Origin of the sequence: Streptococcus pseudopneumoniae (assembly GCF_001074975.1) — a bacterium.
Taxonomy (GTDB): Bacteria; Bacillota; Bacilli; order Lactobacillales; family Streptococcaceae; genus Streptococcus; species Streptococcus pseudopneumoniae_D.
The window spans coordinates 1-50,345 of the sequence record NZ_JUUO01000028.1; the positions used below are offsets into that span (position 1 = coordinate 1).

Below are 50,345 nucleotides of genomic sequence, written 5' to 3' on the forward strand. Positions count from 1 at the left end.
TACAACAAAGTAGGCTCCATAATATCCATAGGGGATTTACCCACTACAAATATTATAGAGCCAAAAACTTGATATTATGCGTTTTATTGTGGTACGATTTACTTCGTTTTCTCCTGAAATTGAATTTTATACTCAATGAAAATCAAAAAGCAAACTAGGAAGCTAGTCGCAAGCTGTACTTGAATACGGTAAGGCGACGCTGACGTGGTTTGAATTTGATTTTCGAAGAGTATTACCCCAGTCTCTTTTGAGATATTTTTTTCATTACTTTGGGAAGATGACTGCTGATTTCCGTCGGCAAGACCACATAATGTTCTTGAGATAATTCTTGGGCTATGGCTGAATGAAGATGGGTTGCTACTGCCACACGCTCGTAGAGACTGGATTGTTTAAACTGGCCTGCAAATCCTGCAATCATCCCAGCCAGAGTATCTCCCATTCCTCCAGTCGCCTGATAGGGACCGCCAACCTGTAACTGGTAATAATCAGATTGGCCAGCTTGCCAAATACGAGTAGCTGCACCTTTCTCTACCAAAATTGTTCCTTGAGGGAAAGAAGTCAGGGCACTAGCTGTTGTAGCTTCGTTTTGCTTTTCAATAGCAATACCAGACAACTTTTCCCATTCTTTTTGGTGGGGAGTTAGGATAAGCTGGTTAGATGGAAATGACAAACTTGTTCTGGCAAGAATAGCCAAAGCACCTCCGTCTACAATCAAAATCTGATTCTGTCTTAAGCTAGTAGAGACCTCTTTGACTAAATCTTCTCCAAAAGCATCGTCTCGTAAACCAGGCCCCAACAAGACAACTTCTGCCTTCTCCAATTGCTCTTTTAACAATTGCTGGTCTTGAAGAGAAAAGGCCATAGATTCTGGTAAATGACTGTGCAAAGATGAGATATTTTCCCTATCCGTTCCAACAGTCACCAATCCTGCACCGCTTTTAACAGCTGCCAAAGCAGCCATGATGATAGCACCACCGTAAGGATAAGTTCCACCTAACAGAAGCAAGCGACCATAGTCTCCTTTATGACTTGTACGAGAACGTTCAATAATGACTTTTTCTAGTAAGTCTTGATCAATCACTTTCATCGTTTTTTCCTCAACTATCCTTTATCTGATTGTTTTAAAACAACTTGATAGACTTTCTTAGTCCACTCTTCTAAGTCTTCTCCAGCATAGTCAAGATAATGCACCCTATCTTGTATTTTAGTTGGAATAATATTTTCAAATTGGCTCTTATTATGAGTTGGAATAATACAAATATACAACTCACTAAATAAATTCAACATGTCCTTAATTTTTGCAACATGGTAGCCATCAAAAATATATCCAGTAAGTTTAATCAAATCTGTATAGATAAAATGAAAACTCACTCCAGGAATAAACTTGTCTTGTAATTCTTTCTCTGAAGGAGCTCGACCTAATAAACGCTCCATCGCTAATCGATAACCAGAACTTGTATTTGACCACCCTAACATGACATAGTCAAAATAATCTATCGGATCCGATGCAGCATTTCTACTATCCAAAACCAACTCCTCAGCATCTCGCCCAAAGGCTTTCACAGCAGATAAGAGCTGACCTGTTTTAAAGATAGAAATCGCTGCATCTATAGTCGTAGTATGACTACAGTAGTCTGAAGTCACCAACCTCTTATGTAGATCATAAGTCGAGGCTACTCTTTTATCTGTAGGGGTAAATGGTGGCAGAAAGGGATGCTGAAAGATGTAATCTGAAATCTCTTTTTTTAAACAAGAATCAGCACACTCAATACTTGTTTGACGTTTATGAAGTTTTTCGTAAGCTATAAATTTAGCAATTTTTTCTAATTCCCATTCTTGAATATTTGGATAATCAATTAGTGCTAAGTAGTATATTCCATCCCATTGTAAACTATATTCCCCATTATAAATTTTTAAAATCATCTAATCACCTCACTTTATTATACTACAAAAGGAGGGTCAGACCTCCTTTTATTTATTTTACCTTAAATTCCGCAAAGGTCTGTAAGATTTTAGCTGCCACTGCTGGAGAAGGTTCTCCTTTTAGCTCTAACGTTTCATCTGCATATGGAGTAAGACCAGCAAAATCTCCTATCTGGACTGAATAGAGAGATGTTTTAAACAGTTCAATATCATTTTGATCATTTCCAAAAGCAATGAAATTCTCTCCACACAATTTTTCAACAGTTGTCGCCTTATGAGTATCCCAAGGGTTGACATAAAGGCACTTTTCATGCACATGATAGGACAGATGAGCCTGCCCCAGTCTTTCTAACTGTCCAAGCAGGTCATCAAGCAAATCCTCATGGTCTCCCATATAAACGACTACCTTAATCGGAGTACCCAAGTCCTTGAGGTTCTGATGACGAGCTACCTTTAGGGGATCCACACTAGCGATAAATGGAATCTTCTCCATGATCTGACCACTATAGTCAAAGCAATCATCTGCAAAGAAAGGGAGATTGTAGGTCTGGCAATAATCTACTAGCGCCTGATAAACTCTAGTATCGAGATTTCTTTTATAGATAGCTTTCCCCAGATAATAGGCTACACCACCATTCAAACCTATAACCAAACGCTGACTGAGATCGGTACCTAATAATCCCAAACAATCCCGATAAGAGCGAGCTGAGGCAAAGACAACCTCATGCCCATGATCTTCAGCCCTTAAAAGAACCTGCTTAATCTCTTCATCTATGGTCATATAGTCAAAAGACAGCGTCCCATCCAGATTTCATCTTCCTAGTCCTTGTTTAGTGTACGAAGCGCTGCCTGATAAGTTTGTTCCATCAGCATAGTAATGGTCATAGGACCGACACCTCCGGGGACTGGCGTGATATGGCTAGCAAGTGGTGCAACAGCATCATAGTCAACATCACCACAAAGCTTGCCATTCTCATCACGGTTCATTCCCACATCGATAACAACTGCACCTGGTTTGATAAAGTCAGCAGTCACAAACTTGGCGCGGCCGATTGCGACTACAAGAATATCTGCTTTAGCAGCCACCTTGGCAAGATGATGAGTTCGTGAGTGAGTCAAGGTTACTGTCGCATTTTTAGCCAAAAGAAGCTGAGCCATGGGTTTTCCGACGATATTGGAACGACCGATGACGACCGCATTTTTACCTTCCAAGTCAATCCCATATTCATGGAACATTTCCATAATACCTGCAGGTGTAGAAGGAATCATGACTGGATGACCAGACCAAAGACGCCCCATGTTTAGCGGATGGAAACCATCTACATCCTTTTCAGGATCAATGGCTAATAAAACCTCTTCTTCATCAATATGTTTAGGTAAAGGCAACTGGACCAAAATCCCATGCCAAGCTGGATCTTGATTGTATTTGGCAATCAAGTCTAACAATTCTGCTTGGGTAATTGTTTCTGGAACTCGCACAACTTCACTACGGAAACCAGCCGCAAGGGCTGACTTCTCCTTGTTGCGAACATAGACTTGGCTGGCAGGATTGTCCCCAACCAAAATCACCACCAAACCAGGTACTAGCCCCGTTTCTTCCTTTAATCTTGCAGTCTTTTCAGCCAGCTGTCCTTGTAACTTAGCTGCTAGAGCCTTGCCATCAATAATCTGTGTCATATCACTTCTCTTTTCTTTCAAACTATCTTCCATTATACCAAAAACTACTGGTCTCCTCTAACACTTCTTTCCTAGGCTATCCTATAGTTTCAAACTATAAGAAAAAGCTCTTTTTGAGCTTTTATCATCTATTTTTTCTCAGGCAAGTTTTTCAGGACTTCTTCTTGACTTTGGGAGCAGGTAAGTAGGCATACATCTCTTTGATTAACTTCGCTAGAAAAGACTTATCTTCAAGTTCTTCTAGCAGAATCATCTCCTTGGCTCCTTCATAAGGACATTCAAGCCTAGGCTGTCCCAGCTGATCCAAGACTGCCTTCACAGGCTTCAGTAAAAAACGATTATCATAGATTCCACCAATGATTTTCCCACGATAATAAAGGATGTACTCCCCCATCATGCAACGGTAACTTATCTCCTCTAGTTCTGATAACCGTTCGAGAATAAAGGCTAAATATTCCTTACTTGAGGCCATGCATTCCACTCCTCTTCTTCCTATAAACCAGATCCTACAAAACCTTACTCAAGAAGTCCTTAGTCCGTTGTTCTTGGGTTTGTTCAAAAATCTGTTCAGGTGTTCCGTCTTCAACAACCACACCGTCTGCCATAAAGATGACACAATCTGCCACCTCACGGGCGAATCCCATCTCATGTGTTACGATAACCATGGTCATTCCTGATTTGGCAAGGTCTTGCATAACAGCCAGCACCTCACCTACCATTTCAGGGTCCAAGGCTGAAGTCGGCTCGTCAAAGAGCAAAACATCTGGTTCCATGGCCAACCCACGCGCAATAGCAATCCGTTGTTGCTGGCCACCTGACAAACTCTGTGGATAAGCTGTTGCCTTATCTGGTAAACCAACTTTTTCCAAAAGTTCCTGAGCTCTCTTATCAGCAACTTCCTTACTTTCACCTTTGGTCTTGATAGGAGACAAGGTGATATTTTCCATCACAGTCATATTAGGAAAGAGATTGAATTGTTGGAAAACCATGCCCATCTTCTCACGCATGGCAAACAAGTCATTCTTCTTGTCCGTAATATCGACTCCCTCAAAGATAACCTTCCCCTTGGTCGCTTCTTCCAACAAATTCATAGAACGAAGCAAGGTAGATTTCCCGCTCCCTGAAGGACCGATGATAACGACAACTTCACCTCTTTTAATCTCGAGGTTGATACCCTTCAATACTTCATTCTTTCCAAATGATTTATGTAAATTTTCGATTTTTATCAAGATTTCTGTCATTATTTCTTATCTCCTTGTCTCATACGTTTTTCAAAAGCTTTCAAAGCCACTGTCAAAATAGAAGTCATAATCAAGTAGTAAAAGGCTGCAAATAAAAGTGGTGTCAAAGGCAAATAGGTTGTTGTAGAAACTGTTGTAGCCCCATTCCACAACTCCATGACACCAATAGCTGATAAGAGGGAACTATCCTTGATAATGGTGATAAATTCGTTCCCCAAGGCTGGCAAGATATTTTTGATAGCTTGTGGTAAAATCACATAGCGCATGGCATTTTTAGGACGAATCCCTAAAGAATAGGCCGCCTCTAACTGACCCTTAGGAACCGCATTAATTCCGGCACGAACAGTCTCAGAAACATAAGCACCACTGTTCATAGAGATAATCAAAATCCCTGGAATCAGACGAGAAAGATCAACACCTAAAATTCCAACCTGAATAGTCGGAGCATTGATATGCATAAGGGCAAAGGCAATCATAATCTGAACCATCATCGGTGTCCCACGGAAAATCCAAACGTACAAGTTGGCCAGCCAAACCAGCGGTTTAAACTTTGAACGTTGCCCAAAAGCCAAGACAACACCCAAAATAGTTCCCAAAAAGACAACACAGATAGAAATGAGAACCGTCACAACAGCCCCATAGTTAAAATAAGGTAAATACTTAGGTAAAAAAGAAAAATTCATAGTCACACTGCTTTCTAAAATAGAATACTGTATGATTATAACATGTATTGAATTAAAATTCAAACTTTTTATCCTATTTATTCAAAAAAACTTAAAACTAGTAGATTTAGCGAGAAATCTTAGTTTTTTCTAGTCAAGTTGGCCTCCTTTATGGTAAAATAGTAACGATAAGAAATGAAGGAGAATCAAAATGGAATCACATTTGGTTAGAATTATCAACCGCCTCGAAGCAATGGCAAAAGACGGCGGAAATTTAAAACGTAATTTTGAACGCGAAGGAGTTGTTGTTGCAGAAGTTGCATACAGCCACGACGAAGAAAACGGATCAATTTTTACCCTTCGTGATGTCGAAGCTCGCGAAACTTATACGTTTGACAGCATTGACTTAATTGCAATGGAGATTTACGAACTCCTATACTAATATAAAACAAGCCGGGATTACCCCTGCATGTCTAACCAAAATCCTTTTTGTCTCACAAATAGGATTTTTTTATAGTTCAAATTCACAAAGATTTTCATTGCAACAACTTCCCAAAGCTACAATCTTTTTACTTGCTTTACACCCCAATCCTGTTATAATGAGAGTATAGAATTTTGACTATTTTTGACCTTTATACGGGTCCGGCTAAAGAAAGAAATGAGGTAGATGTATGCTTTGTCAAAACTGTAAAATCAATGACTCAACAATTCATCTTTACACCAATCTCAATGGAAAACAAAAACAAATTGACCTCTGTCAAAACTGCTATAAGATTATCAAAACAGATCCTAACAATAGCCTCTTTAAAGGTAGGACGGATCTGAACAATCGTGACTTTGATCCTTTTGGTGATTTCTTCAATGACCTAAACAATTTTAGACCTTCTAACAACACTCCTCCAACTCCTCCAACCCAATCAGGTGGAGGTTACGGTGGAAACGGCGGTTATGGTTCTCAAAATCGTGGATCTGCTCAAACTCCGCCACCTAGCCAAGAAAAAGGCCTGCTAGAAGAGTTTGGTATCAACGTAACTGAGATTGCTCGTCGTGGAGATATTGACCCTGTGATTGGACGTGACGATGAGATTATCCGTGTCATCGAAATTCTCAATCGTAGAACTAAGAATAATCCTGTTCTTATCGGTGAACCAGGTGTCGGTAAAACTGCCGTTGTCGAAGGTCTAGCTCAGAAAATCGTCGATGGCGATGTTCCACATAAACTCCAAGGAAAACAAGTCATCCGTCTGGATGTGGTTAGCTTGGTTCAAGGAACGGGTATCCGTGGACAATTTGAAGAACGTATGCAAAAACTCATGGAAGAAATTCGCAAACGTGAGGACATCATTCTCTTTATCGATGAAATCCATGAAATTGTCGGTGCAGGTTCTGCTGGCGATGGCAATATGGATGCTGGAAATATCCTCAAACCAGCCCTTGCTCGTGGAGAACTGCAGTTGGTTGGTGCTACTACCCTCAATGAATACCGTATCATTGAAAAGGATGCTGCCTTAGAGCGTCGTATGCAGCCTGTTAAGGTTGATGAACCAACCGTGGACGAAACAATCACTATCCTCAAAGGGATTCAGAAAAAATACGAAGACTATCACCACGTCCACTATACTGATGCTGCGATTGAAGCAGCTGCAACTCTTTCCAATCGCTACATCCAAGATCGCTTCTTACCTGACAAGGCCATTGACCTCCTGGATGAGGCTGGTTCTAAGATGAACTTGACCCTGAATTTTGTAGATCCTAAAGTGATTGATCAGCGCTTGATTGAGGCTGAAAATCTCAAATCTCAGGCTACACGAGAGGAAGATTTTGAGAAGGCTGCCTACTTCCGCGATCAGATTGTCAAGTATAAGGAAATGCAAAAGAAAAAAGTCACGGACCAAGACATTCCTATCATCAGCGAGAAAACCATTGAGCACATTATCGAGCAGAAAACAAACATTCCTGTTGGTGACTTAAAAGAGAAAGAACAATCTCAACTCGTCCATCTAGCCGAAGATCTCAAGTCTCATGTTATTGGACAGGATGATGCAGTTGATAAAATTGCAAAAGCTATTCGCCGTAATCGTGTCGGTCTCGGTACGCCTAACCGCCCAATCGGAAGTTTCCTCTTTGTCGGGCCAACTGGTGTCGGTAAGACAGAACTTTCCAAACAACTAGCCATTGAACTTTTTGGTTCTGCTGACAGCATGATTCGCTTTGACATGAGCGAGTATATGGAAAAACACAGTGTTGCGAAATTAGTTGGTGCCCCTCCAGGTTATGTTGGCTACGATGAGGCCGGTCAGTTAACTGAAAAAGTTCGCCGCAATCCATACTCTCTCATCCTTCTCGATGAAGTGGAAAAAGCTCACCCAGATGTTATGCACATGTTCCTTCAAGTCTTGGATGATGGCCGTTTGACAGATGGACAAGGACGCACCGTTAGCTTCAAGGATGCCATCATTATCATGACCTCAAATGCTGGGACTGGAAAAGCCGAAGCCAGCGTTGGATTTGGAGCTGCTCGCGAAGGACGTACCAACTCTGTTCTTGGTGAACTCGGCAATTTCTTTAGCCCAGAATTTATGAACCGTTTTGACGGCATCATCGAGTTCAAAGCTCTCAGCAAGGATAACCTCCTCCAAATCGTCGAACTTATGCTAGCAGATGTTAACAAACGCCTCTCTAGCAATAACATCCACCTCGATGTGACAGACAAGGTCAAGGAAAAGCTGGTTGACCTCGGTTATGATCCAAAAATGGGAGCACGCCCACTTCGCCGAACTATTCAAGATTATATTGAGGACGCAATCACTGACTACTACCTTGAAAACCCAAGTGAAAAAGACCTCAAGGCAGTTATGACCAGCAAGGGCAAGATTCAAATAAAATCTGCCAAAAAAACTGAAGTAAAGACTTCTGAAAAAGAAGTATAAATCCTATAGAAAAGGAGTAGAAAATGAAAATTTTCTGCTCCTTTTTACTAAAATAACTATAAGTTCTTGACAGCTCGGCCTTAGTCCATTATGATAATAATAAAGATACTAGAGAATGAGGAAAATGCAATGGCAAACCCAACTTTCGGAGAAAAAAAAGCAAATACAGACTATGTTGCTCGTTATGGCGTATATGCAGTTATCCCTGACGCTGAACAAAAACAAATTGTTCTTGTTCAAGCACCAAATGGCGCTTGGTTCTTACCAGGTGGTGGAATTGAAGCAGGTGAAAATCATCAGGAAGCCCTAAAACGTGAATTGATTGAAGAGCTTGGCTTCACAGCTGAAATCGGTGCCTATTACGGACAAGCTGACGAATATTTCTACTCTCGTCACCGTGATACCTACTACTACAATCCTGCCTACCTCTATGAAGCGACTTCTTTCAAAGAAGTGCAAAAACCACTAGAAGACTTTAATCATATTGCCTGGTTCCCTATTGACGAGGCTATTGAAAACCTTAAACGTGGTAGTCATAAATGGGCTATCGAATCTTGGAAAAAACAGCATAAGATTGACTAAATCAAGCTACTTTATTCAAAAAGTGCTATAATAGAATTAGAAAATTGGAGGAAATGTTATGAAGCTTATCAATACGACAAACTCACACTCGCAACTTGTTAAAAGCCAGCTAGAAAGTACCGATGCAACCCTTGTTGAGGTTTATTCTGCAGGGAATACAGATGTTATTTTTACCCAAGCTCCGCTTCACTATGAAATCCTCATCTCAAACAAACACCGTGCTATTCGCGAAACTGAAATTGAATCCATCCAAGAATTTTTCTTGAAACGTAAAATTGATAAGGATTCTATTGATGAAGCCAATATCAAGACACTCTACTCAGAGAAATTAATTGGAATTTCGATTCCAATCAAGTAAAGAAGTTGAGTAATACTCAATGAAAATCAGAGAGCAAACTAAGAAGCTAGCCACAGGGGGCTCAAAGCACTGCTTTAAGGTTGTAGATAAGACTGACGAAGGCAGTCACATATATAATCCAAGGCGAAGCTGACGGGGTTTGAAGAGATTTTCGAAGAGTATAAAAACTCGATTTGAGAAAAAATCCATTAAGTCTTTCCATAATAAAAGGCATAGTAGCAAGATTTTCTACATCTGCTATTATGCCTTTTGATAAAGATTACGGCTCTACCTTATACTCAATAAAGAAGCAAAGAGCACGCTAGAAAACTAGCCACAGGGGGCTCAAAGCATAACTTTGAAGCTACAGATAAGACTAACGAAGGCAATACCATATATAAGGCAAGGCGAAGCTGACGTGGTTTGAAAAGATTTTTGAAAAGTATTACTATAAAAAAGATTTGATTCTGTTTCTCACACAATCAAATCTTTTTCTTTTATTAAAAACGAATCGTTTCACGTGTTTTCTCATATGAGGTAACAAAGCGGTTGGTTACACCGGGCTCTGCCACTTCCAATGCTTGAGAAATCTTGTCAAATGAAGCGTGATAATCAAATTCTTTTTCAAAAATATCTAAAGCTTCGTTAAATGCTTCTTGGATGCGTTCATCAAATGAGCGATAGCGGTTAGAATATTGCAAGAGTTGCTCTGTCAAGGTTGCATACTTTACAATATTATAAGTTTCCTCCTCAAGCTCCTCCATATCCTTTGTTGCAATTTCAAGAATACGGTTAACTGACTCTATATTGACTAAGTTTTGTTCTAATTCAGCCATTAGATCTTCCGTATTATTACTTGCTGTAAAGAATAACTTCAAGAAAGTTTGTGGAATACCAGGTAGGTTCCGTTTTTCCATATATCTCTTGATTGTATGGAGACGATTAACATATACATTTGCCTTTTGACGTGCATTGATATCATCTTTCTCAACTCGTGCAAGACGCTCACTAACTGCAATTTGTTCATCTTCAATATTTTTAAGATTTTCCTGCAGAGATTCAAGTTTTTCTTCAAGAATTGAATATGCTTGAGTCGGTTCATCTTGATTTGAAGTTGCCTCAATAATAGCAGTCTCAAAGCTTTCTAATTCGGACTGTAAACGACGAACATGACTTGCATCTGACTCAGAAAGTAAATAGTTTTTACTCAAACGCTCAATGTCTTCTATCAATAAAGCATTATTTTCCTTCATGTGTTGAAGATAAGTAGGAAGTGTTGCTACTAAACCTTCTACTACTTTCTGTGCCGCAATTTCTCTTGTAAAGATATCATAAAGTGCATTAATCTCTTCTTGGATTTGAGTATTTTCGTACTCTGCATTATCCAATTCTAGTTTCGCAATATTCTCATGATTTTTCTTGAGAGCTTCATAAAGCAGTTGGAAACGCGCTTCAATATCCGTTTCAGCAAAATGATAATTAGCATCTAAAAGCTTACGGTAGCCATCTTCTAAATCTTCCAGTTGATCAGGTAGGTCTTTAGATAATGTTGCTACAATTGCTGGTATACGATCAACAATATGCGTTAAAGCCAAGATATGATTTTCAGCATTATCCAAAATCACAGCAGCCTCTACTGGGTCACCAGACGAATTTAAAGTTACAAACTGAGAAAACTCTGATTGGATATTTTCCAATTGTTTTTCAATTTCAGATAAACCTTGGCCATATTCTTCAGAATGATCAGCAACTCGGTGTTGCAACTCTTCAAACAAGTCCAAGGTATGAAGAACACGTCCACTATTTTTAGACTCTTGTTTCTCCAAATCTGCCAAGGCATTGCGAATTGCCGCAATATCTTCTTCAATCAAGGTAATTTGACTCTCGATTTGGTCAATTTGATGACTGGCCTTGAAAAAACGGAATGAGTTGTTATAGCCTTCTGCCTCGAAAAGATTATTTTCAATATCGGCAAAAGAATTAAGAGATAAATCAACCCATTTTTGATTCCATTCACGGAAAGTCACCTGACTTTGTCCAATCAAGTGCATATTTTTTACAGCTTCAACTTCATCATTAACTGGAAGATTGTAAAGCTCTTCTTTTTTCTCTTCTAAAATTGCTAATTTACTTTCATTGCGCTTCCTTACATAGATTGCGATAGCATAGGCAATGACCAATAAAACTGCAACTGCAATTATTAAATAAATTACTGGTCTAGCAGACATATTAAACTCCTTTTTTACTTGAAACAATCGTAACGATTATATCATATTTTTCAAACCAAGGGAACTACTTCTCCCGATTTTTTAGACATCCAGTGTACTATAGACGGCATTTTCTTCGATAAACTCACGACGAGGTTCTACTCGATCTCCCATCAGCATATCAAATATTTTATCTGCCTCTGCAGCATCATCCACAGAAACTCTAGCCATCAAGCGATGTTCAGGATCCATGGTTGTTTCCCATAACTGATGATCGTCCATTTCACCAAGACCCTTATAACGCTGAATGGTTGGTTTGGCACGACCTTCACTGTGGCGGGCTAAGGCTTCTTGAAGTTTAGTTTCTTGATCTGCTCCTGGCTGGATATATTCTTTAATCTCACTTCCAACCTTAACACCATAGATTGGTGGTTGGGCAATATAAACATAACCAGCTTCTAGGATTGGTTTCATATAACGATAAATCAAGGTTAAAAGAAGGGTACGGATGTGGGCTCCATCGACATCGGCATCGGTCATCAAAACGAGTTTTTGGTAACGGGCTTTTGAAACATCAAATTCTGCACCAAATCCTGTTCCCATCGCTGTGAAAAGACTACGAATTTCTTCGTTAGCAAGAATTTTATCCATACTTGCCTTTTCAACGTTCAAGATTTTACCACGAATCGGAAGGATTGCCTGGAACTCACGGTTACGACCAGATTTAGCTGACCCACCAGCTGAATCTCCTTCGACGATGAAGAGTTCTGTTTCAGCAGGATTGTTAGAAGAACAGTCTGCTAATTTCCCTGGAAGGTTGGAAATTTCTAAACCAGATTTTTTACGAGTGACTTCACGCGCACGCTTGGCAGCCACACGAGCCTTGGCAGCTAAAATTCCTTTTTCCACGATTCGCTTGGCAATCTGTGGATTTTCCATGAGGAAATCAGAGAAGGCATCACTGAAGAGGCGATTGGTAATCTTGACCACTTCACTATTTCCCAATTTGGTCTTGGTTTGTCCTTCAAACTGCGGATTTGGGTGTTTAACTGAGATAACTGCAGTTAATCCTTCGCGGACATCTTCCCCTGCTAAGTTGTCTTCATTGTCTTTCAGTAACTTATTCTTACGAGCATAGTCGTTGATAACACGTGTCAAGGCTGTACGGAAACCTTGTTCATGCGTTCCACCTTCATGTGTATGAATATTATTAGCGAAACTCATGACATTTTCATGGTAACCCGTTGTGTACTGCATGGCTACTTCAACTGTGATATCATCCATCTCACCATCTGTGTAGATTGGTGTATCAAAGATCGCATCCTTGTTCTCATTGATATATTCAACGTAACTAGCAATTCCACCTTCATAATAGTAATGCTTGGTTTGTTCCAAACCTTCACGCTTATCAGTGATGGAGATTTGAAGACCGCGATTTAAAAAGGCCAACTCTTGAATCCGTTTATTTAATTTATCAAAATCAAAGGTTGTTGTTTCAGTGAAGATTTCTGGGTCTGGTGTGAAGTGAACTGTTGTTCCCGTTTTATCTGTATCTCCAACCACCTCAAGATCCGCAACAACATGACCACGACGGTATTCTTGGTAATGAATTTTACCGTTTTTGTGGACATGAACGTCTAATTGAGTGGAAAGGGCATTAACTACTGAGGACCCTACTCCGTGAAGACCACCTGAGACCTTATATCCGCCACCGCCAAACTTTCCTCCAGCGTGAAGGACAGTAAAGACAGTCTCAACGGCAGGTCGACCTGTTTTTTCCTGAATATCGACTGGGATACCACGCCCATCATCGACAACAGTAATCGAATCATCTGGCTCAATAAAGACTTGAATATGGCTGGCAAATCCTGCCAAGGCCTCGTCAATTGAGTTATCAACAATTTCCCAGACTAGATGGTGAAGACCTTCTTTTGAAGTTGACCCGATATACATCCCTGGACGCATACGAACAGCCTCTAAGCCCTCTAAAACTTGAATTTGACTGGCATCATAATCTTGTGCCTGCAGATTTTTGATTTCTTCTGTCATCTTATTCCTTTTTCTTACATGTCTAATACTTGTCTTAAATTCACGATACTGGTAAACAAGTGGGTAGCTAGTCCTGCAGCTTGCCCGGCTTCGATATCAATCGGCCGATCACCAATGACAAGACCAGAGCTAATCTGATACTTTTCTCTTAAATAAATCATGGACTCAGGATTTGGTTTTCTCTTAAATCCTGAACTAGAAGTCACCACTTCTGTAAAATAAGCTGCTATAGAGGTTTTTTCTAAAATTTCCAAGACCTGATTATTTCGGTGAGAGACCAAAAAATGACGCCCACCTTGATTTGAAATGTCTTCCAATAAGTCAGAAACTCCATCAAACAAAATAGGATGTTCTAGCTCTCTGGCTTCATTTTCCTTGTACTTTTCTAAAAAATGCTCTAAGTTGGGAGCGAATGTTTCAATCGCAAAATCAGTAGAAACCTTTAAAGCTTGATAGACACTGTCATGGTCCTGTGTGATGCCATACAGCGCTAAAGTTTCAACAAATGCAGCTGTTGAAGTTTCATAATTATCTAGTAAAGTTCCACCTAAATCCCAGATATAATCGTGATATTTCATAGCTTTCATTATACCATTTTTTCATTAAAAAAGCGATGATTTCCCTGAGTTTTCCACATAAAAAACGAGAGTTTGACTCCCGTTTTACTGATTTTTACCAAAGACATCTCGATAAAGCATTCCTGTTCGTAAACTCTCTGCGTCTCCTCCTAGTTGCTCCACCAACTCGTAGGCGAAGGCAAGGGCTGTTGAGGGGCCTCGACTGGTTGTCAAATGACCATCTACCACTACTGTTTCCTTGACATATTGACCATCAAGGATTTGCTCTTGAACGCCATCATAGCAAGTGTATTGCTTGTTTTTCAATAGCCCTGCTTGATTGAGGGCAATTGGCGCCGCACAAATGGCTGCTAGTTTCTTCCCTTCTTGCTCAAAGCTTTGCAATTCTTGAATCAAGGACTGATTGTCACGCAAATGTGCAGAACCAGGCATTCCGCCAGGAAGGACAATCATGTCATAGTCTGATAAATCACCATCAAAAACACGATCTGCTCTTACTTGGATTGCATGCGAACCCGTTACTTGCTCTTCAAAACCAACCATATCACATGTGATATTAGCACGACGCAAGACGTCTACAACTGTCAAAGCTTCAATTTCTTCAAAGCCCTGAGCCAACATTACTGCTACTTTAACCATGATTTCCTCCTTATTTGATTCGTTTTAATACAACTTTTTTTCGCTTGAATGGAACTTTTCCACTCTTTTCTTCAGCTAAATTTGTCTGGTAACTCATCGATAAAAGCAAGCCAACACCAATCAAGTTACTGATAATCGCCGACCCACCTTGTGAAATGAAAGGCAAGGGAATCCCCGTCAAGGGAAGCAAACCTGTCACAGCACCGATATTCTCAAAGATATGGAAGAGCAACATCATAATCAAACCTGTGGAAATATAAGTATAGAACTGGTTATTTGATTTAAGTGTAATCTTCAACATACGGTAAATCAGCATGAGATAAAGGGCGATAACAAGGACAGAGCCAATAAAGCCAAAATCTTCTGCAATAACCGTGAAAATCATATCCGACTCTCGAACTGGGATAAGCAAATTAGAAGCATTAAACCCTTGACCGAACAAGCCACCACTACCAATCGCAATCTGTCCTTGAGCCTGCTGGTAAGTGGTTGTTTGGGCAAAGTCAAATGGATTAAGCCAAGCCAAAATACGGTTGATTTGATAAGTCGGCATCCCCAGTTGATGGAGAAAAGCACGACCATCCTTACTGATAAAAATAGCTAAGAAACCAGCAACTCCTGTTACAGCAGTCGCAAATACTGGAATAATAATTTTCCAAGAAACTCCTGATAGCAAGACGATTCCTGAGAAAATGGCTACAAAGACTAAAGCCGTCCCCAAGTCACTTTGAAGTGCCAAAAGAACTAGGACTGGAATGGTAAAGAGAATCATCCAAAAAATTAATAAAAAGTCCAAAGATACTGTACGGTGCCATTCCTTATGTTTCTTTGTAAATTGGACAATGACACGGGCCAACATGAGGATATAGGATATCTTCATAAATTCTGACGGTTGGAATAGGGTAATGCCGTTTATAGATACCCAGTTTTTGGCACCCGTTGATGCAACTAAACTTGGATTATAAAAGACAATCGGTAAGACCATAAGTCCCAATCCTAAAATATATAGGAAAGGCGTCACCTTCCAAAGAAATTCTGTATTAAAGAGCATGACCACAAAACCAATCACAAGCCCCAAGGCAATCCAGGCGACCTGTTGCCCTAAAATGGGCAGAATATTATTTGGATAATCATGACTAACGGCTATATAAATAGCCACCACGCCAATAACCAGTAGAAAAAATACTGGCAAGAGCAAACTATAATCGACTCTAGAGTCGAGAGAACGTTTCATATATATTAACCTTATACTTTCATACAATACTACTTATCAAAGTTCATTTAAAAATTTATCAATAACTTCATTAACTTCAGACTGAGAGAGGGTTTTAACAGTCGCTTCTTTTGCTAGAGATGCTACTATTTGTTTGCCATATCGCTTTCCGACAATTCTCCTATCCAAAATAAGAGTTAAGGAACGTTGGTGTTCGCGTCTCATACTTCTTCCCAAAGCCTGCTTTAAGCGAATAATGGCCATTGGCAACTGATAATCATAAAAGGCATTTTTTCCTTCTTGATTCAGTTCCTGATTAATCTTTTTCGTCAAGGGCTCTTGGGGATTTTGGAAAGGAAGTCTTGGTATAACTTGAATCACAAAAGGATGACTTGAAAAATCAACTCCCTCCCAGAAACTTGCTGCACCAAGCAGGATTTGTTGTTCACCTTTTTCAAAGCGTTTCTTAAGCTGATGAACATCCCCATTTTTATACTGGGCTAAGTGGCTAACTGGAAGTAAATCCGATACTGCTAGAAGCATGTCTTTAGCAGTAAAGAGAACTAAAATCGGTTGCTGGAAAGCTTGAACTTCCATCAGCAAATTAGCTACCTCTTTAGCGTAAACTTCTAAGGAGGTTTCTGTTACCAAAGGGAAATCTTTAACCAAGACCACTTCTTGATCTTGTTTTTTCCGAGTTTCAACCTTGACAAATTTGGCTTCAGGATAGCCTAGAAGGTCTGCCAAAGAAACTCTCTGACTAATCTCAAGAGTAGCCGACACGCCCAAGACTTGACATGAATTAGGCACTAAAGAAGATAGAAGAATACGGCCTGATTTCGTAGAAGAAATCTGAATTTTCTTTTGACTCGTTTCAGTTGCTTCAAGCCAGTAATCTCGGTCAGTTGTAAAATAGCGAACCAGCTCTTCAAAGCCTTCTACTTCTAATTCTGAAAAATACTGGTGGAGATTGGCAAGAGAATCTAAGATATTTTTCTTAGATTTCCCAGACTGAAATTGTTCGATCAAGTAGAGGCACTCAAAGCGAATACTTTCTAGTATTCGTTGCTGGACCTTATTTTGCTCCTCCAGTAAAGCCTTATCAAGCAAATCGATAATAGACTGGATATCGTGGGTCTCTTGAAGCAGATTTTCTAAAGCTAACAAAATCTTTTGAACTTCATCAATAATCAATAAACGGTCGCTGACAAATTCAGGATTATCTTCCAGTCTGGTTACAAGATAGGCATGATTGGTCACTAAAAGCTTGCAGGTTTGTGCCTTTTCTTGACTACGTTTCCAGAAATCTTCCATTACAAATAAGCTCTTGGATGATAAATTTCCGTCATGACGAAGATCTGTCAGAAAATGTTGATAACGGTAAAGTTGCCCAATTTCATCCAAATCTCCTGTCTCTGTCTCAGTCAGCCAGACCAAGAGTTGCATTTTAAAGCGTCTAAATAAGCGATTTTCATCATTTGCCTGCAAGGAACGATAAAAGGCATCCAACTTCAGATAATTTTGTGGCCCCTTTAAACTATGAATATCTATATGGAACACTTCCTTGAGACGTTTACCTTCTTCTTCCATGATTTGATTTTGAAGAATCTTTGTCGGAACACTAAGAACAATTTGACGCTCTTTGGCTTGAGATAAAGCAGGTAAGAGATAGCCATAGGTTTTCCCAATCCCTGTCGGCGCTTGAATTAGAGAGACAGGCTCATCTTTCAATAGCAAGCCAACCTCTTTAGCAAAACTTTCTTGCTCCTCTCTCACCTCAAGGTTCAACAGAGAAATATTTTTAGAAAAGTCTTGAGATAGTTTTCGTGGCTCCAAGAGAGCTGGAATTTTCTTGAAATACAGTCCTTGAACTTGGACCAAGTCTGGAGAACTCAGGATAGATTGGCTGCGATAAATTTCTTCAATAACCAGGTAGGACTCATATAGGAGAGCGTCAGCCATTTCCAACAAACGTTCCAAGAGACCTTTAGGAAGCTGGGCCATCTTTTCCCGTAAAAAAAGAAGTAATTCTGCTGTAGCTTGGGCATCTGAAAGGGCTGTGTGAGCGTGTTTAAGAGGAATTCCTAATTCTCGGCACAATATCGGCAAGCTATATTTTTCCAGCTCAGGGAAAAAGACTTGGGCCAATTCGACCGTATCAACACGAGGATTTCTTAGCTCATAGCCTTCAAAAAATAAATTTTCCGCCAAGAGATTGGCATCAAACTGAACATTATGGGCTACAAAAATCCCATCCTCCACCAAGTCAAAGATTTTTCTGGCAACTTGCGAAAAATCAGGTGCTTGCGCCAGACGTTGATCTGTCAATCCTGTCAGTTCTTTGATATGATCATCCAAAGGTTCATGGGGATTGACATCCGTCGTATAGTGATCAACGATTTTTCCATCCTCAATCACAACAATTCCCACTTGGATAATTTTAGCCTTACTACCTGTGCTAGTTGCCTCTAAATCAACCACAACATAGCGATTACCAATCGTTTTCATTATAAAAAATTATACCAAAAAAAGGGCCATTTGGCACCTGCAAACATGGGATAATTTTCAAACTCAAGAAAGTTACTTGTATTAAAAACACCGTCAAATAGAGCAGCCTAGCCTGCTGATTTTTTGAAAATGGTGAAGAAATAAAAAAGTTGAGAGAAGAAATTTTAAATCTTCCTTCTCTCAACTGTCCATTTACTTTATTTAACCATATCAGGATCGTAGTCATAGAATCCTGTATCAAGGAATCGGTTTTTAGGGTGAAGTTTACGAACTTCTTCATCTAGCAAGAAGGCTTGGTCATGGCTAAAGTTACCCTCTTGAATCAAGCTACGCGCTTGGATAAAGAGTTTTGCAATCTCAACAAAGTTCTGACCAGGAGTGTAAAGCCCTTCTAGTTTCCAATGAGTAAAGCCATGCTCCACCAATTCTATCAATTTAGTCATCAAATCCAGGTCATTGTTGGCAAAGATGTGAGTACCATGATTGTCTTCAAAAATGGAATAGTGGCTCTCTGGGTCACTTGGCTCAGCCAAGAAGAGGTCACGCTTGCGAGTCTTTTCATCATCGATATGCGTAAAGTTATAGTAGTTTTGCAAGAGCGGACGCTTAGAATGGTGAATAACACTAGCTCCGTAAACCAACACTTCAGCAGGAATTTCCAAAATTTCAGGCATCTTGAAAAGTTCTGCAGATGGGATTTCACGCGCCAAAACAGCCTCAGATGCGCCAGCCTTTTGTCCCCAGAAGTTAATCTGACGACTGCTAGTTACCATAGTCGAAGCATCGTAGATGGTCTTAAATGAATAACCATCGCGGTTGACTACGTAAAAGACACCTGCATCCCCAATCGTAATGTAATCGGTCTTGATTTCTTCCAAAAAGTCTAAGAAAGGCTTGATACGGTCCATCATATCTTGGTGCATGAGGGCGTTAACCGCAACAATCAATTCCTTATCCGCATCATGAACCAGCTTAGCGATTTCACGCAATTGATCATAACTAAAGGTTGTTGGCAGACGAAGGCCAAAATCTTTCTCACCAACATAGATACGGTCTACGCCAGCTTCGAGCAGTTGTTCAACTTGTTCAATACTTTCAGCAGTTGCTGTAATGATAATCTTTTCCATAAGAAAAATTATACCACATTTCTAGCAAATCAGCCAATACTTATCAGAGTTTTACAAATAAGGATAATTTCTCAGGTAACTTACCAAAGTGTAAACTAGTCTAAAACAGGTTTTTATAAGAATAACTAGATAAAAGGCAGACCCGGAAGCATAAGAGAGCTCACCAGTAACAATGATTTTGTATGCCATCCATAAATGGCTAACATCTCAAACTCCATTAAATCATAGATAAGATCTAGTCCTAAATTTAAGCAATTTATACATTATTATAAATTTCTAGTCGTTTTTTATTATGATAACAGAAAAACTAGAAAAACGAGTATCTCCAACTACGGAAATGCTCGTTTTTTTGATAGTTAGAAGTAGTTTTTTCTCAGCTTCATTTCTTTTTATAAAATTTATCAAGCAAGCAACTAACTAGCTCATCTTTTTTCTATTTCTGCCAATATGTGTGACAGGTAGTAATGATAGCTAAATATAGCAAGACCAAGCAGGAGGATAAGAGCTCCTACTCCCAAACTGATGGCAAGGATAGTGGAGAGAGGCTGAACCAAGAATATGCTCACAATGGCTGAAATATACAAGATAGCACTATAAATAAAAATCAGAACCATTTTGACTATGCCCTTTGAACGATTCACCAGGTCCGTAATGCTACTCCAATTGGTTGACAGATTTTTCACATCCTTAAAGTAATGGTGGCAAGAAAGGATGACACTGGCAAGGATCCATGCTACAAGAAGGTAAATCATCGAAAGGATGGGCAATCCTAAATAAAGGGAAAGACCAAGTAAAGTCACGATAGGTAAGAGGGACTGGACAGCAAAGATAATCCAAAATTTCACTTTCACATAACGAGCAAAGTCAAAGGGTAAACTCTTCAGAAAATCAATATTTTCCCTCTCCAAGGATAAGGCAATTGAAGGCAGGCTGGTAATATTGTTATTGACAACTGCTATAAACATTCCTACAAAAAACAAGGGTAACCAGTATGAAGGATGAACGTCTGGAACTAACTGAGAATCTCGGATTGTGGAAATTGGACCGAACATAAGGAGATAGGGAAGGAAGGCACTTGTAAAAAGCACTGTAATTACGCCAGTTCCCTGTCCCAAGAGGGAGAGGTTGTAGCGCAAAACCATGCGGAAAAATCCCTTTTTAGTCCTTGAAATCCCCTCTTTACTGCGACGTTCTTTTTTGACCTTCTCCTCACTGTTAAGCAGGATAACGTCATAAAAACGAGGAAGAACCTTCTTTTTGGTCAGATAAAGCAGGAAGAGAGTTAATCCCATCCAAGCGAGCAGACCCAGTATGGCCTCTGTCGAAAAAGGCTCTACTGCTATTTTATAAAAGAGATGAATAGGGTAAAGAAGTGGTGAAATGTCTCTACCTCTGTCAACTATAGCTCCAGAAGTCGACTGTAGGACAAATAATAAAGGCATTAGAACCCCAATCCCAATCATCACATTGGCAAAAATAGACTGATACTTTCTGAAAACCGCAGTTAGAGCCAAGAAATGCACTACCCCTACCATCACTAAAGTAACAGAGACAAATAATAAGGTCAAGGACAGCAGCATCAAGGGCAAGCCCAACCAAAGAGAAGGAGCTAGCCTAATGTAGAGAACTAGAAAATAAGCTAGAATTGGTACAATTCCAGCCAGAGCTGGCAAGAGAACAGACAGTCCTTTAGCAATTACAATCTCTGATTCTTTAAAGGCATAGGGACTATAGGAGGCCAAATCCTTACTCTCATAAAAGACATTGTAAAAGGCAGTGAAAGCCGTTGAAAAGGCAAGCACCAATAAAATAGCAACCATGCTACTAAAAAGACTTGGCATTTCCTCAAAAGGAAAACGAAAGGCTATATTTATAAACAAGAGGAGCATCAAGATACTGGAAAAAATGTAGGAGCGTAAGACTTTAGCTGAAACATTTACTTTTTTCCCGGGATTCTTAGCCTGCTTCTTTCGTAGGTTAGCCAGATTCGCTTCTTTAGATGAATAAAGGATATTGATATCAACTAATTTTTTAATGACCTTGAGACGCATCTGTAACCTCCTCTTTTCTACCAGCCAGGCTAAGGTAGATACTTTCCAAAGACTGATCTGGGTGGTCTTTTCTCAAGTCCTCTACGCTACCACAATAGATCAAATGCCCCTTTTTCAAAATGGCAATCCGATCACAGACCTGCTCGGCTACCTCTAGGACATGAGTTGAAAACAAGACAATCTTACCTTTTTGTGCATGTTCCTTCATCATTTGCTTCAAATCAAAGGCAGCCTGAGGATCCAAACCAGTCAAGGGTTCGTCCAAGACCCAAATATCAGGATCAGACAAGAGTGCTCCGATGACAAAGACTTTCTGACGCATTCCGTGAGAAAGGGTTTCAATAACCTGATAACGATTTTCAGCAAAATCAAAAACGTTCAATAGCCTAGCTAGACTAGTCTCCAAGTCAGAGCTACTCAAATCGTAGGATGAGGCAATCAATTCCCAAAATTCATTGGCTGTTAAGCGTAAAAATAAGTCAGGCGAGTCTGCAACGTAGGCAATCTTTCGTTTGATCTCTAAGCGATTTTCCGATAAATCCTGACCGTCTACCAAAATACGGCCACTGCTGGGCGAAATGATACTGACTAAGGATTTTATGGTGGTCGATTTTCCAGCCCCATTATGACCAATCAAACCCATAATCTCCCCATTTTCAATCTGCAAATTGAGATTGCTCAAAGCCTCTTTATCACCATACAACTTACTAACATTTTGAAATTCAATCATGAGCTGACTCCTATCTTTATCTATATTACATACTATTATACTAGCACTTTGATACAAAAAAATCAACACTTTATTTTAAGTAGTTAAAATAGTTTCCTTCTATTTTATGCAAACGTTGGCGCTAACCAATACTTTATGATAGAATAAAGAACAAGATTGACAAGTAAGAGGAAAAACAATGCAAAATCAAACACTCATGCAATACTTTGAATGGTATCTGCCCCACGACGGTCAGCACTGGACGCGTCTAGCTGAAGATGCTCAACACCTAGCTGATCTCGGTATCAGCCATGTCTGGATGCCACCAGCTTTTAAGGCTACCAATGAAAAAGATGTGGGCTATGGTGTCTATGACTTATTTGACTTAGGAGAGTTCAACCAAAAAGGAACTGTCCGCACCAAGTATGGTTTCAAAGAAGACTATCTTCAAGCCATTCAAGCCCTAAAAGCGCAGGGAATTCAACCCATGGCCGATGTGGTACTCAATCACAAGGCTGCAGCCGATCATATGGAAGCCTTTCAGGTTATCGAAGTGGATCCTATAGACCGTACAGTTGAACTTGGAGAACCCTTCACTATCAATGGCTGGACTAGCTTTACCTTTGATGGTCGCCAAGATACCTACAATGACTTCCACTGGCATTGGTACCACTTTACTGGCACAGACTACGATGCCAAACGTCGTAAGTCTGGGATTTATCTGATCCAAGGGGACAACAAGGGCTGGGCAAATGAGGAATTAGTTGATAACGAGAACGGAAACTACGACTACCTCATGTATGCCGACCTAGACTTTAAACATCCTGAAGTCATTCAAAATATCTATGACTGGGCTGACTGGTTCATGGAAACGACTGGTGTAACTGGTTTCCGCTTGGATGCAGTCAAACACATCGATTCTTTCTTTATGCGCAATTTCATCCGTGATATGAAGGAAAAATATGGTCAAGATTTCTATGTTTTTGGTGAATTTTGGAATCCAGATAAGGAAGCCAATCTGGACTATCTTGAAAAAACGGAAGAACGCTTTGACCTTGTCGATGTTCGTCTCCACCAGAATCTCTTTGAAGCCAGTCAAGCTGGCGCAAACTATGACCTTCGTGGTATTTTCACAGATAGCTTGGTTGAACTCAAGCCCGACAAGGCTGTGACTTTTGTCGACAACCACGATACCCAACGAGGTCAGGCTCTTGAGTCTACCGTTGAAGAATGGTTCAAACCAGCAGCTTATGCCCTCATTCTGTTACGCCAAAATGGCCTTCCATGTGTCTTTTACGGCGACTACTATGGGATTTCAGGGCAATATGCTCAACAAGATTTCAAAGAAGTCCTTGACCGCCTCCTAACCATCCGAAAAGATTTGGCCTATGGAGAACAAAATGACTACTTTGATGACCCTAACTGTATCGGTTGGGTACGTTCAGGTGCTGAAAATCAATCACCAATCGCAGTCTTGATTTCAAATGACCAAGAAAACAGTAAGTCAATGTTTGTCGGCCAAGAATGGACTAACCAAACCTTCGTAGATTTACTTGAAAACCACCAAGGTCAAGTTACAATTGACGAGGAAGGTTATGGACAATTCCCAGTCTCAGCTGCTTCGGTAAGTGTCTGGGCAGCTAATACAATCTAATACTCTTCGAAAATCTCTTCAAACCGCGTCAACGTAGCCTTTCCGCACTCAAGTACAGCCTACGACAAGTTTCCTAGTTTGCTCTTTGATTTTCATTGAGTATAATAGCAAATGATTACCAAGCCAGGTCCAAACGGATTTGGCTTTTTTCTATTCACAAAAAAGACCTGCCCAAATGGATAGATCTTTATTGTCTTACAATTTACCTGCTACTGCATCCAACAATTCTTGAATCTTAGCTTGGTTGCTTCCTCCCGCCATGGCCATGTCTGGTTTACCACCACCACGTCCATCGACGATTGGTGCCAATTCTTTGACAAGGTTTCCTGCATGAAGGTCTTTTGTCTTGCTTGCTACAAGAACATTGACTTTGTCACCGATAGCAGCAACTAGGACAAGAAGATCAGAGTAGTCTTTTTGTTTCCAGTTATCCGCAAATGTACGAAGGGCACCAGCGTCAGATACAGATACTTGGCTAGCAATGTAACGGTGACCATTGACTTCCTTAACATCCTTGAAGATATCGCCTGCGGCTGCAGCTGCGGCTTTTTCTTTCAACTCAGCATTTTCTTTTTGCAATTGACGAAGTTGTTCTTGAAGTCCTTCTACCTTGTGAGGGACTTCTTTGACTTGTGGTGCTTTCAAGGTTGCTGCGACAGCTTTAAGAGCATCTTCTTGTTCGCGGTAAGCTTCAAAGGCTTCCTTACCAGTCACTGCCAAGATACGGCGAGTTCCTGATCCAATCCCTTCTTCTTTGACAATCTTGAAGAGGCCAATTTCAGAAGTGTTACCAACGTGGGTACCACCACAAAGCTCGATAGAGTAGTCACCGATAGTGACAACACGGACTTCCTTGCCGTATTTCTCACCAAAGAGGGCCATAGCTCCCATTTCTTTAGCAGTATCAATATCCGTTTCAACTGTCTTCACTTCAAGAGCTTCCCAGATTTTCTCGTTGACTTGCTGTTCAATCGCACGCAATTCTTCAGCAGTCACAGCTTGGAAGTGGGTAAAGTCAAAACGAAGGAATTCGACTTCGTTAAGAGATCCTGCTTGTGTTGCGTGATTTCCAAGGATATTGTGAAGGGCAGCGTGAAGCAAGTGAGTCGCAGTGTGGTTTTTCATAACACGGTGACGACGATTTGTATCAATTGCCAAGGTATATTCTTGGTTCAAAGCAAGTGGTGCATGGACTTCAACTGTATGAAGGGCTTGTCCATTCGGAGCTTTTTGAACATTTGTCACAGTAGCCACAAGGTTTCCTGCAGGATCCAAGATTTGACCGTGGTCAGCTACTTGTCCACCCATTTCAGCGTAGAATGGAGTTTCCGCAAAGATAAGAGAGGCAATTCCCTCTGAAACAGCTTCTACTTCTGCATTGTCAGCCACGATAGCCACCAATTTAGAAGACAATTGGCTAGCATTGTAGTTGAAGACACTTTCTACAGTGATGTTTTGAAGAGTTTCATTTTGCATACCCATTGAGCCACCCTTGACAGCTGATGCACGCGCGCGTTCTTGCTGTTCTTTCATGGCTGATTCAAATCCTTCACGGTCCACAGTCATACCAGCTTCTTCAGCGATTTCTTCAGTTAATTCAACTGGGAATCCATAAGTGTCGTAAAGTTTAAATACATCTGAACCAGCAATGACAGATTGACCTTTTTCTTTCAAGTCAGCTACAATGCCTTGGGCAAAGTGTTGACCTGAGTGAAGAGTACGCGCAAATGACTCTTCTTCGCTCTTAACGATTTTTTCGATAAAGTTACGTTTTTCAAGCACTTCTGGGTAGTAGCTTTCCATGATTTTTCCAACAGTTGGAACGAGTTTGTAAAGGAAAGGCTCGTTGATACCCAATTTTTGACCATGCATAGAAGCACGACGGAGAAGACGACGAAGGACATAACCACGACCTTCATTTCCTGGAAGGGCACCATCACCGATGGCAAATGAAAGAGAACGGATATGGTCAGCGATAACCTTGAAGCTCATGTTGTCGCCATCTTGGTCGTAGACCTTACCAGACAATTTCTCCACTTCACGAATGATTGGCATGAAGAGGTCTGTTTCAAAGTTTGTCTTAGCTCCTTGGATAACGGCCACCAAACGCTCCAAACCAGCACCCGTATCAATGTTCTTGTGTGGCAATTCCTTGTACTCACTACGAGGAACAGCAGGGTCTGCATTAAATTGTGACAAAACGATGTTCCAGATTTCGATATAGCGGTCGTTCTCAATATCTTCTGCAAGGAGGCGAATACCGATATTTTCTGGGTCAAAAGCTTCTCCACGGTCAAAGAAAATCTCTGTATCTGGTCCAGAAGGTCCCGCACCGATTTCCCAGAAGTTATCTTCGATTGGAATCAAGTGACTTGGATCCACTCCAACTTCAATCCAACGGTTGTAAGAATCTTTATCATCTGGATAGTAGGTCATGTAAAGTTTTTCAGCAGGGAAGTCAAACCATTCTGGGCTTGTCAAAAGCTCATAAGCCCAAGTGATGGCTTCGTCACGGAAGTAATCCCCGATTGAGAAGTTCCCCAACATTTCAAACATAGTATGGTGACGTGCAGTCTTCCCTACGTTTTCGATGTCGTTGGTACGGATTGCCTTTTGGGCATTGGTAATACGTGGATTTTCTGGGATAATAGTCCCGTCAAAGTATTTTTTAAGGGTTGCTACACCAGAGTTGATCCACAAAAGTGTAGGATCATTTACAGGAACCAAGCTCACTGATGGTTCTACTGAGTGACCTTTGGTCGCCCAGAAATCAAGCCACATTTGGCGCACTTGTGCACTAGATAGTTGTTTCATATTGTCTCCTTATTTACTTGTTTAATGTGATTGGCTTTCCAGCATTTCCACATAGTCAATCGCGACACAGAGGGAAATGACTAGGTCTGCATAAGCGTCCTCAAGGACCGTTACATTATAGGTAGATGTCAGATGGAAGAGTTCTTTCTTGATTTCCGCAATCAACTGATCGCGATCATCCAGCAATTTGAAATTCAAATCCCAGATATTGCCCTCGATACGAAGACCTAGATTATCAAACTCATACTTATCTCGCCAGAAGGTCAACTTCTTACGAATGACAAAACTCGAGCCATCCCGAAGCTGAATCTCAAAACGAGGAAGCAAGGTCAAGATTTCTTTACTGATCTGACTGACCTGTTCACCATTAGCATCATAGATGGTAAAAGTTTTGGGGATCTTAAAAAATGATCCCTCTACCTGATAGGCGATTTCTCCCCTGTCATCCTTGATAGCGAATCGTTCGCCTCCAAGACGAAACTTTTGTTTGACAAGAAATGTTTTCATCAACACCTCCAAAAAATCAAAAGACAAGCTCATATCACGAAGGGCGAAAAACCGCGGTACCACCTTCATTCAATGAACTTGTCATTCTCTTATTCTTATGCAATTGTTAAATTGAGTAGCATGACTTTCTAGCTTAGATGGCTCGCAGCACCGCCATTTCTCTGGACTAAGATGATTGAAAATCAATTCTCAACTTTTTTATTATAACGTTTTTTTAAGCTTGCGTCAACTGAAAATCATATCCGTTGAATCAGAGCAATTTCCTGTATCTTTGATTACTCTTTCAGGAGAACAAAATTAGCCAATATAATTGTTGATATTAAACAAATCCAAAATAACATATTACTCTCTCGCTTTAATATTATCTAGACTGTCAATTGCATATCTACATTCTTTAAGATAAAGCAAACTAATAACAAAATCTAAATTTAAAATCATTCATTAATCAATTCCTCAATTTCCTTTATCCCTTCAAATTCTCCAACACTTTCGAAAAGTTCTATAGCTCGTTTGAAATGTGTGTTGGATAATTCCGTATCTTCCAAGGCTAAATAGATTTCACCTAACCCTCTATAGCTACAAGCTTGAGAAATTACATCATCAGTCTCTAAAGATTGTTCCAATGACAGATTCATGAATGTAAGAGCCTCATCAAGATTGTTTAATTTAAATCTCACATAGCCCTGTTCGTAATTATTCACAGCTTTCTTTAGATTATCATTTGGAAAATGCTCTTCAACTATCTTCTCTTCATCTTCAATAAGTTTTAAAGCCTTATGAAAATCCCCCTGATCTCTGTAGATCATAGCTAATTGATGTAAGCCAATGTGTTCATTTTCTTTATCTTCATTTTGTTGAGCCAATAAAATGTATTTCTCAAAGATATGGGTACATGAAGCATAGTCTTTTTCTGCCAATAATAAATACCCCATCAGATTTAATAGGCTAAAATCTGTACAGGTATCAATGGAAAAATCTTGTTCAACCAACTTTTTAGCTTCTGATGTTTTTCCCTCCAGAAACAAGTCCCAAGCTGTATCAATTTTAGAGTCCATCTATTTCCCCCTTCAACTACAAACAACCTTCATAAAATAGAATCACTCAACAAGAATATACTATTCTCTATCTATTGAGGCTTAATCTTATAAACCATTAATCTGCATTAAAATAATCATAAACCTCTTTAAAGAGAGTCGGCAATATTCCTTGCTCTTCTTTGTCTAAATTATATTCAGAAACTAGCTCATCCATATAGTCAAATACAGTGAAATGTTTTTTTATTCCATTCATAACAAGCGCAAATTTCAAATCATTAAGTTTATCTTTTAACTTCTTCATATCAATTCTAGTGATTGGATGAGAAATACCATCTAGAGTACTATAAATCGTTTTTCCTAGTAAATAATCTGTCGTGGTATCAAATAATTTTGCTAATTTGACAACGACGTCTAAATTAGGCTCTAAAGTTCCATTCTCCCAACGAAAATAAGTACCTTGTTATACACCAATCATCTCAGAAATTTGTACCTGAGTTAACTTCTTGATCTTTCTCAGTTCCTTAAGACGAGCTCCAAAAGAATCATTATTAAACATTGTATCCTCTTAAATATTCTAAACGGTATAAAACGGAATTATTCCATAAGGAATATTTATTTGAAGATTAAAGATTCTATTGAGAATATTATAGCATAAAAGGAGGTAAAAGCGTATGTAGCTAGTAGTCAATTTTAAAAATTTTAATGAAGCAATTTTAATGAAGGAGATAGAATTCAACAAATAAAAAAATCTTGAAATAAATGCGCCGTTATTTCACTTATCACTATTTTTATCCTCAATTTTCATATTACTAAACACAGCAACTATCATAGAAAAACATACAGTTACAAAAATTGCCTTTTACATAAAAAAACGAACCAGCTTGACTGATTCGTTCCGTGACTGCTAACTTCTACTTCCGATACATTTTAAACTGTAGGAAGAGGTCGCTATATTTTCCTGTCCATTTATGGTCAAATTTCTCATAAACTTCTAGGTGTTTCATGGTTTCAGCATCTGGATAGAAGGCTTTGTCTTCTTTTTTATCCTCTGGGAGTAATTCCTTAGCTGGTAGGTTTGGTGTTGAATAGCCGACATACTCTGCATTTTTGAGGGCATTTTCGGGTTTCAACATAAAGTTGATAAAGGCATAGGCTGCATCTTGGTTTTTGACTGTTTTGGGAATGACCATATTGTCAAACCAAAGGTTGCTGGCCTCAGTCGGTACTACATAGCGTAGATTTTCATTTTTTTCTAGCATTTGGCTGGCTTCACCAGAGAAGGTCACACCGATTGCAGCGTTATTCTGAATCATGTATCCCTTCATTTCGTCTGCCACAATAGCCTTTATATTTGGAGTCAGTTTATAGAGCTTATCTACTGTCTCTTCCAACTGCTGTGGATTTTTAGAGTTAAGGCTGTAGCCTAGGGAATTGAGTCCGAGTCCCAGCACCTCACGCGCCCCATCAAAAAGCATGATAGAGTTCTTATACTCTGGTTTCCAGAGGTCATCCCAATGCTCAGGTGCTTCATCAACCATGGTTTCATTGTAGACAATTCCCAAGGTTCCCCAGAAGTAAGGGATGGAGAATTTATTGCCTGGGTCAAAGGACTGGTTGAGGAACTCTGGTCCGATATTTTCAAGACCTTCAAGTTTTGAATAGTCAAGCGGTACCAAGAGGTCTTCATCCTTCATCTTGTTAATCATGTATTCACTAGGAATGGCAATATCGTAGGTTGTTCCACCCTGCTTTATCTTGGTATACATGGCTTCGTTGGAGTCAAAAGTCTCGTACTGGACTTGGATTCCTGTTTCTTCTGTGAACTGAGTCAAGAGTTCTGGATCGATATAGTCACCCCAGTTGTAGATAACCAGTTTTTGACTATCTCGGCTATTGATTTTACTGTCTAGATGCGTCGCAATTCCCCACAAGACGAGGATAATCGCTACAATTCCTGCTAAAAATGAATAGAATTTTTTCATGCTTGCTCCTCCTTCTCACGTGAGATAAAGTAATATCCAACCACTAGGATAATACTAAAGAGAAAGACAAGGGCAGACAGGGCATTGATTTCTAAGGAAATCCCCTTACGAGCACGAGAGTAAATCTCGACCGAGAGGGTTGAAAAGCCATTTCCCGTTACAAAGAAGGTCACGGCAAAGTCATCTAGCGAATAGGTGAAGGCCATGAAATAACCTGCAATGATAGACGGAGTCAGATAAGGAAGCATGATTTCCTTGAACATCTGAAATTGACTGGCTCCCAAATCATAGGCCGCATGAATCATATCCCCATTCATTTCCTTGAGTCGAGGCAAGACCATCAAGACCACGATAGGAATCGAGAAGGCCACGTGACTAGATAGAACGGTCAAAAAGCCAAGTGAAAACTTGAGTTGAGTAAAAAGAATCAAGAAGCTGGCACCAATCATAACGTCAGGTGCAACCATGAGGATATTATTAAGTGAAAGAAAGGCTTCTTGGTATTTCTTACAAGACTGATAAATGTAAATAGCACCGAAAGTCCCGATAATGGTCGCTATCAAGGCTGATAAAAAGGCCAAGAAAAAGGTCTGGGTCACAATCAACATGAGGCGACCATCGCCAAACATGGTTTTAAAATGGCTCAAGCTAAAACCTGTAAAGCTGTTCATGTCGTTTCCTGCATTAAAGGCATAGCCAATCAAGTAAAAGATTGGCAGGTAGAGGACAAGAAAGACCAGTCCCAGATAAAGATTGGCAAATTTTTTCATCGTTCTCTCCTTTCCTTGGTCACCCACATGGTGATGAACATAGTCAGGATGAGAATCACACCGATGGTGGAACCCATACCGTAGTTGTCATTGGTTAGGAAGTTCTGCTCAATGGCAGTCCCCAAGGTGATAACGCGGTTCCCACCAATCAAACGGGTCAGCATGAAGAGGCTCAAGCTGGGGATAAAGACAGATTGAACCCCACTTCTCACTCCGTTCATAGATAGAGGGAAGATGACATGGCGGAAGGTCTCCCACTTGGTCGCACCGAGATCGTAACTAGCATTAATGAGATTGTTATCCATATCGTCCAAGACATTGAAAATGGGCAAAATCATAAAAGGAAGCTCGATGTAGCTTGCGACAAAAATAAAGGAGAAATCGGTAAAGAGCAACTGTTGCGAACCGATTCCGATAAATTCCAAGAATTGGTTAATAGAGCCATTTTGACCAAAAATCCCGATAAAAGCATAGGCTTTAAGGAGCAAATTGATCCAGGTTGGCAGGATAATCAGCATGAGCCAGAGTTGACGGTGCTTGAGACGGGTCAAAAAGAGGGCTGTCGGATAGCTGATAAGCAAGGTCACAAAGGTCACAATTCCTGCATAAAGCACAGAGTTAAAGCTCATTTTGAGGTAGGTCAAATTTTGTGACGCAAAGTAAGACTTATAATTTTCTAAACTGAACTGGCCTTCGATATTGAAAAAGGATTGACCGAAAATCAAAACCAAGGGTGCCAACACAAAGAGGACGATCCAGAGAATGTAGGGCACTACAAAGAGTTTAGAGCTTGTTTTCTTCATCTCTTTCCTCCTCGATTGCATTGATCAAACCTGCTTCTTGCTCTTCGATTTCCACGTACTCCTCGATACGAGCATCAAACTCTTCTTCTGTTTCGTTGAGACGCATGATATGGATGTCTTCTGGTTCAAAGTCCAGACCAATTTCCTCACCCACGATGGCCTTACGAGTCGAGTGGATCATCCATTCATTTCCAAGTTCGTCATAGGCGATAATTTCATAGTGAACCCCACGGAAGAGCTGAGTATCCACCTTAACTTGGAGCTTGCCTTCTTCAGGAAGGGTAATCCGCAAGTCCTCTGGACGAATAACAACCTCAACAGGTTCATTCGGCTTCATCCCCCCATCAACTGCTTCGAAGCGTTTGCCGTTAAACTCAACCAAGTAGTCCTCAATCATGGTTCCTGGCAAGATATTTGACTCACCGATAAAGGTCGCAACAAAGTGGTTAATCGGCTCATCGTAGATATCCACAGGTGTTCCAGACTGGACAATCTCGCCATCATTCATAACAAAAATCCAGTCACTCATGGCGAGAGCTTCTTCCTGATCGTGAGTGACAAAGACAAAGGTAATGCCCAATCGTTGTTGCAGTTCCCGCAGTTCGTACTGCATGTCTGTTCTTAATTTCAAGTCCAACGCTGACAAGGGTTCATCCAACAAAACCACACGGGGTTGGTTGATGATAGCACGGGCAATGGCCACACGCTGACGTTGTCCTCCAGAGAGTTTACGGATGGAACGTTTTTCATAACCTTCCAACTGAACCATCTTGAGAACTTCCGCTACGCGTTGCTCGATTTCTTTCTTGTCAATTTTACGCAAGCGGAGTGGAAAGGCAACATTTTCAAACACATTCATATGTGGAAACAAGGCATAGGATTGGAAGACTGTATGGACGTCTCGCTTGTTGGTTGGGATGTCATTGATACGGACTCCGTCCAGCAAAATATCTCCTGTCGTCGCATCCAGTAACCCTGCAATGATGTTTAGGATGGTTGATTTTCCTGAACCAGATGCGCCTAGAAGAGTATAGAACTTCCCTTCTTCCAACTCAAAGTTGATGTCTTTGAGAACCTTGGTGTTGCTGTCTTCAAAAACTTTAGAAACGTTTTTGAATTCAATAATTGGTTTTTTCAATTGTCATTTATTCCTTCTTTTTCATAGATTAACAGATTAGGGCTCTGTCAGGCCGCTACTACCTCTTGTAGGAGATTGAACTGCCTACATTCTTCTGCACTAACGATAGGCTTTCACCCCCTTTCTATGATATAGCAGCAGCTTTTTAACTAAAACTTCCTACTTGCTTTCACCCAAGATACGTACTTCTCTCTCAAGAGTGACGCCAGAATGTTCCTTGACTTTTTCAATCACAGACTCAATCAAGTCCTCGTAGTCTTTGGCCGTTCCGTCAGCAACATTGATCATAAAGCCTGCATGTTTTTCTGAGACTTCGACACCACCGATACGGTAGCCTTTTAGACCCGCTTCTGAAATCAATTGTCCTGCAAAATGCCCGACTGGACGTTTAAAGACAGAACCACATGATGGATATTCCAAGGGTTGTTTGAGTTCCCGAAGGTGGGTTAAGCGATCCATTTCTTGTTTGATGGTCTCATAATTCCCAGGAGAAAGTGCGAATTTAGCTGATAAGACGACTGCTCCAGAATCTTGAATAGCTGAATGACGATAACCAAAGGCTAAATCATTGACTGATAAAGTCTCGATTTCACCTTCCTTGGTCAAGATCTGACAGGATTGCAGGATATGTGCAATCTCACCACCGTAGGCACCAGCATTCATAAAGACAGCACCACCGATACTTCCAGGAATACCACAGGCAAACTCAAATCCTGTCAAACTATGGCGAAGAGCAATGCGAGTTGTTTCAATCAAGTTAGCCCCTGCTTCTGCTTCAATCGTATACCCATCAACCGAAACATTGTTGAGCTTGTCACACATAATGACAAAGCCACGAACTCCGCCTTCACGGACGATAATATTACTAGCATTTCCAAGAACCATCCAGGGAAGGTTTTCCTGATTGGCAAATTTCACCACGCGAGCCATCTCGTAGCGATTACGAGGAAAAACCAAGTAATCTGCCTTCCCTCCGACTTTGGTATAGGTATAAGTTTTCAATGGCTCATCGAAACGAATATCAATTCCTTCTAAGGTTTCTTTTAATTTATCTAATACAGTCATCTTTCTTATCCTTTTATAAAATCCATCCCATTATACCATTTTTAGCGATTTTTTTCGACGATTTGAGAAGCTTTTTTATTCACGCAAGTAAAAAAAGAGGTTAGACCTCTTTTGCATGATTATTTTTTATATAAGATAGTTTTTGTAAAGTATACCAATAGAACAACTTCCACTGTTAGAACTCCTTCGACTAGAAGGGGATTTGAAATCCAACCAACCTGAGATAGACTTGGAGCCAGATCAAAGAAGGCGTGCAAACCATAAGCAGTTACCAGATAAATCCAATTCTTTTGACGAACTCCTTGATATACCCAGAAAGAGAGACCGATTTGCATAACCATAGCCAGCACACGCTCAACACCGAGTAAATAAACCTGCCATCCAGATAGAGATTGAACTGTTTCAAGTGAATTTTTTGGAAGGAGATTTGCCAAATCTGGATTTGAAGACTCTAATAACGAGAAAAGGATCAAAAGACTAATCAAGCTTCCCATTCCGAGGTAGAGTAATTCCAAACCACCATGACCAAGTCCATAGGCGAGGGCATCCGAATCTTCCAAAGTTCTTTTCTTCTCCAACCATTTAAAGAAGACAAGTCTAGCCGTTTCTTCAAAGAGAGCTGCCATAGTGATTCCATAAAGGACGTATAGAAAAGGATGCTCCTGCATAAGCGAAATGGTTCCATCTTTTTGCGGATGAAGAACGAAAAGGTGAACAATTTTCTCCAGTACCTGAGATGAGACAAAAAATGCAACTGCCCCAAGGCCTAAAACTGAAAGGTTAATCTTGTATTTCTTTTTTGAGAACCAAATGGCAGCTATGAGAAATACAAATAAAACTAGCATTGTGATTATTACATGAATTTTCATACTTGTCTCCTTTTATTCTGCCTTTTCAATATCTTTTTTCATCTCGTCAACATTGAACTTGGCAAACAAGTATTGACGATCTTGGACTGGGAAACGTTGGTCCAACTGGTCAACTGCTCCCACCTCGATAATGCCTTCCTTGATGACAAAGTCCATGACATGTCCACCGAAAGTCAAATCATCTGAGATGAAGTGCAGATGATAGCCCGCCACACTAACCCCATGGAAAATCTCAGGCGTCCAGAAACCAACAATGGTCCCCGCCACATTGTCACGACTATATTCTGGTTGATGGGTTGCAACATCAGCAAACTTGGTATCTGGTGTCGACTTGGGAATCATGCGCACATGCATATGCGAAAATTCGCCACGAATCTTAATAGAACGGAAAAGATTTTCTCCATCATAGTATGATTCAATTCGTTTTTCTAGTTCCTTATCAGTCATTTCAAAACGCTGACGAAAAATAACTTCTGCCTGGTGGGGTACAACTGCTGCATAGGGAATAAGCGCGTCTGGTGAAACTTCCACGATTTCAGGCTTCTCACCTGAACCCTTAGCTTGATAGGCTTTACCATCTAAGACAATCAATTCTCCATCAATAGAGTCCAAGGTTCCTAGTCCTAAATCTCCATGTTCAAGCAATTCACCAACGGTCATTGTCCCGCCGTAAAGTCCTGCCATCAAAGCTCCTAAGGTATTGTATTGGAATAATTTAACTGGTTCTTGCACGTTCTTATCCATTCACTTTCTTGTCTATTATTCTATAAATCTTACTCCTAAGTATACCACATTTGCCCCTAGATGTGAACGAGAGAAACACTCTAGACATTGCCAAGAAGCAAAAAAAAGGGTACAATGTAACAAAATCAAGGGAGGTCTGGAATGAAGAAACAAAGCAAGTACCAAGAGGTCGTATCTTATCTGAAAAATGGTATTGAGTCGGGACGCTTTCCGACGGGAAGTCGCCTGCCTTCTATCCGTCGACTGAGCCTTGACTTCCACTGTAGCAAGGACACCATTCAACGAGCCTTGCTTGAATTACGGCACGAACAATACCTCTACGCCAAGCCCCAGAGTGGCTACTATGTCTTAGAACAGGGGCAACACCAGGACCTAGAAATCGAAGTCACTGACGAACATGCCAGCGCCTATGACGATTTCCGACTCTGTGTCAATGAAACCTTGATTGGCAGGGAAAACTACCTCTTCAACTACTATGACAACCAAGAAGGTTTAGAAGACCTAAGACAGTCCATTCACCAGCTCCTCTTTGACCAAGCCCTCTACTGCAAGGCTGACCAGCTGGTATTGACTTCTGGGACCCAACAAGCCTTGTTTATCCTCTCTCAAATATCCTTTCCAAGCCTAGCAAAGGAAATCTTGGTGGAACAGCCGACCTACCATCGGATGAATCGTCTCTTGATTGCTCAGGGATTGGACTATCAAACGATTGAACGAGGCATTGATGGGATTGACTTGAAGGAACTGGAAGGCCACTTCAAAACAGGAAAAATCAAGTTTTTCTACACTATTCCTCGCTTCCACTATCCTCTGGGGCATTCCTATTCTGAGCAGGACAAACGGGCTATTCTTGACTTAGCTGCCAAGTACGGTGTCTATATCGTAGAGGATGACTATCTAGGTGATTTGGAGTCCAAGAAGGGCCAGACCTTCCACTATCTGGATACAGAGGAGCGCGTCATTTATATCAAGTCCTTCTCAACCAGCCTTTTTCCAGCCCTGCGGATAACAGCACTCATTCTTCCAAATACTATCAAAGAAGCCTTTGTGGCCTACAAAAATATCCTAGACTATGACAGTAACCTCATCATGCAAAAGGCCCTGTCACTCTATATTGACAGTCAATTGTTTGAGAAAAATCGTCTAGCTCGCTTGTCCAATCAGGAAACTTACCAAAAACAACTCGAGGAAAGACTAGCTAACACTCCTTGTCCCCTTCCTCACTTTCCCCTACACGATGGTTTATTGCTAGACCTCAGACAATATCCTAAAATCGCTAGTCTCAAACACAGCCAACTGGGCTTAGACTTCTTTGAAGAGGCTTACTTGGATGCCTGCCCTTATCAATTTGCCAAGGTGTCCTTAGAAAATCTGGAAAATGTTTTAAACTATTTAAAAGCAGAATTGGAATGATCTCCAACTCTGCTTTTTCTTATTGTTCTACTTCTGTTAGGCTTGCTGCTTTTTCAAGATAGCTTTGGTAGGTTCCTTCATCCTTGAGTTTTTGGATGACCTTGTCCACCACTTCTTTCAAATCAGCACTATTTTTTCTAAGGGCAACTGCATTGGCTTCTCCGTCCTTCATCTTCAAGCTGACAGTTGCGACAGCTAAGTCCGCATTTTTAGCAGCGTAGCTAAGAGCAACAGGTTCATCCATATGAACAGCATCTACTTTTCCAGCCTGCAATTCATTGACTGCTTCACCCATATTGGTTAGGGAAGTCAACTGAGCTTTTGGCAATTGTTCCTTGACCATAGCTTCTGGAACAGTCCCTTTTTGGGCCGCAATATTAGCACTTTCAAGGCTTGTTAAATCCTTGTATTTTTCTACATCAGCCTTACGAACCAAGAAACTAATCTTGTTTTCATAGTAAGGGATTGAAAAATCAAAGACTTCTTTTCTCTCGTCAGTAGCGCTAATTCCCGCAACTGCTAGGTCAGCTTTACCAGTTTGAAGACTGGTCAAGACATTATCAAAACTCATGCTTGAAATTTCCAACTTAACCCCAAGTTCATCCGCAATCGCTTGGGCCATATCAATGTCCGCACCGACTACCTGGTTTTTTCCGTCAACCAAGGATTGGAATTCAAAGGGTGCATAGTCAGGACTGGTCGCCACGACTAATTTCCCCTTTTGCTTAATGGCCTCAATAGCTGACTGAGAACCATTAGAACCTGACTGGCAAGCTACTAAGAAGAAGCTTGCAAGAAAACTACATAAAACAAATATCCATTTTTTAAATTTCATAAATAAACAACCTCTCTGTTAATTTTGTATAATTATAACGCTATTCAAGACACTTGTCAAGTGTTTTTCTTGCATTTTCATAAAATATATTTACAAAAAATAGAAATTCAGTGGTTAGTTTATCTATCTATCTATTGGGAACTTATTTTCAAAAAAATCATTTATCATATCTTGATGCTGCTGGTTTACAATTGCAATATTTTGTATGTCCATATGATCAAAAAATCCTAATTCTAAAGTTTCATCACTTGTAAAAAAATTTGTAGAGATAGAAGTTTCAGATGAAACTAAATACAAAATTGTAAGAACTTGAGCCTCATCACCATTCGGATAACTATCTGAATATTTTGTATAAACATTTAAGAGTTTTTCCAATCTCACTTCGACTCCCGTTTCTTCATAAAACTCTCGCACTAAAGCTTCTAAAGCCGATTCACCTAATTCAATAGCACCACCTGGTAAGCCCCACGTTCCTTTATCTGCTCGTTTTTGTAATAAAATTTTTCCTGATTGACTTAATATTCCACAGGTAAAATTTAAAATAATTTTATCTTTTCCTACTTTTTTTCTTATATTCTGTATGTAGTTCATTATTAACCTCTGACAAAGTAAACCATCAATACAACGAAAGCTTACTATATTAAAAAGTAAGCTTTCACAGTAATTTTATCATTTAAATACTTTATAGTTCTACAATCTTACCTGTTTCAAAGTAAACAACCCATTCACAGATATTCTTGGCATAGTCTCCAATACGTTCCAAGAAGGCAATCACTTGGAAATAATCACGACCTGTAACGATGGCATCAGGATTTTTCTTGATTTCTTCTGTAGCCAAGTCACGAATGCTATCAAAGTAATGGTTGATTTTTTCGTCCATAGCTGCTACTTCATAGGCCTGGTCTACTGAACCATTCAGATAGAGTTCAAGGGCTGCTTCAACGAAATTCTTGACATCGCGCCCCATTCTCTTGATTTCTTCTTCAACAGCTGGGATACGTTGCTCACCCTTCATACGAATTGTCGCTTTGGCAATGGAAACGGCATGGTCACCCATACGTTCCAAGTCAGATACGGCTTTTAAGACTGTTAAAACTGTACGCAAGTCTTGAGAAACTGGTTGTTGAAGGGCAATCATTTCAAATGATTTCTTCTCCAATTTCACTTCGTATTCGTTTACTTCTGCATCGTCTTCGATGACTTCTTTGGCCAAATCCCGGTCATGCGTAACAAAGGCACGCACTGTACGATTGATTTGGGATAGCACTTCTTGTCCCATAGCATAGAACTGGTTGTGCAATTTCTCTAAATCTTCCTCAAATTGAGAACGTAACATCTTTTATCTCCTTATCCAAATTTTCCTGAAATATAATCTTCTGTTTCCTTGTGTTGTGGGTTGAGGAACATCTTCTTGGTATCGTTAAACTCAATTAAATCTCCATCTAGGAAAAATCCTGTCTTGTCAGAGATACGAGAGGCTTGTTGCATAGAACGCGTAACCAAGAGCATGGTGTATTTATCTTTTAGACCATACAAGGTTTCCTCAATCTTACCAGCAGAGATAGGATCCAAGGCTGAAGTCGGTTCATCCAAGAGAATGATTTTAGGACTGGTTGCCAAGACACGGGCAACACAAACACGTTGCTGTTGTCCACCTGAAAGCCCGATAGCTGAATCATGCAGGCGATCCTTGACCTCATCCCAGATGGAAGCTCGTTGCAAGGCTTTTTCTACCGCTTCATCCAGAACCTGCTTGTCTTTCACTCCATTGATACGAAGCCCGTAAACAACATTTTCGTAGATAGTCATAGGGAAAGGGTTTGGTTGTTGGAAAACCATACCGATTTCCTTACGCAATTCAACTGTATCTGTACGTGGGCTGTAAATGTTGTGACCGTTGTAAACCACCGAACCAGTTGTGGTTACCTCTGGATTGAGATCCCCCATGCGGTTGATAGCCTTGAGGAGGGTTGATTTCCCTGATCCAGATGGACCAATCAAGGCTGTAATTTCCTTAGATTGGAAAGATAGGGAAACACTATTCAAGGCCTTTTTTTGATTGTAGTAAACGGACAGGTCTGACACCTGTAAAATCGCTTCTGTCATACTGTTTCCTTTCTATCCAAAGTGGCCTGTTACGTAGTCATTAGTTGACTGTAGTTTGGCATTTTGGAAAATATTAGACGTCTTATCATACTCAATCAAGTCACCCAAGTAGAAAAATCCTGTGTAGTCACTAGCACGCGCAGCCTGCTGCATACTGTGGGTCACGATGATGATAGTAAAATCCTTTTTCAATTCCAACATGGTTTCTTCCAGCTGGGCTGTAGCAATCGGATCCAAGGCTGACGCAGGCTCATCCATCAAGAGGATATCTGGTTTAACAGAGATAGCACGCGCGATACAAAGACGTTGTTGCTGACCACCTGATAGGGTCAAGGCTGACTTGTGCAAATCGTCTTTGACCTGGTCCCAAAGGGCAGCCTGACGGAGAGAAGTTTCCACAATTTCATCCAAGACTTGCTTGTCCTTAACCCCTCCACGTTCATGAGCAAAAGTGATATTGCGGTAGATAGACTTGGCAAAGGGATTTGGTCGTTGGAAGACCATTCCGATGTGCTTACGCATCTCATAGACGTTAATTTCTGGACGGTTGACATCAATCCCTTGATAGAGGATTTGACCTGTGACCTTGGCAATATCAATAGTATCATTCATACGGTTGAGACTGCGGAGGTAGGTTGATTTTCCTGAACCAGAAGGGCCAATTAAGGCTGTAATTTTATTTTTTTCAAATTGCATATCGATGCCCTTGATGGATTCTTTTTTACCGTAGTAAACATGTAAATCCTTAGTAGAGAGGGCCACTTTCTCTTCAGGAAAGGTGATGATATGCTTTTCATCCCAATTATATTTTGACATGGCTTCTCCTTTAGGCAGCGGTTAATTTCTTATGTAGGTAGCTTCCGAGTTTGCGGGCTCCAAAGTTAAAGATGAGGATAAAGATAAGGAGCACGGCCGCAGAACCTGCTGATACGATAGTTCCATCAGGAATGGTTCCTTCACTATTGACTTTCCAGATATGGACAGCCAAGGTTTCTGCTTGACGGAAGATAGAGATTGGGCTAGTAACACTGAGAATATTCCAGTTAGACCAGTCAAGAGCTGGAGCGGATTGTCCTGCTGTATAGATAAGAGCCGCAGCCTCACCAAAGATACGACCAGAGGCCAAGACAACCCCCGTGACAATACCTGGTAGAGCTTCTGGAATGACCACATGGACCACAGTCTCCCAACGAGAAATACCCAGAGCTAAGCCAGCTTCACGTTGCGTATGGTGAACGTGTTTCAAGCTATCTTCAACATTTCGAGTCATCTGAGGAAGGTTAAAGACCGTCAAGGCCAAGGCACCTGAAATGATTGAAAATCCATACTCAAACTGAACTACAAAGATCAAGTAACCAAAGAGACCCACAACCACCGATGGCAGTGAAGACAAGATTTCAATACAGGTTCTGACAAAATTGGTCACAGGACCTTTTTTGGCGTATTCAGCTAGGAAAATCCCAGCCCCCATAGACAAGGGCACAGAGATAATCAAGGTAATGACCAAGAGGAAGAAGGAATTATAGAGCTGAATTCCAATCCCTCCGCCTGCTTGGTAAGAAGATGATTTGCCCGTCAAGAAAGACCAAGAGATATGGGGCAAACCACGAACCAATATATAAAGAATCAAGGATGCCAAGATGGCAACAATAATCCCTGCAATCGAGTAGAGGACAGCTGTTGCAATTTTATCTAATTTCTTAGCGTGCATAGTTTTTCTTTCCTCTTTCTTTCGTAATCAATTTAATCACACTGTTGAAGGCCAAACTCATCAAAAGCAAGACTAAGGCCAAGGACCAGAGAACGTTATTGTCAACTGTTCCCATAACGGTATTTCCAATACCCATGGTCAAAACAGAGGTCAAGGTTGCAGCAGGTGTTGTCAATGAAGTTGGGACAACGGCTGAGTTTCCGACTACCATCTGAATAGCCAAAGCCTCACCAAAGGCACGCGCCATTCCAAAGACAACAGCGGTGAAAATCCCTGAACGCGCTGCCTTTAAGGTTACGCGCCAGATGGTTTGCCAACGAGTGGCTCCCATAGCCAAACTGGCTTCGCGGTAGTGACGAGGTACCGCACGCAAGCTGTCCGTTGTCATAAAGGTTACCGTTGGTAAAATCATGACAAAGAGAACGAAAATCCCTGACAAAATCCCAAAACCAGTTCCACCAAAGACACTACGGACAAAGGGAACTACGACCTGCAAACCGATAAATCCATACACGACTGAAGGAATCCCGACCAGCAATTCAATGGCTGGTTGCAAGATTCTAGCACCTTTTGGTGAGACCTCGGTCATAAAGACTGCCGCACCAATGGCAAAAGGAGTTGCGATAAGGGCTGATAGGATTGTGACAATAAAGGAACCCAAAATCATAGGAAGTGCACCAAATTGTTTACCTGAAGGATTCCAAGTTTGTCCAAAAAGGAAATCAAAGATATTGACTCCATTGACAAAGAAGGTCGACAAACCTTTTTGGGCTACAAAAATCAAAATCATAGCCACAATGATGACAATCAAAGACAGACAGGCAAAGGTCAAGCCTTTTCCAAGTTTCTCTAGACGAGAGTTCTTTGAGGGAGAAAGTAATTTTTTAGCTAATTCTTCTTGATTCATTATTGACTCCCTTCTAGTGCTGTCACCGTTCCTACAGCATCTTTTTCAACCTTCATTTCCTTGACAGAAATATAGCCCATCCCCTTAACGATTCCACTTTGCGCTTCATCTGAGAGGACAAAGTTGAGAAATTCTGCCACCAATTCGTTCGGTTGACCTAGGGTGTACATGTGTTCGTAAGACCACAAAGGCCAGTTATTGCTTGTAACATTTTCTGAAATCGACTCATAGCCGTTCAATTTCATGCGTTTCACTGAGTCATCCACATAGGCAAAAGCTAGGTAAGAAATGGCTCCTGGTGTCTGGGAAACAATGTTTTTGACCATCCCATTTGAATCCTGTTCTTGACTCTGCACGGCAGATTGACCATCCATGATAACACTATCAAAGGTTGCACGCGAACCCGAACTTGCCGCGCGGTTGATAATGGAAATGGCTAGGTCTTTCCCACCGACTTCTTTCCAGTTGGTCACTTGACCTGTGAAGATGCTACGGAGTTGCTCAGTTGTCAGATTTTCAACATCAACTTCCTTATTTATAATGACTGCCAAGCCCGCTACGGCTACCTTATGATCCACTAGAGCGGATGCGTTGATACCGTCTTTTTCCTCGGCAAATACATCTGAATTTCCTACATCAACGGCTCCAGACTGAACCTGAGACAAACCTGTACCAGATCCTCCACCTTGGACGTTGACTGTTTTTCCAACGTGCAGAGAGCCAAATTCATCTGCTGCTGCTTCGACCAAGGGCTGAAGAGCCGTTGAGCCAACAGCTGTCATGGATTCTCCACGATCAATCCAGCTAGCACATCCCGCCAACGAACCTGCCAACAAAAGAGCTGCAAGGGATAGAGCGAGTTTTTTCCTTTTTTTCACTGTTTTTCTCCTTGAAAATAATGGTGAATGGTTTGAATTTTTTCAACTATTTATTTATGTTTTTCTTTTGAAAATTGGGAGCCAACTGAAGTTGCTAGCCTAGTTTTACTAGAAATTTGCTCAGTTACCTTGCCCACCAATTTTGACTTAAAATGAAAGACAATTTGAAAAAAATCCATACTTCCACTATAACATAGACAAGCTACTTTGACTAGCATTTTCACTTGAATCTAAGGCCTTTTGGAAAATAATTTTTCAAAATATTTCCAGTCACCTTAGCAAAGCCCAAACCATTTCCTTGAACCAAAACTTGGTACCAACCATTTGGCAGACTTTCCGCCAGCTGAATGGTTTCTCCAGCCACATACTTTACAAACTCTTCTTGATCAATTGTAACGGACTGCTTGACCTGACTCGGTTTCAAGGCTAGTCCAAGAGCGAAACTAGGCTCAAAGCGTTTCTTCTTAAAGGTACCCATATGCAGTCCATTCCGAGCAATCTTGAGCTTCCCTAAATCTGGCAAAAGTTCGGGCAAGAGATAAAGTTGGTCACCAAAAGTCTGCAAGATTCCCCTTAGATTGACCTTCAAATGTTTTTGGGCAAATTCCTGCCACAAGGTAACTTGTTCTCGGCTGAGATTGCTCTTACTTGTCTTAAATTTAGGTGCTGGATTTTCTCCTTTAAATTGTAAATGGGCGACAAACTGACCCTCTCCCTTAAACTGATGAGGGTACATACGAGCTGTTTCTGGCAGGTCAATTCCAGCTACCATTCCATTGATATGCTCTACTGGTAACAAATCAAAATCATACTCTTCCAGTAGCCAATTGACAATCTCTTCATTTTCCTCGGGGGCCCAGGTACAGGTTGAATAAACCAAGCGACCACCTTCAGCTAGCATGGTCACTGCATCCTCCAGAATTTCTCTTTGCAAGCTAGCACATTGACTTGGATAATCTAAGCTCCAATAGTCCATAGCATCTGGTTGCTTACGAAACATCCCTTCACCAGAGCAAGGAGCATCAAGGACAATCAGGTCAAAATAGCCTTTAAAAACCTTGGCCAAGCGGTCAGCAGATTCATTGGTCACCACAACATTTGTCGCTCCAAAGCGCTCCATGTTTTCTACTAAAATCTTAGCCCGTTTGTTTGAAATTTCATTGGAAACAAGGAGACCCTCCCCTGCTAGATAGGCTGCTAGTTGAGTTGATTTTCCACCCGGTGCAGCGGCCAAATCCAGAACCTTCATACCAGGACTGGGTTGGGCTACCTGAGCCACCATCTGGGCAGCAGGTTCTTGCGAATAAACTAAACCAGTAGCATGCTCTGGCGATTTTCCTGAAACCTTACCATAGTGACCCCAAGGAGTTTGAGGAATAGCATCAGGAAAGGAAACTAGCGCTTCTTTTAAAGGATTGACCCGAAAGGCCGAAACCGCTTCCTCCTCAAAAGAGGCAAGAAAATCTCTTGCCTCATCTCCTAGTATCTCTTCATATTTTTCAACAAATCCTTCTGGAAATTGCATTTAAGTTCTTTTCCTTTCGTAAATATAGGACTGAATTTCCTCCTGCATCTCAAGAGGTAGCATCATGACCGGCTGTCTGGTTTGAAAATCAGGAGCTTCACCAGATAGGGTCACCACCCGATAGCCCAGACCTTCTCCTAAAATACTAGCGGCAGCATAATCCCATGGTTGCAGATAAGTGACATAGGTCAACAAACGCCCTGACAAAATCTTGGCAAAACTAATGGCCGCACTCCCATAGACACGTACACCGAGGACCGCTCGACCCAAATCAGCCAAGCCCCATTCATTAGTTTCCAACATACCACTATTTCCCGCAATGAGAAAATCTCCAAGTGGTTTTGCTTTAAAGGAAGCTAGGGCCTGATCGTTTCGGCAAACCGGAAATTCCCCACCACCGTGGTAACAATCCCCCTTGACCACATCATAAATCAGTCCAAACTTCCCCTGACCATTTTCAAAATAAGCCATCATGACAGCAAAATCTTCCTGCTGGGCGACAAAGTTATTGGTCCCATCAATGGGATCAATGACCCAAACCTTGTCCTCTTGAACCGAAGCTCGCAAACAGCCTTCTTCAGCGCAAATCTTATCCTCAGGATAACGGGACAAAATCTCACCAACCAATAGCTCTTGAACTTCCTTGTCCAGTCTGGTCACCAAATCTGTTGGAGAGGACTTGGTCTCAACACGCAAGTCTTCCTGCATGTGGTCAAGGATGTACTGGCCCGCCTTCTTAACAAGCTCTTTAGCAAATTCAAATTTACTTTCCAAGAGAAATCTTTCCTTCCCCTTTTTCCTTGGCAGCCTGAACTGCTCGGTAAAGCGAATAACCACTAACTGTTTCAAATTCTCGTCCCAAACGTTTCTCTTCGCTCTTGCTTGGCACAATCACCTTGAATCCCTTATAGGAGTCCAGTAACTTTTCAGCCTCTACCTTGCCTTCATAGGCAGCTTCAACATCATTAAAAAAAGAAAGCACTGAAGCAAGTTCTTCAGTGCTCCACGACAAATCTAGTGGGTAACTATACTGTTTGTTCATTAACTAATACCAGCTCTCATTCTTGCTTCTTTTAGTTCTTGCTTACGGTAACTACGAGGGAGAAAAGCACGAATTTCATCTTCATTAAAACCGATTTGCATGCGTTTGGCATCAATAATAATGGGACGACGCAAAAGACTTGGATACTGCTCAATCAAATGAAGCAATTCCGATACCGAGATACTCTCTACATCAATATTCAATTTTTGAAAAATTTTTGAACGAGTTGAAATGATGTCATCAGTACCATTTTCGGTCAAGGAAAGGATGTGTTGCAATTCTTTTCTTGTTAAAGGACTGGTCATAATATTGTGTTCCTCAAAGGGCACCTTATGTTTTTCTAACCAGGCCTTCGCCTTACGACATGATGTACAGCTCGGTGATAGAAATAGTGTAATCATGCTTTTCTCTTCTTATCTATACTTTGCTACTTCTATTATACAAAAAAATAAAGCGCTTGACTAGGGATTTTTAGAAAAAAAAGCCTATTTTTTCAAGAAAAATAGACTGTTTGCGAACGATTGACACAACTGGATTTGGTTAATTCACTCTTAACGATGGTTTCAAATGATACACATTTTTATATATGCAAATTAAAAACATCTTTCAGTTCACTTCCTACGACTTTTCAGATAAAGATAGCCAAAGAAGCTTTCATAGAGGGCGAAAAAGAGGAGGAAGGCATGAAGGAAGAAGGTCTCTGGCAAAATCAGAATCACTAGATCCTTAGCTGGGTCAAAAAGCCAGGTATCATCTCCCACAAAGAGAATTTGATGGAAAAGAGTAAAGAACTGGTCAAAACCAATCAAAACTCCCCCAAGACCAATCAGCACAGGCAAGACTACTAGAGTCAAAAGCCCCTTACTAAATAAAGATAAAAAGCCCTTTTTCACAATCCCTTTGACAAAGAAATAGAAACTTGGCAGTGTCACTAGAGCTACTAGCTGAACCAAGTGAAAGAGATTCTTGACCACCTCAAAGTGATGTAGCCCAGCAGCTGACGAACGAAAATCTGGCATCTCTAGGACCTGACTAAAAGGATTGGTCAGGTAATTCATCAAGATATGAAAGTTGTACTGAATGGTTTCTGGTTTTAGATAAACTCGATTCGTTAAGTTCAACCACTGAATTTCCAGCGGATAAACAATCCAAGCCAGATAAATGGTCAGAAGGATTGAGAGGGAGAGGAGAAAGAGCATAGAGCTCCAAAAGGTCAATTTAGTTTTCATCAAAGTTCCACTCCGCAAGGCTAGAAACCACATGAGTCGGTGCGATTGGTAGATCTGCCACTTCTTCTGCCTTGGTAAAACCTGTCGTCACCAAGAGCGTTGGAATGCCATTGTCAATCCCAGCCCGGATATCTGTCAGATAGTTGTCCCCAACCATGATCAACTCTTCACGTTGCAAACCTAAGTGCTCAACCGCCTTGGCCATAATGATAGCATTTGGTTTTCCGATATAAACAGGATTCACTCGTGTTGCTACTTCAAGTAGGGTAATCAGTGAACCAGCACCTGGCAAAAGACCGCGCTCTGTCGGGATGTTGAGGTCAGGATTGGTTCCGATAAAGTGGGCGCCCTTTTGAATCGCAAGAGTTGCTGTGGCAAATTTTTCATAGTCTACTTGCCAGTCCAGGCCTACTACCACATAGGCAGGATTTTCCTTGTCTTCCACATAACCAGCCGCCTTGATGGCTTCCTTGAGCCCTGCTTCTCCGATGACATAGACCGTCTTTTCCAGTCCCAAGTCATTCATGTAGTCGATGGTGGCCAAAGTCGCTGTATAGACAGTCGATAGGGGCGTATCAATATTAAAATTCTGAGCCAACATCTCTTGAACACTCTCTGGAGTGCGGGTTGTATTGTTAGTCACAAAGAGATAGGGAATGTCCCGCTTTTGCAATTCATGAACAAAAGCCTCTCCTGCTGGAATTCTATCTTTCCCCTTATAAATAGTTCCATCTAGATCAATTAAATAGCCTTTATATTTCATCTATTTCTCCCTAATCCTTTTCTAATTCTTGCCAAGTAATAATAGCCTGTGCATTGGTAACACCGTCGCTTGTAATCTCATGCTTGCTTTCGAGTCCACTCCGCTCAACAGCCGATGTAATCACCCCACCTGGTCGAACTTCCTTGACATACTTGAGATTGATTTTCTTGGGAATATATTGGGTCAAAAAATCTGCTCCCATGACCTCAAAAATCCAGTCCAGGTATTTACTGTTATTAACATGACCATTCATATCCAAATCGTAAAAACGGACATGGTAATCCTTGCTAATTGGATTTTCCAAGCTTTGATATTTAGGTCCTCGAAGCAATTTTTTGGAAAACTCAGATTGGTAAGGAACCACAATCTCAGGTTCAACAGCATGGACTTTTCGACTGTCTCGGTCCATGAGAACAAAGGTAGTCATCATGTGGATGAGCTCCTGCCCCGCTTCATCATAAATGGTAAAGCGACGGTAGCAAAAAAGTCGATTGTAGCTCAAAGCTTCTGTTTCGATGGTAATTTCTTCCCCAAAACGAGGTAAACGAATCACCTCAATATCATATCCTGCGATGATCCAGACTAAATTATAGTTTTCTAAAATAGTCTTATCACCGACTCCTAGTTCAATAGACTGCATCCCTGAAACTTGTAGTGATAGCAAAACCACATCTGGAAGTTTAATATGACCGTTCATATCAGCCATATCAAAAGGAATTTTCATTTTCATTTGATAAGTTAAGCCCATGATCCTACTCCAAAATAAATCGTTCTGCTACGGTGTCTCCCAAAAAGAGACCTCTCTTTGTCATGCGCACTCGGTCACCCTCTATTTGCATGAGGCCTTTTTGAACCAAGTCTCTGACGATTTCGCCATATAGTTCATCAAAAGACCGGCCAAATTTTTCCTCAAATCGCGCCATGGAAACCCCTGATTTCTTGCGAAGTCCCAAGAACATTTCTTCTTCCATTTGCTCTTTTTGACTCAGGTGCTCTTCTGTAATACGTGCATTGCCTTCCTCAACTGCACTCAGATAATGACGAATCGGACCATGGTTTTTATAGCGAATACCATTGACATAACCCGATGCCCCAGCACCAATGCCATAGTATTCAGCATTGTCCCAATACATGAGATTGTGACGACTTTCAAAACCGGGTTTGGAGAAATTGGAAATCTCATAATGCTCAAAACCTGCTCTCTCCAGCTCTGCGATGATATATTCAAACATCTCCGCTTCTAGTTCCTCCTTAGGCAGAGGTAATTTCCCACGTCGCATTCGGTTCATAAAGACCGTATGGTTTTCTAAAATCAAACTATACAAACTCATATGGGGAATATCCAGCCCAATGGCCTTAGCCACATTTTCCTTGACTTGGTCCATAGTCTGACCAGGTAGCGCATAAATCAAATCAATAGAGATGTTGTCAAAACCAGCCAGTTTCAGACGGTCGATATTTTCATAAATATCCTTCTCCAAATGACTGCGCCCAATCTTTTTCAGCATTTTGTTATCAAAAGTTTGCACACCTAGTGAAACACGATTGACAGCCGAGTTCTTCAAAACAGCAATCTTATCCGCGTCCAAGTCGCCTGGATTGGCTTCAATGGTCAACTCCTCCAAGACAGACAAGTCCAAGTTTTCAGTCAACCCCTTCAATAATACCTCTAGTTGTGACGCTGACAGGGCTGTCGGTGTTCCTCCACCGACGTAAAGGGTTCGTAACTTTTGAATGTCATAAGAACGAAACTCTTCCAGCAGATGCTCCAAATAGCTATCTACCGGCTGATTTTTGATGAAAACCTTTGAAAAGTCGCAATAATAACAAATCTGGGTACAAAATGGGATGTGCACATAGGCTGACGTTGGTTTTTTCTGCATAGTCTTATTATACCACAAAAAGCGAACAATACTTAGAATTCCGTTTAACAAAATCCTAGCATTGTTCGCTTTCTTTATCTAATCATTCTTTGTATTTTATAACTAACACGATTACCAGAACCAATCTAGTTTGTCTTTACAATACAAAAGAATGAATGTTCATCTGACTAAATTTTTAGTCTTCTTTTTTCTTACGAGCTACAAGTCCAAATCCACTCAATAGTCCAAGAAGTCCTA

49 protein-coding genes and 1 pseudogene are annotated in these 50,345 nt (G+C 40.8%); 6 read left to right on the forward strand and 44 right to left on the reverse strand.

Annotated elements, in window-relative coordinates; all coding sequences use genetic code 11:
* Positions 1 to 232: 232 nt before the first annotated feature.
* The 7 genes from ADI86_RS01150 to ADI86_RS01180 form a co-directional block, all read right to left on the reverse strand.
* Complete coding sequence (locus tag ADI86_RS01150) at positions 233 to 1,087, reverse strand: NAD(P)H-hydrate dehydratase (protein WP_049531435.1); 855 nt, start codon at positions 1,085 to 1,087, stop codon at positions 233 to 235.
* Between the two features lie 14 nt (positions 1,088 to 1,101).
* Entirely contained in the window at positions 1,102 to 1,923 is an 822-nt protein-coding gene (locus ADI86_RS01155) for a hypothetical protein (protein WP_049531436.1), read from the reverse strand.
* A 52-nt stretch (positions 1,924 to 1,975) separates the two neighbouring features.
* On the reverse strand, positions 1,976 to 2,731 hold the full coding sequence (locus ADI86_RS01160; RefSeq protein ID WP_275043681.1) for an HAD hydrolase family protein: 756 nt from the start codon (positions 2,729 to 2,731) through the stop codon (positions 1,976 to 1,978).
* Between the two features lie 11 nt (positions 2,732 to 2,742).
* On the reverse strand, positions 2,743 to 3,600 hold the full coding sequence (locus ADI86_RS01165; RefSeq protein ID WP_049531472.1) for a bifunctional methylenetetrahydrofolate dehydrogenase/methenyltetrahydrofolate cyclohydrolase: 858 nt from the start codon (positions 3,598 to 3,600) through the stop codon (positions 2,743 to 2,745).
* 151 nt (positions 3,601 to 3,751) lie between these two features.
* Entirely contained in the window at positions 3,752 to 4,072 is a 321-nt protein-coding gene (locus ADI86_RS01170) for a TfoX/Sxy family protein (RefSeq protein ID WP_049531438.1), read from the reverse strand.
* A 34-nt stretch (positions 4,073 to 4,106) separates the two neighbouring features.
* Positions 4,107 to 4,841, reverse strand: a complete 735-nt coding sequence (locus ADI86_RS01175; protein ID WP_049531439.1) for an amino acid ABC transporter ATP-binding protein — start codon at positions 4,839 to 4,841, stop codon at positions 4,107 to 4,109.
* Positions 4,841 to 5,524 carry an amino acid ABC transporter permease gene (locus ADI86_RS01180; RefSeq protein WP_049531440.1) on the reverse strand — a complete coding sequence of 228 codons (684 nt, stop codon included), beginning with the start codon at positions 5,522 to 5,524 and terminating at the stop codon, positions 4,841 to 4,843. The genes ADI86_RS01175 and ADI86_RS01180 overlap by 1 nt, the downstream gene beginning before the upstream one ends.
* 190 nt (positions 5,525 to 5,714) lie before the next feature.
* Between ADI86_RS01180 and ADI86_RS01185 the strand changes: the two genes are divergently transcribed.
* The 4 genes from ADI86_RS01185 (at position 5,715) to ADI86_RS01200 (ending at position 9,373) form a co-directional block, all read left to right on the forward strand.
* Positions 5,715 to 5,945: a DUF1797 family protein gene (locus ADI86_RS01185; protein ID WP_000443570.1), complete on the forward strand. Its 231-nt coding sequence runs from the start codon at positions 5,715 to 5,717 to the stop codon at positions 5,943 to 5,945.
* Positions 5,946 to 6,174: 229 nt separating this feature from the next.
* Positions 6,175 to 8,433 (forward strand): ATP-dependent Clp protease ATP-binding subunit, encoded by a 2,259-nt coding sequence (locus ADI86_RS01190; protein ID WP_049531441.1) that lies wholly within the window; start codon positions 6,175 to 6,177, stop codon positions 8,431 to 8,433.
* Positions 8,434 to 8,562: 129 nt separating this feature from the next.
* Complete coding sequence (locus ADI86_RS01195; protein WP_049531442.1) at positions 8,563 to 9,015, forward strand: NUDIX hydrolase; 453 nt, start codon at positions 8,563 to 8,565, stop codon at positions 9,013 to 9,015.
* Between the two features lie 58 nt (positions 9,016 to 9,073).
* Complete coding sequence (locus tag ADI86_RS01200; protein ID WP_049531443.1) at positions 9,074 to 9,373, forward strand: DUF1827 family protein; 300 nt, start codon at positions 9,074 to 9,076, stop codon at positions 9,371 to 9,373.
* A 479-nt stretch (positions 9,374 to 9,852) separates the two neighbouring features.
* On the opposite strand, the gene ezrA is transcribed toward ADI86_RS01200, so the two are convergent.
* The 9 genes from ezrA to ADI86_RS01245 all read right to left on the reverse strand — a co-directional run bounded on the left by ezrA (position 9,853) and on the right by ADI86_RS01245 (position 22,454).
* A complete protein-coding gene (ezrA, locus tag ADI86_RS01205; RefSeq protein WP_049531444.1) occupies positions 9,853 to 11,580 on the reverse strand; it encodes a septation ring formation regulator EzrA in 1,728 nt (575 codons plus the stop codon).
* 81 nt (positions 11,581 to 11,661) lie between these two features.
* On the reverse strand, positions 11,662 to 13,608 hold the full coding sequence (gyrB, locus tag ADI86_RS01210) for a DNA topoisomerase (ATP-hydrolyzing) subunit B (protein WP_049531445.1): 1,947 nt from the start codon (positions 13,606 to 13,608) through the stop codon (positions 11,662 to 11,664).
* Between the two features lie 14 nt (positions 13,609 to 13,622).
* A complete protein-coding gene (locus tag ADI86_RS01215) occupies positions 13,623 to 14,186 on the reverse strand; it encodes an HAD family hydrolase (RefSeq protein WP_049531473.1) in 564 nt (187 codons plus the stop codon).
* Between the two features lie 84 nt (positions 14,187 to 14,270).
* A complete protein-coding gene (locus ADI86_RS01220; protein ID WP_049531446.1) occupies positions 14,271 to 14,825 on the reverse strand; it encodes a DJ-1 family glyoxalase III in 555 nt (184 codons plus the stop codon).
* A 10-nt stretch (positions 14,826 to 14,835) separates the two neighbouring features.
* Complete coding sequence (locus ADI86_RS01225) at positions 14,836 to 16,059, reverse strand: FtsW/RodA/SpoVE family cell cycle protein (RefSeq protein WP_049531447.1); 1,224 nt, start codon at positions 16,057 to 16,059, stop codon at positions 14,836 to 14,838.
* Positions 16,060 to 16,095: 36 nt separating this feature from the next.
* Complete coding sequence (locus ADI86_RS01230) at positions 16,096 to 18,546, reverse strand: bifunctional DnaQ family exonuclease/ATP-dependent helicase (RefSeq protein ID WP_049531448.1); 2,451 nt, start codon at positions 18,544 to 18,546, stop codon at positions 16,096 to 16,098.
* A gap of 197 nt (positions 18,547 to 18,743) precedes the next feature.
* Positions 18,744 to 19,673, reverse strand: a complete 930-nt coding sequence (locus ADI86_RS01235) for a peptidase U32 family protein (RefSeq protein ID WP_049531449.1) — start codon at positions 19,671 to 19,673, stop codon at positions 18,744 to 18,746.
* Positions 19,674 to 20,095: 422 nt separating this feature from the next.
* Positions 20,096 to 21,724, reverse strand: coding sequence for a hypothetical protein (locus tag ADI86_RS01240; protein ID WP_049531450.1), 1,629 nt, complete (start codon positions 21,722 to 21,724; stop codon positions 20,096 to 20,098).
* Positions 21,705 to 22,454, reverse strand: coding sequence for an ABC transporter ATP-binding protein (locus ADI86_RS01245; protein ID WP_049531451.1), 750 nt, complete (start codon positions 22,452 to 22,454; stop codon positions 21,705 to 21,707). The genes ADI86_RS01240 and ADI86_RS01245 overlap by 20 nt, the downstream gene beginning before the upstream one ends.
* 178 nt (positions 22,455 to 22,632) lie before the next feature.
* Here ADI86_RS01245 and ADI86_RS01250 point away from each other — a divergent pair, with 178 nt between their 5' ends.
* Positions 22,633 to 24,087, forward strand: coding sequence for an alpha-amylase (locus ADI86_RS01250; protein WP_049531452.1), 1,455 nt, complete (start codon positions 22,633 to 22,635; stop codon positions 24,085 to 24,087).
* Between the two features lie 195 nt (positions 24,088 to 24,282).
* On the opposite strand, the gene alaS is transcribed toward ADI86_RS01250, so the two are convergent.
* The 12 genes and pseudogenes from alaS to budA all read right to left on the reverse strand — a co-directional run bounded on the left by alaS (position 24,283) and on the right by budA (position 35,816).
* Positions 24,283 to 26,901 carry an alanine--tRNA ligase gene (gene alaS / locus ADI86_RS01255; RefSeq protein WP_049531453.1) on the reverse strand — a complete coding sequence of 873 codons (2,619 nt, stop codon included), beginning with the start codon at positions 26,899 to 26,901 and terminating at the stop codon, positions 24,283 to 24,285.
* Positions 26,902 to 26,922: 21 nt separating this feature from the next.
* Positions 26,923 to 27,408, reverse strand: coding sequence for an LURP-one-related/scramblase family protein (locus tag ADI86_RS01260; RefSeq protein WP_033688504.1), 486 nt, complete (start codon positions 27,406 to 27,408; stop codon positions 26,923 to 26,925).
* 434 nt (positions 27,409 to 27,842) lie between these two features.
* Complete coding sequence (locus tag ADI86_RS01265) at positions 27,843 to 28,463, reverse strand: tetratricopeptide repeat protein (RefSeq protein WP_049531454.1); 621 nt, start codon at positions 28,461 to 28,463, stop codon at positions 27,843 to 27,845.
* A 97-nt stretch (positions 28,464 to 28,560) separates the two neighbouring features.
* On the reverse strand, positions 28,561 to 28,746 hold the full coding sequence (locus ADI86_RS12165; RefSeq protein ID WP_239822281.1) for a hypothetical protein: 186 nt from the start codon (positions 28,744 to 28,746) through the stop codon (positions 28,561 to 28,563).
* A gap of 38 nt (positions 28,747 to 28,784) precedes the next feature.
* Positions 28,785 to 29,001 (reverse strand): annotated as a pseudogene (locus ADI86_RS12535) (helix-turn-helix domain-containing protein); the annotation flags it as partial.
* 355 nt (positions 29,002 to 29,356) lie between these two features.
* Complete coding sequence (locus tag ADI86_RS01275) at positions 29,357 to 30,427, reverse strand: ABC transporter substrate-binding protein (RefSeq protein ID WP_049531455.1); 1,071 nt, start codon at positions 30,425 to 30,427, stop codon at positions 29,357 to 29,359.
* The gene (locus tag ADI86_RS01280) at positions 30,424 to 31,197 is read right to left on the reverse strand and encodes an ABC transporter permease (protein WP_049531456.1); all 774 of its coding nucleotides are present in this window, start codon (positions 31,195 to 31,197) and stop codon (positions 30,424 to 30,426) included. Before ADI86_RS01280 ends, ADI86_RS01275 begins: the two co-directional genes overlap by 4 nt.
* Positions 31,194 to 32,000 (reverse strand): ABC transporter permease, encoded by an 807-nt coding sequence (locus tag ADI86_RS01285; RefSeq protein WP_049531457.1) that lies wholly within the window; start codon positions 31,998 to 32,000, stop codon positions 31,194 to 31,196. Before ADI86_RS01285 ends, ADI86_RS01280 begins: the two co-directional genes overlap by 4 nt.
* Complete coding sequence (locus ADI86_RS01290; protein WP_000742900.1) at positions 31,981 to 33,138, reverse strand: ABC transporter ATP-binding protein; 1,158 nt, start codon at positions 33,136 to 33,138, stop codon at positions 31,981 to 31,983. Before ADI86_RS01290 ends, ADI86_RS01285 begins: the two co-directional genes overlap by 20 nt.
* 159 nt (positions 33,139 to 33,297) lie before the next feature.
* Entirely contained in the window at positions 33,298 to 34,203 is a 906-nt protein-coding gene (gene murB, locus ADI86_RS01295) for a UDP-N-acetylmuramate dehydrogenase (RefSeq protein WP_049531458.1), read from the reverse strand.
* Between the two features lie 119 nt (positions 34,204 to 34,322).
* Positions 34,323 to 35,072, reverse strand: a complete 750-nt coding sequence (locus ADI86_RS01300; RefSeq protein WP_049531459.1) for a YhfC family glutamic-type intramembrane protease — start codon at positions 35,070 to 35,072, stop codon at positions 34,323 to 34,325.
* 12 nt (positions 35,073 to 35,084) lie between these two features.
* Complete coding sequence (gene budA, locus ADI86_RS01305; protein ID WP_049531460.1) at positions 35,085 to 35,816, reverse strand: acetolactate decarboxylase; 732 nt, start codon at positions 35,814 to 35,816, stop codon at positions 35,085 to 35,087.
* Positions 35,817 to 35,957: 141 nt separating this feature from the next.
* On the opposite strand from budA, the gene ADI86_RS01310 reads away from it, so the two are divergent.
* Positions 35,958 to 37,229: a PLP-dependent aminotransferase family protein gene (locus tag ADI86_RS01310; protein WP_049531461.1), complete on the forward strand. Its 1,272-nt coding sequence runs from the start codon at positions 35,958 to 35,960 to the stop codon at positions 37,227 to 37,229.
* 19 nt (positions 37,230 to 37,248) lie between these two features.
* On the opposite strand, the gene ADI86_RS01315 is transcribed toward ADI86_RS01310, so the two are convergent.
* The 16 genes from ADI86_RS01315 to hemW all read right to left on the reverse strand — a co-directional run bounded on the left by ADI86_RS01315 (position 37,249) and on the right by hemW (position 50,108).
* A complete protein-coding gene (locus ADI86_RS01315; RefSeq protein WP_049531462.1) occupies positions 37,249 to 38,064 on the reverse strand; it encodes an ABC transporter substrate-binding protein in 816 nt (271 codons plus the stop codon).
* Between the two features lie 123 nt (positions 38,065 to 38,187).
* Positions 38,188 to 38,655 carry an NUDIX hydrolase gene (locus tag ADI86_RS01320; RefSeq protein ID WP_049531463.1) on the reverse strand — a complete coding sequence of 156 codons (468 nt, stop codon included), beginning with the start codon at positions 38,653 to 38,655 and terminating at the stop codon, positions 38,188 to 38,190.
* A 91-nt stretch (positions 38,656 to 38,746) separates the two neighbouring features.
* Positions 38,747 to 39,400, reverse strand: coding sequence for a phosphate signaling complex protein PhoU (phoU, locus tag ADI86_RS01325; RefSeq protein ID WP_049531464.1), 654 nt, complete (start codon positions 39,398 to 39,400; stop codon positions 38,747 to 38,749).
* Positions 39,401 to 39,411: 11 nt separating this feature from the next.
* Positions 39,412 to 40,170: a phosphate ABC transporter ATP-binding protein PstB gene (pstB, locus tag ADI86_RS01330; RefSeq protein WP_049531465.1), complete on the reverse strand. Its 759-nt coding sequence runs from the start codon at positions 40,168 to 40,170 to the stop codon at positions 39,412 to 39,414.
* Positions 40,171 to 40,182: 12 nt separating this feature from the next.
* Positions 40,183 to 40,986, reverse strand: coding sequence for a phosphate ABC transporter ATP-binding protein PstB (gene pstB / locus ADI86_RS01335; RefSeq protein ID WP_049531466.1), 804 nt, complete (start codon positions 40,984 to 40,986; stop codon positions 40,183 to 40,185).
* A 10-nt stretch (positions 40,987 to 40,996) separates the two neighbouring features.
* Positions 40,997 to 41,881 carry a phosphate ABC transporter permease PstA gene (pstA, locus tag ADI86_RS01340; RefSeq protein ID WP_000543046.1) on the reverse strand — a complete coding sequence of 295 codons (885 nt, stop codon included), beginning with the start codon at positions 41,879 to 41,881 and terminating at the stop codon, positions 40,997 to 40,999.
* Entirely contained in the window at positions 41,871 to 42,788 is a 918-nt protein-coding gene (gene pstC, locus ADI86_RS01345) for a phosphate ABC transporter permease subunit PstC (RefSeq protein WP_001070903.1), read from the reverse strand. Before pstC ends, pstA begins: the two co-directional genes overlap by 11 nt.
* Positions 42,788 to 43,666, reverse strand: coding sequence for a phosphate ABC transporter substrate-binding protein PstS family protein (locus ADI86_RS01350; RefSeq protein WP_049531467.1), 879 nt, complete (start codon positions 43,664 to 43,666; stop codon positions 42,788 to 42,790). The genes pstC and ADI86_RS01350 overlap by 1 nt, the downstream gene beginning before the upstream one ends.
* Positions 43,667 to 43,886: 220 nt before the next feature.
* Positions 43,887 to 45,191: an RsmF rRNA methyltransferase first C-terminal domain-containing protein gene (locus ADI86_RS01355; protein WP_049531468.1), complete on the reverse strand. Its 1,305-nt coding sequence runs from the start codon at positions 45,189 to 45,191 to the stop codon at positions 43,887 to 43,889.
* Positions 45,192 to 45,965 (reverse strand): inositol monophosphatase family protein, encoded by a 774-nt coding sequence (locus ADI86_RS01360; protein ID WP_049531469.1) that lies wholly within the window; start codon positions 45,963 to 45,965, stop codon positions 45,192 to 45,194. It lies immediately after the preceding gene.
* Positions 45,955 to 46,233: a UPF0223 family protein gene (locus ADI86_RS01365; RefSeq protein ID WP_049531470.1), complete on the reverse strand. Its 279-nt coding sequence runs from the start codon at positions 46,231 to 46,233 to the stop codon at positions 45,955 to 45,957. Before ADI86_RS01365 ends, ADI86_RS01360 begins: the two co-directional genes overlap by 11 nt.
* On the reverse strand, positions 46,233 to 46,634 hold the full coding sequence (locus tag ADI86_RS01370; protein ID WP_000631255.1) for a Spx/MgsR family RNA polymerase-binding regulatory protein: 402 nt from the start codon (positions 46,632 to 46,634) through the stop codon (positions 46,233 to 46,235). Before ADI86_RS01370 ends, ADI86_RS01365 begins: the two co-directional genes overlap by 1 nt.
* Before the next feature lie 210 nt (positions 46,635 to 46,844).
* Positions 46,845 to 47,462 (reverse strand): TIGR01906 family membrane protein, encoded by a 618-nt coding sequence (locus ADI86_RS01375; RefSeq protein WP_000850643.1) that lies wholly within the window; start codon positions 47,460 to 47,462, stop codon positions 46,845 to 46,847.
* On the reverse strand, positions 47,452 to 48,225 hold the full coding sequence (locus ADI86_RS01380; RefSeq protein WP_000875445.1) for a TIGR01457 family HAD-type hydrolase: 774 nt from the start codon (positions 48,223 to 48,225) through the stop codon (positions 47,452 to 47,454). Before ADI86_RS01380 ends, ADI86_RS01375 begins: the two co-directional genes overlap by 11 nt.
* 10 nt (positions 48,226 to 48,235) lie before the next feature.
* A complete protein-coding gene (locus ADI86_RS01385; protein ID WP_000524806.1) occupies positions 48,236 to 48,973 on the reverse strand; it encodes an acyl-[acyl-carrier-protein] thioesterase in 738 nt (245 codons plus the stop codon).
* 4 nt (positions 48,974 to 48,977) lie between these two features.
* Positions 48,978 to 50,108, reverse strand: a complete 1,131-nt coding sequence (gene hemW, locus ADI86_RS01390; RefSeq protein WP_049531471.1) for a radical SAM family heme chaperone HemW — start codon at positions 50,106 to 50,108, stop codon at positions 48,978 to 48,980.
* Positions 50,109 to 50,345 lie beyond the last annotated feature (237 nt).

Excerpts from the sequence above, each read along its gene's own strand:
- ADI86_RS01155 (WP_049531436.1), bottom strand. The coding sequence starts at position 1,923 with ATGATTTTAAAAATTTATAATGGGGAATATAGTTTACAATGGGATGGA.
- ADI86_RS01195 (WP_049531442.1), top strand. The coding sequence starts at position 8,563 with ATGGCAAACCCAACTTTCGGAGAAAAAAAAGCAAATACAGACTATGTT.
- ADI86_RS01150 (WP_049531435.1), bottom strand. The coding sequence starts at position 1,087 with ATGAAAGTGATTGATCAAGACTTACTAGAAAAAGTCATTATTGAACGT.
- ADI86_RS01280 (WP_049531456.1), bottom strand. The coding sequence starts at position 31,197 with ATGAAAAAATTTGCCAATCTTTATCTGGGACTGGTCTTTCTTGTCCTC.
- ADI86_RS01235 (WP_049531449.1), bottom strand. The coding sequence starts at position 19,673 with ATGGAAAAGATTATCATTACAGCAACTGCTGAAAGTATTGAACAAGTT.
- ADI86_RS01310 (WP_049531461.1), top strand. The coding sequence starts at position 35,958 with ATGAAGAAACAAAGCAAGTACCAAGAGGTCGTATCTTATCTGAAAAAT.
- ADI86_RS01200 (WP_049531443.1), top strand. The coding sequence starts at position 9,074 with ATGAAGCTTATCAATACGACAAACTCACACTCGCAACTTGTTAAAAGC.
- pstB (WP_049531466.1), bottom strand. The coding sequence starts at position 40,986 with ATGTCAAAATATAATTGGGATGAAAAGCATATCATCACCTTTCCTGAA.
- ADI86_RS01365 (WP_049531470.1), bottom strand. The coding sequence starts at position 46,233 with ATGAACAAACAGTATAGTTACCCACTAGATTTGTCGTGGAGCACTGAA.
- ADI86_RS01275 (WP_049531455.1), bottom strand. The coding sequence starts at position 30,427 with ATGAAAAAATTCTATTCATTTTTAGCAGGAATTGTAGCGATTATCCTC.
- ADI86_RS01225 (WP_049531447.1), bottom strand. The coding sequence starts at position 16,059 with ATGAAACGTTCTCTCGACTCTAGAGTCGATTATAGTTTGCTCTTGCCA.
- budA (WP_049531460.1), bottom strand. The coding sequence starts at position 35,816 with ATGGATAAGAACGTGCAAGAACCAGTTAAATTATTCCAATACAATACC.
- hemW (WP_049531471.1), bottom strand. The coding sequence starts at position 50,108 with ATGCAGAAAAAACCAACGTCAGCCTATGTGCACATCCCATTTTGTACC.
- ADI86_RS01260 (WP_033688504.1), bottom strand. The coding sequence starts at position 27,408 with ATGAAAACATTTCTTGTCAAACAAAAGTTTCGTCTTGGAGGCGAACGA.
- ADI86_RS01300 (WP_049531459.1), bottom strand. The coding sequence starts at position 35,072 with ATGAAAATTCATGTAATAATCACAATGCTAGTTTTATTTGTATTTCTC.
- ADI86_RS01170 (WP_049531438.1), bottom strand. The coding sequence starts at position 4,072 with ATGGCCTCAAGTAAGGAATATTTAGCCTTTATTCTCGAACGGTTATCA.
- ADI86_RS01355 (WP_049531468.1), bottom strand. The coding sequence starts at position 45,191 with ATGCAATTTCCAGAAGGATTTGTTGAAAAATATGAAGAGATACTAGGA.
- ADI86_RS01215 (WP_049531473.1), bottom strand. The coding sequence starts at position 14,186 with ATGAAATATCACGATTATATCTGGGATTTAGGTGGAACTTTACTAGAT.
- ADI86_RS01165 (WP_049531472.1), bottom strand. The coding sequence starts at position 3,600 with ATGACACAGATTATTGATGGCAAGGCTCTAGCAGCTAAGTTACAAGGA.
- ADI86_RS01220 (WP_049531446.1), bottom strand. The coding sequence starts at position 14,825 with ATGGTTAAAGTAGCAGTAATGTTGGCTCAGGGCTTTGAAGAAATTGAA.
- pstA (WP_000543046.1), bottom strand. The coding sequence starts at position 41,881 with ATGCACGCTAAGAAATTAGATAAAATTGCAACAGCTGTCCTCTACTCG.
- ADI86_RS01185 (WP_000443570.1), top strand. The coding sequence starts at position 5,715 with ATGGAATCACATTTGGTTAGAATTATCAACCGCCTCGAAGCAATGGCA.
- ADI86_RS01315 (WP_049531462.1), bottom strand. The coding sequence starts at position 38,064 with ATGAAATTTAAAAAATGGATATTTGTTTTATGTAGTTTTCTTGCAAGC.
- ADI86_RS01285 (WP_049531457.1), bottom strand. The coding sequence starts at position 32,000 with ATGAAGAAAACAAGCTCTAAACTCTTTGTAGTGCCCTACATTCTCTGG.
- ADI86_RS01370 (WP_000631255.1), bottom strand. The coding sequence starts at position 46,634 with ATGATTACACTATTTCTATCACCGAGCTGTACATCATGTCGTAAGGCG.
- ADI86_RS01265 (WP_049531454.1), bottom strand. The coding sequence starts at position 28,463 with ATGGACTCTAAAATTGATACAGCTTGGGACTTGTTTCTGGAGGGAAAA.
- ADI86_RS01250 (WP_049531452.1), top strand. The coding sequence starts at position 22,633 with ATGCAAAATCAAACACTCATGCAATACTTTGAATGGTATCTGCCCCAC.
- ADI86_RS01175 (WP_049531439.1), bottom strand. The coding sequence starts at position 4,841 with ATGACAGAAATCTTGATAAAAATCGAAAATTTACATAAATCATTTGGA.
- ADI86_RS01245 (WP_049531451.1), bottom strand. The coding sequence starts at position 22,454 with ATGATTGAATTTCAAAATGTTAGTAAGTTGTATGGTGATAAAGAGGCT.
- alaS (WP_049531453.1), bottom strand. The coding sequence starts at position 26,901 with ATGAAACAACTATCTAGTGCACAAGTGCGCCAAATGTGGCTTGATTTC.
- ADI86_RS01190 (WP_049531441.1), top strand. The coding sequence starts at position 6,175 with ATGCTTTGTCAAAACTGTAAAATCAATGACTCAACAATTCATCTTTAC.
- ADI86_RS01240 (WP_049531450.1), bottom strand. The coding sequence starts at position 21,724 with ATGCGTCTCAAGGTCATTAAAAAATTAGTTGATATCAATATCCTTTAT.
- ADI86_RS01320 (WP_049531463.1), bottom strand. The coding sequence starts at position 38,655 with ATGAACTACATACAGAATATAAGAAAAAAAGTAGGAAAAGATAAAATT.
- gyrB (WP_049531445.1), bottom strand. The coding sequence starts at position 13,608 with ATGACAGAAGAAATCAAAAATCTGCAGGCACAAGATTATGATGCCAGT.
- ezrA (WP_049531444.1), bottom strand. The coding sequence starts at position 11,580 with ATGTCTGCTAGACCAGTAATTTATTTAATAATTGCAGTTGCAGTTTTA.
- ADI86_RS01375 (WP_000850643.1), bottom strand. The coding sequence starts at position 47,462 with ATGAAAACTAAATTGACCTTTTGGAGCTCTATGCTCTTTCTCCTCTCC.
- ADI86_RS01230 (WP_049531448.1), bottom strand. The coding sequence starts at position 18,546 with ATGAAAACGATTGGTAATCGCTATGTTGTGGTTGATTTAGAGGCAACT.
- ADI86_RS01380 (WP_000875445.1), bottom strand. The coding sequence starts at position 48,225 with ATGAAATATAAAGGCTATTTAATTGATCTAGATGGAACTATTTATAAG.
- murB (WP_049531458.1), bottom strand. The coding sequence starts at position 34,203 with ATGACTGTATTAGATAAATTAAAAGAAACCTTAGAAGGAATTGATATT.
- pstC (WP_001070903.1), bottom strand. The coding sequence starts at position 42,788 with ATGAATCAAGAAGAATTAGCTAAAAAATTACTTTCTCCCTCAAAGAAC.
- phoU (WP_049531464.1), bottom strand. The coding sequence starts at position 39,400 with ATGTTACGTTCTCAATTTGAGGAAGATTTAGAGAAATTGCACAACCAG.
- ADI86_RS01180 (WP_049531440.1), bottom strand. The coding sequence starts at position 5,524 with ATGAATTTTTCTTTTTTACCTAAGTATTTACCTTATTTTAACTATGGG.
- ADI86_RS12165 (WP_239822281.1), bottom strand. The coding sequence starts at position 28,746 with ATGAAGAAGTTAAAAGATAAACTTAATGATTTGAAATTTGCGCTTGTT.
- pstB (WP_049531465.1), bottom strand. The coding sequence starts at position 40,170 with ATGACAGAAGCGATTTTACAGGTGTCAGACCTGTCCGTTTACTACAAT.
- ADI86_RS01385 (WP_000524806.1), bottom strand. The coding sequence starts at position 48,973 with ATGGGCTTAACTTATCAAATGAAAATGAAAATTCCTTTTGATATGGCT.